Source organism: Peribacillus deserti (genome assembly GCF_016909175.1).
In the GTDB taxonomy this organism is placed as follows: domain Bacteria; phylum Bacillota; class Bacilli; order Bacillales; family DSM-1321; genus Paraperibacillus; species Paraperibacillus deserti.
In genome coordinates this window covers 57672-115342 of sequence record NZ_JAFBFI010000011.1, presented here as the reverse complement: position 1 = coordinate 115342, position 57671 = coordinate 57672, and the positions used below count along the sequence as shown (strand labels likewise).

The window sequence follows — 57671 nt, the reverse complement described above, 5'->3', positions numbered from 1 at the left end:
AAATAAAACAGCCCTCCGTTTATCACCTTTATGGAGATTCTGGGTTCATATTGTTCCCGGAGTGCTTCTTTTTCCGTTTCATAACTTTCACCTTTGTCTTGGTCTTGATAGAAGTTTTCCAGCAATTCAAGATCATTGTTCCATCTTGTAAATGCCTCTTCTGCCCAGGAGTGGTCTTCAAAGGACAAACTTGTCCGGATATGGGTATCAAGCCTTGCAATCCCGCTTTTCGGCATAATCAGCGGGGAAAGTGTGTAGGAATAATCAGGAATTTTGGGTGTAACTGAAAGTGACAGCACTTGATCATGAAATGCTTCATGAATTTGGCCGGAAATAAGATTAAGGCCAAGTGATAGAAAAATATCTTTTTTTCTGTTGCATTGAAACGAAACTTTTACATTTAAACCCAGCCATGGGAATAAGGGATTCTGCTGTGAGCTGCTCTTGCAATCCTCAAAGAGCCGGATATAACTTGAAAGCTGTTTAGTCGTTTCGAAAATTTGATGCAGTCTAGGAGATCCAAAGTGAATGAATTCTCCTTTAATATCATCAGGAGCCTGTTCAGGATCGGTTATAATAGTGAGTTTGGCCGGATTAGGTTCACCGCCTGTTTTTTCAAGATAATGCCAGTAAAATGGCCGGTTCATTAACAGCTTATCCTGGTCTATGGTTAACTGAACAACAAAATAGCCTGGATGGGTTTCCACGATTTCACAGTCATTGGATTCGAAATACTGAATTAAAAATTTATGAATTTCCGCTTGCTGCATTCATTTCACCCTTTTTAATATCCTGGGCAAAAGAAATCATAGAAGAAAGATTCTCCATTTTGATTCTCATTTCACCCTCGGTTTTAGAATGTCCTACCACATCTATCAAATAATCCTCAATTTTTCCAATATCGAGTTTAGTTAATATATCATCCAGTTCTCCGACCACTCGTTCAAACAGCTGGATTTTGTCATAAAGCAGCTTTAGGATATGCTCTTCAACGGTATTCCTCGTGGCGAAGTTATAAATCATCACATCGTGCTCCTGGCCGAGCCTGTGAACACGCCCGATCCGCTGTTCCAGCCTCATAGGGTTCCAAGGAAGGTCAAAGTTAATTAAATGATGGCAGAATTGAAGATTGATACCTTCTCCGCCTGCTTCTGTCGCGATAAGTACCTGAAATTGCTTTTCAAATAAATCCTTCATCCAATCCTTTTTCCCGCGTTTAAATCCGCCCCGGAAAGGAACAGAGCTGATTCCGTTTGTTTTCAAAAACCATTGCAGATACATCTGGGTGGCTCTATATTCAGTAAAGATGATAACCTTATCCTCTATTTTTTTTATAAGCTCTAGAGCTTTTTCGGCTTTCGAATTTTGTTCAATAGAATCTATGAGGGCATATATAGGCTTTAATTTAGTCTCATAAAAAGCATCAGGATCTTCAGTTTTCTGCAGCATTTTTTTGAGTGTGTAATAAACCGACTCCCGGCTTGAGCATGCTTCCCTTTGAAGAGTAAGCGTTGAAAAAGCGCTGCCGATGGATTCGTTTCCATATGGTTTGAAAGCCGAAACAGCTTCGTATAAGGCACGTTCCTGTTCTGTAAATTCAATCAAAACCGTTTCCACATGGCGCTTTGTCCATTCAATGCCTGTATCTGCTCTCCGGTTTCTGATCATTACTTTGTTTACAAGTTCTTTAAGACGCTTATCTTCATTTAAGTCCCGCTTTTTACCCTTGAACCTTTCGGCAAATAAAGAAGCGTTTCCTAAGTGCCCGGGCTTCAATAAGGATACTAAGTGAAAAATCTCATCTACCCTGTTCTGAATAGGCGTTGCCGTAAGCAGAAGGCAAAATTTTTTCTTAAGGCTTTGTACAAATTCATAGTTTTTTGTTTTATTATTTTTTAACTTATGAGCCTCATCCACAATAATAAGGTCGTACTGCTGTTCAAAAATAATATCTCGGTGGGGCTGCTTCTTTGCCGTGTCTATTGACGAGATCACAACATCATATGCTTCCCAAACATAGCTTTTCCTTTGTGCAACGGCTGGAATATGAAATTTGCTGTTTAATTCATAAGCCCATTGAGAAACAAGAGAGGCTGGGACTAGAATTAGTACTTTTTTGACTAATCCCCGAATCATATATTCTTTAAGAATTAAACCAGCCTCGATGGTTTTTCCCAAGCCTACCTCGTCGCCTAATATAGCTTTGCCATGCATATTTTCAACAACTTCTCTTGCGGCTTCAAGCTGATGGGGAAGGGGCTTAAGCTGCGGTAAATGCTTAGGAGCCTGAAGACCCTCAAATTCTGGTACTACGAGATGCTTTTCCACTTCAACTGCCAGCTTATAAAGCTCCCAATTTGCCCAGGGACCGTCCGACTCGATTTTATCCAATAATCCTTCTTCCCATTGGGAATCAAAATCTACGTGGATTTTCATAATCTTGACCTCCTCGAAAGTCAAATGTTCGTATTTTTGATAAAAAATCGATATTTTATGTTTTTTTTGAGAATGAAAAAGTTGTAATGACGAACTATATTTAATTTTTTTATATTTGAAAGCGGTTTTTTGCTTTATTTCTAGAAAAAATATATTGCAAAAATATAAATTATAATGATAGGATGAAACTAGCTTTCAAAGTTTTTAAATTTATCATACTTTTCACTTATAATTAATCTTTGTATTAGTATGGCCATAAATGAATTTAATATAAGCGAATGAAGGCAAGGGGAGAGACTGTTAAGAAACAGCGCCGAAGGAGCAAGCTTTTTAGGAAGTGAATCTCTCAGGCAAAAGAACTCTTGCTGGACGCGGCTCTGGAGAGTGTTTAAGCATCTTGCTTAAACCACCAAAGGGGAAAGCCCATAAAAGGGTAAACTTTCAGGTAACAGGACAGGGAAAATGACGTTATAAAACGGCATTTCCCTGTCTTTTTTTGCGAATAGGAAGGTACAATCCTAACGCATAAGGAAAACAGCCGAATTTTGCTTTCATCCTAGTGGACTTAATAAAATTCTAGTTCTTCTAATACCTGGCTTTGGAAGCTGGTAATCATTCGCTTTTAGGGGGTAATATTTTGTCTGAGTTAAAGAGAACGCCATTATACGAGGTATATGCGGAATACGGAGCAAAAACGATTGACTTTGGAGGCTGGGACCTGCCTGTACAATTCTCAAGTATTAAAGAAGAACATGAAGCGGTCAGAAAGAATGCAGGATTATTCGATGTTTCTCATATGGGAGAAATTGAAGTGAAAGGCCCTGAAAGTCTGTCATTTTTGCAGAAAATGATGACAAATGATGTTTCTAAACTTAAAAACGGCGGTGCTCAATATACGGCCATGTGCTATGAAAATGGCGGTACAGTCGATGACCTGATCGTTTACAAAAAAGCAGATGACGATTACCTGCTGGTTGTGAATGCAGCAAACATACAAAAAGATTACGAATGGTTAGAAAAGAATTTAACTGAAAACTGTGAACTACATAATATATCAAATAAAATAGCCCAGCTCGCTTTACAGGGCCCGAAGGCTGAAGAAGTGCTGCAGAAGCTTGCGCCAAACGAGTCCTTAAAAGAAATCGGATTCTTCAAATTTAAGGCTGACGTGGAGCTTACCGGTATACCTGCTCTTGTTTCGAGAACTGGCTATACAGGAGAAGATGGCTTTGAAATTTATTGCAGCAGCGATAAGGCTACTAAACTCTGGAAAGAAATCCTTGAGGCTGGGAAAGAAGAGGGAGTGCTTCCAATTGGCCTAGGCGCCCGTGATACCCTTCGATTTGAAGCGAATCTAGCGCTGTACGGACAGGAGCTTTCTCCTGATATAACTCCTATTGAAGCCGGGATTGGCTTTGCTGTAAATATCAATAAAACCGAGGATTTTATCGGGAAATCTGTTCTAAAAGAACAAAAAGAAAATGGGGCGCCCCGCAAATTAGCTGGTATTGAGATGATAGACCGAGGCATTCCGCGCCATGGGTACCCGGTATATGCAGATGGAGAATTAATTGGCGAAGTTACGACAGGAACTCAATCGCCGACACTTAAGAAAAATATAGGCTTAGCTCTGCTGAAAAAAGAATTCTCAGAGCTTGAAACTGAAGTTGAGGTTGAAATACGCTCGAAGCGTCTAAAAGCGAGAGTTGTGGCGACACCATTTTATAAAAGACCAAAAAACTAAGAGGGAAGGGGAATTAACCATGAAGCATCGTTACTTACCGATGACAGAACAAGATAAAGAACAAATGCTTAATACAATCGGTGTGGGGTCTATAGATGAATTATTCCAGGATATTCCTGAAAGTGTCCGCTTTAAAGGCGAGTACAACATTAGAGCTGCTGCACCAGAATCAACCTTGTTGAAAGAATTAACAAGACTTGCTGCCAAAAATGCTGATCTGAAGCAAAATACTTCCTTTTTAGGTGCTGGTGTATATGACCATTACATTCCAACGATAGTGGATCATGTTATATCCCGCTCAGAATTCTATACGGCTTACACTCCATATCAGCCTGAAATTTCCCAGGGAGAGCTGCAGGCGATATTTGAATTTCAAACCATGATTTGTGAACTGACAGGAATGGATGTTGCGAACTCTTCGATGTATGACGGAGGAACAGCATTAGCTGAGGCTGCTATGCTAAGTGCCGGCCAGACCCGCCGCAAAAAAATCTTAATCTCAGCTGCTGTACATCCTGAAACTAGAGATGTTGTCAAAACGTATGCCAAAGGACAATATATTGAAGTTATTGAAATCCCATATGCGGACGGAATTACGGATATTAACGCTCTTAAGGAGCTTGCAGGTGATGACATCGCAGGCGTAGTGGTACAATATCCAAACTTTTTTGGAAGAATTGAACCTTTAAAAGAAATTGAAGAAATCGTCCATACACATAAATCGATGTTTATTGTGTCCAGCAATCCGGTTGCACTTGGATCATTAACACCTCCAGGGAAATTTGGAGCCGATATCGTAGCCGGGGACGCACAGCCATTTGGAATTCCGACGGCATTTGGCGGACCGCATTGTGGATATTTTGCAGTTACTAATAAGCTCGTTCGTAAAGTTCCGGGCCGCTTAGTTGGCCAGACCGTAGACGAGAACGGCAAAAGAGGTTTTGTTCTTACACTTCAGGCCCGGGAACAGCATATCCGCCGTGACAAAGCTACATCCAACATCTGTTCTAACCAGGCACTGAACGCGCTGGCTGCTTCTGTTGCCATGACGGCGCTTGGAAAAAAGGGTGTAAAAGAAATGTCAGCAAGAAATATCCAAAAGGCACACTATGCTAAAACTCAGCTTAAACAGAGCGGGGTTGAAGTGGTTTTTGACGGGCCGGCTTTCAATGAATTTGTCATTAAGCTTAAGAAGCCTGTGAGTGAGATTAATCATGGCCTTATTCAAAAAGGGATTATCGGCGGCTACGACTTAGGCAGAAGCTATCCTGAGCTTGAAAATCATATGCTGATTGCTGTGACTGAATTAAGAACAAAAGAAGAAATTGATACTTTTGTGAAAGAATTGGGGGATGGCGCATGACAAACCATGAGCAAGACCAACCATTAATTTTTGAACTTAGCACACCGGGCAGAATAGGATACAGCCTGCCGGATTTAGAAATAGAGGAAATAAGCCTGGACAGCATCGTGCCAAGCGAATACCTAAGAGGCGAAGAGGCGGAGCTTCCAGAAGTATCTGAGCTTGATATTATGCGCCATTATACAGCTCTATCAAGAAGAAACCATGGGGTGGATTCCGGTTTTTATCCGCTCGGTTCCTGCACCATGAAATATAATCCAAAAATTAACGAAGCAGTTGCCCGTTTTAACGGTTTTGCCCATATTCACCCGCTACAGGATGAAAGTACGGTCCAGGGTGCACTAGAGCTTATGTATGATCTTCAAGAGCACCTGATTGAGATTACCGGCATGGATGAAGTAACCCTTCAGCCTGCAGCCGGTGCCCACGGAGAATGGACAGGACTAATGATGATCCGTGCTTTCCATGAAGCGAATGGCGATACAGAAAGAACAAAAGTCATTGTTCCTGACTCTGCTCACGGTACCAACCCAGCATCTGCAACTGTCGCCGGGTTCGAAACGATTACCGTTAAATCAAATGAAAACGGCCTGGTTGACCTTGAGGATCTTAAACGTGTGGTAGGAACAGATACGGCGGCTTTAATGCTTACTAATCCAAACACACTTGGCTTGTTTGAAGAAAACATTCTGGAAATAGCACAAATCGTCCATGAAGCCGGCGGAAAGCTTTATTATGACGGCGCCAACCTTAACGCTGTTCTATCCAAGGCTCGTCCTGGAGACATGGGCTTTGATGTTGTACATTTAAACCTTCATAAAACATTTACCGGCCCTCACGGCGGCGGAGGTCCTGGATCAGGTCCTGTAGGTGTTAAAGAAGACTTAATTCCTTTCCTTCCTGCTCCGATTGTAACTAAAAAGGAAGGGGCTTTTACGCTCGATTACGACCGCCCGCAGACAATTGGAAGAGTAAAGCCTTATTACGGCAACTTTGGAATAAATGTAAGGGCTTATACGTATATTCGCACCATGGGTCCTGACGGTTTAAAGGCAGTCACAGAATATGCTGTATTAAATGCAAATTATATGATGAGACGTTTATCTTCATATTATGATCTGCCATTTGACAGACACTGTAAGCATGAATTCGTGCTAAGCGGAAAGCGCCAAAAGAAGCTGGGCGTCCGTACATTAGATATAGCAAAAAGATTGCTTGATTTTGGCTACCATCCGCCAACCATTTACTTCCCATTGAATGTAGAGGAATGTATTATGATTGAGCCGACAGAAACAGAGTCGAAGGAAACTCTTGATGCCTTTACCGATGCCATGATCCAGATTGCTAAGGAAGCTGAGGAAAATCCTGAAATCGTACAGGAAGCACCGCATACCACCGTAATTAAGCGGCTGGATGAAACACTTGCTGCCCGCAAGCCTGTGCTGCGATATAAAAATGAATCATAATAAGTGTCATTAGTAGAACGGGAGCTCAGGTCAGCAATCAGCCGTCAGACTGTAGGCAAACTCGATGAAATTCGAGCTTGCCTGCAGTCTTTTTTATTTGGCCTATCCCGGGGTCTGTTGATTTCCGTTCCAGGCGCTTCGCTTTCCACTCCAATCAACCGGTTTGTAATTAGTCTGGAATGTTACGGAAGTTATTTTAAAATTAATACGATTGAGGTGACGAGAATGCTTTCCAGACGGCTGCCCTTTCCTATCCCATTTGCTCAGGAAGGACAGGAGTTTGAAGAGGAATCGACCATCTGCGTCACCTCAAGAATGTAATCCAATCTATGCGAAACGCAAGGAAACGGTCGAACGCTTATTCGCAGTTGCAAAAGAAAAGCATGGCATGCGTTGGACAACGTTAAGGGGACTTAAAAAATAGTCGATTCTGGCGATGCTTACTTTCGTTTCACTGAGATTGCAGGCTAAATAGACTCTATTGCAGCATTCTTGATTCTTATAAGTGGTCCAGGCGTAGTGTTCTTGATTGCCCGGTGGCTTAAAAGAAAATCCTCTGACAGGCGGCCTGTCAGAGGATTTGTATCATTATGCTTTCGTTTTAATCTTGCCGCCCCAACGCTTAAAGCCGCCTTTTAAATGGCTGAGGTCTTTGTATCCTTTTCGGGAAAGCAGCTGTGCTGCACGCCCGCTTCTAATTCCGCTTTGGCAATAAAGGTACACAGGTTTGTCCGGACGTATCTCTTTCAAACGCATCTTCATCTGGGTCATTGGAATGTTTCTGGCACCAAGGACGTGGCCTGCTTCATATTCATTCGGCTCACGTACATCGATCAGCTGCGCTTTTCGATAACCAGAGATAAACTCTTCCTGAGTTAACGTTTTTAATATACGTCTTTGGTTCAGCCACATTATTAATGTATAGATAATAAAGGCACCTAAAATAACCAGTAACACATATATAGTAGACAATATTCAAACCCCCTTTTACACTGAAAGTTCCAGCAATTTTAATTATATAATTGATAGACTCAAGAATCAAAACTATTTTTGGCAGGATGTTTTCAAGTGGTAAAATAAAACTTCTACCCTGAGCGAGGTATGGCCAAATATATGTCGTTCAGCCGAATTAAGAATAAATTAAAATCCCCATCAACAATTTAAAAACCCCCATAAAAATTTGTAATTCCCCATATGTTCATATAAATAACGTCACAATTTAGCCTTCGGTCAAATAGCTCGCTTTTTCGACAACCCGAGTGCGCTTTTTCCGCATCGTCTGCCCGGTTGGGATCATACCAATTCCATTTTATCTCATCCCTGTGCGGCCATTTTACATTAGGCTGCCTATCAATGATTCCAGCCATGATTTCACCCGCATTTCTCTTTTGGACTCTGTAACCGATTAACTCACGAAGTCAACAACTAATTATGGGTGAGTATAGATGTGCTCTGAGAGAGTCTATCTAAAAAATAAATATATTTTTTTGAAGTTTATTTATTGACTGAGCTGGAATTTCAAAGATATCAAGGGATTCAGGAAATATTAATAAAAGCAAACGGTAAAACGGTTTAAAAACCGCCAAAAAATGATATAAATCAGCATTATTCTCACTATTCCGCATGATTTTTACTAGATTATTGGTTTGACAAATTTGTCGCTTTTTGAACAAAACACTATATATAGTGTGTCGAAAATTTAAGAAGACCTATATATTGATTAAAACGGTTTGTGTGTGATAGATTTAGGGTACACCAATTGAAACGGCGTAATTTGTCGCTTTTTCTATAATGTTTTTGAAGGAGAGATCGCTTTGTCTGTTGTATTAAATCATACTATGAAGCTGAATATTGAAAGATTAAACCAGGACATCAGTATATTTCCACAAGTACACCCGATTACTGGGGATATGAAGCTTACACATAAAGGTGTTTCCAAATTAGTAATGCTTGACCGTTATTCTTTTAAAGATACGGCTAAGGTTACTTTGACGCAGGGTGATTTCGTAGTATTAACCATTAAGGAAGATCCGAAGTTTCCGGCACGCGGCCTCGGTTATATTGTAGATATTGATTGGGAAAAGAAAAAGGCGAAGGTGCTGGTTGAAGAGGAGTTCCGCGGTGTACTTGATAAGCCTGAAGAAGTTGAAACCGGGATCGTTAACCGCTCGCTAGATGTCATCGAAAAACCATTAGAAGTTTTTTATGAGCAGATTGCGAAACGAAATGCAACAGGACTGGCGTCGGTAGAGAAAACAGAAGAAAAGCGAAAAGAATGGTTTGAGAAATTTTATCAAGAGCTTGTTTCTCTTAACTTTATTCCAGCTGGACGGGTGCTTTACGGAGCTGGCGCTGACACGGATGTAACCTATTTTAACTGCTATGTAATGCCATTTGTTCAGGATTCTCGAGAAGGAATCTCTGAACACCGTAAGCAGGTTATGGAAATCATGAGCCGCGGAGGCGGTGTGGGTACAAACGGGTCTACTCTCCGCCCTAGGAACACACTGGCAAGAGGAGTGAATGGTAAATCATCAGGTTCTGTATCCTGGCTGGATGACATTGCAAAGCTTACACACCTTGTTGAGCAGGGCGGATCAAGACGCGGGGCACAAATGATTATGCTTATAGATTCCCATCCTGATATTGTCGAATTTATCATTTCAAAAATGCAGAATCCACGGATCCTGAGATTCTTAATTGAAAATACAACGGATGAAACGATTAAGCAGTATGCAAGTGAAAAACTTAAATTTACGCCTTTCACTGAATCCGAAGACGCTATGTACCAGGGAATCGTTAATTATAAAAACATGCCTGGCCTGGGCGGATTTAACGAAAAAATAATTAAGGATGCTGAAGCAAAACTTCGTACGGGCGGTACTTACAGCGTTCATAATTCTGAATTCCTGACAGGCGCAAATATTTCCGTCTGCTTAACAAAGGAATTTATGGCAGCTGTAGAAAATGACGAAATGTATGACCTTCGTTTCCCTGATGTGGAAAGCTATGACAAAGAGGAAATGGAAGTATATAACCGTGAATGGCACAAGGTTGGGGATGTCAGGGAATGGGAAAAACTCGGACACAAGGTTCGTGTTTACCGCTCGATTAAAGCGAAGGAGCTTTGGAACCTAATTAATGTTTGTGCAACTTATAGTGCTGAACCAGGTATCTTCTTTATTGATAACGCTAATGACATGACAAATGCCAAAGCTTACGGTCAGCAGGTAGTGGCAACAAACCCATGTGGAGAGCAGCCGCTTGCTCCTTTTTCCGTCTGCAACCTTGCAGCAGTAAATCTTGCTGAAATGGCGGATAAGGATAACAAATCCGTAAATTTTGAAAAACTTAAAAAGACAGTTGAAGTTGGAGTGCGGATGCAGGATAACGTAATCGATGCAACTCCATACTTCCTGGAAGAAAATAAAAAGCAGGCCCTCGGGGAGCGCCGTGTTGGACTTGGAGTAATGGGTCTGCATGATCTATTGATTTACTGCGAGACAGAATACGGCTCAGAGGAAGGCAATCTTTTGGTAGACAAAGTCTTTGAAACCATCGCTGAAACAGCTTATCGAACTTCTGTAGAACTTTCCGCTGAAAAAGGAAGCTTCCCATTTCTGATTGGCGAGACAGAACAAGAAACAGCTGAACTGCGTAATCGGTTTATAAATACAGGGTACATGCAGAAAATGCCTGAAGATATTAGAGAAAACATCTTAGAAAACGGAATCCGGAACTCTCACTTATTAACTGTTGCTCCAACTGGAAGCACGGGTACCATGGTCGGGGTCTCTACAGGATTAGAACCTTACTTCTCCTTCACATATTACCGAAGCGGACGTTTAGGCAAATTTATTGAAGTAAAAGCGGATATTGTTCAGGAGTACCTGGATAAGCATCCTGAGGTTGATCCAAATGAACTGCCAGAATGGTTTATCTCTGCTATGGAGTTAGCACCTGACGCTCATGCTGATGTTCAGTGCATTATTCAGCGCTGGATCGACAGTTCTATAAGCAAAACCGTTAATGCCCCTAGAGGATATACTGTAGAGCAGGTTGAAAAGGTATATGAGCGTTTATATAAAGGCGGCGCTAAAGGTGGAACCGTATATGTAGACGGAAGCCGCGAATCTCAGGTATTAACCTTGAAAGCAGAAGAAAACACGTTTGAAGAAGAAGACACTACAGTTCGAGAAGAGAGAAAGGTAGTGCTCGTTGACACAATTTCTCCTCTGCGCTCCACGGACGTAACCATCGGTTCAGAAGTAGGCAATACTTGTCCGGTCTGCCGAAAAGGGAAGGTTAAAGAAATGGGTGGCTGTAATACCTGCACAAACTGCGGCTCGCAGCTGAAATGCGGATTATAATTTTAAAAGATCAGTAATAATCTTTAATAGATACTTAAAAGAAGAGATGGCGACTATGTCATCTCTTTTTTGCGATTTTTATCTGCCATAACAAGGAAGTCATGTATTAGTATGAAAAGCAAATACTACGTAAGGATACCTAAATTTCACATAAAAGTGGTGAAGATCATGAAGCCTTTTGTTCCACAGCTTGTTTACATTGAGCCCAAGGCGCTGGAATATCCTCTCGGCAGGGAGCTTAAGAAGAAATTTGAAGATATGAATATTGAAATTAAAGAAACAACTTCACATAATCAGATAAGAAATTTGCCAGGCGAAAGTGATTTTCAGAAATACAGAGTGGCAAAATCCACACTGGTAGTCGGCGTGCGGAGAACTCTTAAGTTCGATACCTCTAAGCCATCCGCTGAGTATGCGATCCCGCTTGCGACAGGGTGCATGGGCCACTGCCATTATTGCTACCTCCAAACAACTCTTGGCAGTAAACCATATATAAGAGTCTATGTAAATACAGAAGAAATTTTTGAACAGGCTGCTAAATATATGGAAGAAAGAAAGCCGGAGATCACGAGGTTTGAAGCTGCTTGTACCTCTGATATTGTTGGCGTTGACCATTTGACACATTCGCTCAAAAGAGCCATCGAATTCTTTGGGGAACAGGAATATGGTGCCCTGCGTTTTGTCACAAAGTTTGAGCATGTGGATCATCTTCTGGATGCCAAACATAATGGAAAAACCCGCTTCCGGTTTAGTGTTAATTCACGTTATGTAATTAAGCATTTTGAGCCGGGAACATCTACATTTGAAGGCAGATTAGAAGCTGCCAGAAAAGTTGCGGATGCCGGTTATCCGCTTGGGTTTATTGTTGCTCCTATTTATCGGCATGAAAATTGGGAAGAAGGGTATCGTGAGCTCTTTGAAAGGCTGTATACCTCTCTTCAGGGTGTGGATCTTTCAGATTTGACCTTTGAATTGATCCAGCATCGTTTTACATCTCCTGCCAAAAAGGTGATCCTGAAAAATTACCCGAAATCAAAACTTGAACTGGATGAAAGTAAAAGAAAATATAAATGGGGACGTTATGGGATCGGAAAATATGTGTATAAAAATGAAGAAGCTAAGGAATTAGAAGATACGATTCGAGGATATATTGCAGAATTTTTTCCGCAATCACAAGTTCAATATTTTACCTGAGGAGAAGCCTTATGGCTCTCCTTTATTATTGATGTAAAACAAAAAAGGTCAGTCACTGTCTGTCAGGCTGGCACCGTCAGGCATAAGATGTATCAATATGTACATCAGGAGGACGGACAGATGCAGGTAGACGGTGTGTTTTCAGGAGGAGGCATCAGAGGGCTGGCATTTGTCGGAGCTTATGAAGCGCTTGAGCAAAGAGGGATTAAGTTTATTCGTATTGGAGGCACAAGTGCCGGCGCCATTATAGCTGCTTTTATAATGGCAGGATATTCAAGCAGTGAAATAAAGGACATGATGGAAGAAACGGATTTTCGCAAATTACTGGATGAAAGAAAGCTTTGGCTTCCCATTCCATTCGCAAAGTGGCTCCTTTTGTATAAGCGGATGGGCCTATATAAAGGGGATGCGCTGGAGAATTGGATTGAGTCAAAACTTGCACAGAAGGGCATTCATTCATTTTCTGACTGGCCGCCGCAGGCATTCAGAGTAATTGCTTCCGATTTAAGCAATGCAAAGCTGATGGTACTGCCGGATGACCTGCAGCATTACGGAATCGACCCAAGGGCTTTTTCAGTTGCTAAGGCGGTGCGTATGAGCTGCAGTATTCCTTATTTTTTTGAACCGGTAAAACTTAAAATTGGGAAGAAGAAGAATCTTATAGTTGATGGCGGTGTTCTAAGCAACTTTCCTATGTGGCTGTTTGATTCTGAAAATGTTAAAAAAGTAAGGCCTGTATTAGGGCTGAAAATTTCCTCAGATCAATATCTCGGGGAGCCAAAGGAAATTGGAAATGCTTTTGAGTTATTTGGAGGATTATTTGAAACGATGAAAGATGCACATGATTCGAGATATATTTCAAGAAAATTAACTCCCAACATTTTATTTATCCCTTCGAAGGGTGCAGGGGCAACAGAGTTCCATCTGACAGAGGAGAAGAAACGGGAGTTAATAGAGTGGGGGAGAACGTATACAGAAGCCTTTTTAAAGCGATGGTCTTATTAACGCGAAAAAAAAATCACGCATTAAAATAATGCGCGATTTTTCTTTTTGCCTTTTTTGCCTTCAATAACGGTTAAGTGGATATCTGACCGACTTTTGTTTCTGGCCTTTTTTAGGTTTTTGGCGAGAGAAAAGCTCTGGACATTATCCGCTTTCCCTTTTGCGGCATCACGGGTTTTTACACGTTTCTTTGAGTCGCGGGCAGCTTTCATGAATGAACGTTCATGTTTCGCATTAGGCTTACTTCTTGTTAATCGTTTTACAGCAAAGATGACAATCCCTATAGTTAAGGCTAATATTACTGCGTTTTTTATAAAGCCGGCTGGATCAGATAATAAATTGCCTAACAAGCCGATTGCCCCTAGGAAGATTATTCCAAAAATTAAGAATGATACTGGACGATTCAACAAAGCCACCTCCTTAAGAGCATCTTTCGCATCTTTAATAAAGTTTAAACTTCTATATATCGTAAAGTTCCCGTTTGCAAAAATTATATTCTTATATATTTCTTACACAATCTCCTCTGAAGTTAAACCTTCTGCCGCTCCTTTTTCCATTTTCAGTAACTCATTAAAAGAATGAATGGCTACCTCTACCTGATCATCTGTAGGTTCTTTGGTGGTTAATAATTGAAGCCAAAGGCCAGGATATCCCAAGTATTTTAAAACCGGAATGTCTCTTACCTTATTTGTGATTTGAAGAACTTCAAATGAAATTCCTAAGACAACTGGAATCAGGGCGAGCCGGTCTACAACTCTCAGCCACAAAGGAGTAGTCGGCACGAGCATATAAACAAAAACGCCAATTATCACGGTAAATAAGATAAAACTGCTTCCACACCGATAATGGAGTCTTGATGCTGCCTGCACATTCTCAATAGTAAGCTCTTTATTCTGCTCAAAGGCATTAATCACTTTATGCTCAGCCCCGTGATACTGAAACACTCTTCTTATCAATGGAGTTAATGACACAGCATATATATATCCCAGCAAAAGGATGAGTTTGAAGAATCCTTCTAACAGCACCTGGCTGAAGTCACTTTCAAATATCGGCTTAAACATAACAGCTAAAAAGACTGGAACTAAAGTAAAAATAAACTTTCCAAATAAAAAGGAAATCACTCCGACTGCTGCTATTCCGAGAGTCATAGCAAGCTTTGACGTTTCTTCTTTGATTTGATCATCTTCATCAGGATTGCGTTCAAAACGTTCAGATGAATAATTTAAATGTTTAGAGCCGATGCCGCTGGCTTCGATTATGGCTGCTATACCTCTCAAAAAGGGGATCTTCTTAAGAGCGGCCAGAAAAGGCTTCGTTTTCTTTGGAACTTTAAAATATTCTATAGAAGAATCATTTCTTCGAATGGCAGTTACTGTGTAATGTTTACCGCCAAACATGACTCCTTCTATCACTGCCTGCCCGCCGTATACGGGCTTTTGATTTCCTGACATATTTCCACCAGCCTGTATTGTAATTTCCTTAGCTTTAGTTGGGATCAAGGATAAATAGTTACCTGATGCGAACAATAAAATACAGGTTAACGAATATTTTATAAAGCTAATAAGATATAATCCTATTTTACAGAAAAAATGCTAAAACCACTAGATGATTTATTTTATTATCTAAGGAGAGTACCCACATGCTGATTTGTGGTGCTCTGTTATTTAGGATGGTAAGAAAATTCTAAATTATGTTAGAATGTTTGTATTAGATCAAGATGATATATCCAATAATCTAAGACCACGGCCAGCCAGGGAGAGTGCGATGGAAAAGATTTTACTAATCAACGGTCCTAATTTAAACAGACTTGGTAAACGGGAACCAGAAAAGTATGGAAACACATCATTATCCGAGCTTGAGGAGAGCTTCAACGCTTTTGCTCTAGAGAATAATGCTGAAACAGTGTGCTTTCAGTCTAATTACGAGGGAGCAATCATAGATGCCATTCACAATGCTGAAGATACAGATGTACAGGGGATAATAATCAATCCTGGCGCATATACACATTACAGCTATGCCATCCGCGATGCCATCGCAGGTATTACGAAGCCCGTTATCGAAGTTCATATTACAAATGTCCATGCAAGGGAAGAATTTAGGCATGTTTCTGTCACAGCTCCCGTTACATGCGGACAAATAGTAGGATTAGGTATTCAAGGCTATAATCTAGCATTAAAGGCTCTGTTACATATAATCAGGGGAGGAAGCTAATTGGAAAAATTAGACCGCATACGCAGGGAATTAGAGAAAAAAGAAGTAGATGGAATTCTTATTACAAGTACATATAACCGCAGATATATGACTAATTTTACTGGCTCTGCAGGAGTTGTGATTGTTTCAAAAACCGAAGCCAAATTTATAACCGATTTCCGGTATGTTGAACAGGCTGGAGAACAGGCTCAAGGATACGAGGTTGTCCAGCATAAAGGAGTTATTCCTGAAGAAGTAGCAGCCCAGGCCAAACTAATGGGAATAACGAAACTCGGGTTTGAACAGGATCATCTTACCTTCTCTGCCTACCATACATATAAACAAGCCTTTGGCGGGGAGCTTGTTCCATTAAGCGGTGTCGTTGAAAATTTGCGCTTGATTAAGACACCATCTGAGATTAAGATATTAAAGGATGCAGCGAATATTGCAGATTTAGCTTTTAAACATATTATAGAATTTATCCGGCCGGGCTTAACCGAGCTGGAGGTTTCCAATGAACTTGAATTTTTCATGAGAAAGCAAGGTGCAGCGTCGTCTTCATTTGATATTATAGTTGCTTCCGGAGCCCGTTCCGCGCTGCCTCATGGTGTGGCTACCAGCAAAGTAATTGAAAAAGGAGATTTTGTTACTTTGGATTATGGGGCATACTTTAATGGGTATGTATCAGATATAACGCGTACAATTGCGGTTGGAGAACCAGCTCAGGAGCTTAAGGACATTTATAATATTGTGCTGGAAGCTCAATTAAGAGGCATGGCTGGCATCAAGCCGGGGATGACCGGTAAAGAAGCAGATGCTCTCACAAGAAACCTGATTGCTGAAAAAGGATATGGCGAATTTTTTGGCCACTCAACCGGACATGGAATTGGTCTGGAAGTACACGAAGGCCCAGCCCTTTCTGTTAAATCGGACCTCATTCTTGAACCAGGCATGGTTGTCACTGTAGAGCCGGGCATTTATGTAGCGGGCCTTGGCGGAGTTCGTATTGAAGACGATGCCTTAATCACGGTTGAAGGAAATGAATCCCTGACTCATTCAACTAAAGAACTTATTATTTTGTAAACTATTAGGAGGTACATACATGATTTCAGTAAATGATTTTCGTACAGGATTAACGATTGAAGTAGACGGAGGAATTTGGACAGTTATCGAATTCCAGCACGTTAAACCAGGTAAAGGTGCAGCGTTTGTTCGTTCTAAGCTGCGTAACCTGCGTACAGGAGCTATCCAGGAAAAAACATTCCGTGCAGGTGAAAAAGTAAGCAAAGCCCATATTGAAAACCGCAAAATGCAATACCTATATGCATCGGGAGACAGCCACGTATTCATGGATAATGAATCTTACGAGCAAATCGAGCTTCCAGCAAACCAGATTGAACGCGAGCTTAAATTCCTTAAAGAGAATATGGAAGTGTACATCATGACATTCCAGAGTGAAACGCTTGGTGTTGAGCTTCCAAATACGGTAACGTTAGAAGTAACTGACACAGAACCAGGAATCAAAGGCGATACGGCATCTGGCGGAACTAAACCGGCAACTGTAGAAACAGGATTAGTCGTTCAAGTACCATTCTTTGTTAATATTGGTGACAAACTAATTATCAATACAACCGACGGCAGCTATGTATCCCGCGGATAATCATCAGAAACAGCTCATTCATTGAATGAGCTGTTTTTTTGCGGGTTATAGAATGCTATTCAGCAGCATAAGTTTATTATGCTAAACAGGACTCTTGGGACAGGCTTAAACTCAAGGGAGGAAGCATAACCCTGGAAGAAAAGCCCAAGTCCCGAAAGTTCAGCGTACAATCAGCAGATTAAGCATATAAAAGAAAAACATGAGCATACATGTTTAAAACATAAGCATAAACTTCAGAATCAAAAGCATAAAATCCAGATACAAAAGCATAAAATCCTCACAGAAGGGCGAATTTCTAGTGCATGAGTATTGCTCCCTCCATAAACCTTTCTGATTCAGCAAAAAACAACTCATATTTATAAAACATCATCAAAATTCACAGAAAACAAGAATGTTTTGCTATAACAATCTACCTGTTACCCCCAAAAATATTCAAGCAACAAAATCTCCGTCTGCCCTCTTTCCTTCTTTTATAACAATCCAGCTTAAATATAAAACCTAGTAATAATGTGTACAAGCCCGCATACATATTAACTATGAGAAATGGCAATAGGAGGGTCAAAATGGATTCCGTCTTATCAATTTTGCCAAGGAATATTGGGGAACAGCTGAAAGTTTTACCGCCGGCACTTCAAGACAGCATGGAAGAGATTAGAATACGAATTGCGAGGCCGCTCGAAGTCATTGCTGGAGGAGTGCCTTACTTCTTACCTTACTTAGTTTCCAATGAGGATTCTTTTCAGCTCTTGAATGCCTTAAGCCAATTTTCTTTATATACGATTGAAGAAGAGCTCAGGCGGGGTTACGTCACAATTGAAGGCGGACATAGGGTGGGTCTGGCTGGAAAGGTAGTCCTTGAGAATAGCAGTGTAAAAGCCATTCGTGATATTTCTTCCTACAATATCCGGATTGCCAGGCAGAAAATCGGAGCCGCAGAAAGTCTGGTTCCTTACCTATTTGATGGAAATTGGAAGCATACCCTTTTAATAGGAGCGCCTCAGACCGGAAAAACCACTCTGCTAAGAGATATAGCAAGAATTGTGTCTACTGGAATCGATTCAAAAGGCATCGTTTCCCGTAAAGTCGGGATAGTGGACGAGCGATCTGAAATAGCGGGATGTGTCAGGGGAATCCCTCAGCTTGAGCTGGGTCCCCGCGTGGATATTCTTGACAGCTGTCCTAAAGCAGAAGGAATGATGATGTTAATCCGGTCTATGTCTCCAGATGTCCTGGTTGTTGATGAAATAGGAAGAAGAGAGGATACTGAAGCGGTTTTAGAAGCGGCAAATGCCGGGATTAAACTGATTATCACTACCCACGGAAATTCTCTCGAGGAAATCAATAAAAGGCCAATTATCCAAAAAATACTGGATCAGCATATTTTTGAACGATTCATTGAGATAACACGAGGCGCAAATCCGGGGACGATCTCCACGATTCGTGATGCTGCCGGCAAAAAAATCCGCCTAGAGGCTGGGGCTGCCCATGCTTAAAGTGATAGGTGCCGCTTTTATATTGTTAGCTACTACCTGGTCTGGATTTGAAATATCGAGAGGGTTTACAGAAAGACCGAGACAGTTAAGACAGCTCAGATCCTCTCTTCAAGCGCTCGAGGCTGAAATTATGTACGGGCAAACTCCTCTTAAGGACGCTTCTATTAAACTTTCAAAGCAGCTTCCAAAACCGCTGTCCTGGTTCTTTGAAGCATTCGCCGGTAAGATCGAAAACAATGAAACAACCGTAAGAGAGGCGTGGGAGGCGAGTTTACAGGAGGTCTGGAAGTGGCTTTCCTTAAAGCAGGGAGAATATGAAATTCTTGTCCAGTTTGGTGAAACGCTCGGAAAGCACGACAGAATGAGCCAGCAGAAACAAATCATTTTAACCTTAACCCATCTGGAACGCGAAGAAAAAGAGGCGCTCGACCGCCAGACCAAATATGAAAAAATGATAAAAAGTCTGGGTTTTTTATCCGGATTGCTGCTGATTATCTTACTCTTGTAAAACCATAAGGGAGAGAAAAATAATGGGAATAGACGTGGATTTGATCTTTAAAATAGCCGGAGTTGGGATTATCGTTGCTTTTCTTCATACCGTATTGGATCAGGTGGGCAAAAAGGAATATGCACAATGGGTAACCCTTGTTGGCTTTATTTTTATTTTATTTATGGTGGCGTCCGTTATGGATGATTTGTTTCAGAAGATAAAGTCTGTTTTTTTATTTGAGGGATAAGGGGGAGATTGCTATTGAGATTCTTAAAATAGTTGGTATTTCCTTAATAGCTACCTTTCTTGCATTAGTTATAAAAGAACAAAAACCTAACTTCGCCTTTCTATTAGTGGTTTTTGTTGGCTGTTCCATCTTTTTAATGCTGCTGGATCAAATCTCCCAAATCATTAACATGATTGAGAGAATTGCCGTGAAAGCCAATGTAAATATGGTGTACCTGGAAACCATCTTAAAGATTATCGGCATTGCTTATATCGCAGAATTTGCTTCCCAGATTACGAAGGATGCAGGCCAGGGGGCGATTGCTTCTAAAATTGAGCTTGGGGGAAAAATACTAATTTTAGCCATGGCCATCCCTATTTTAACTGTCATTATTGAAACCATTATAAAACTAATTCCCAGCTGACAATAGCAGCAGGTGAGGTGGATGATTCATGAAACAGTGCACACTTCTCTTCTTATTAGCAGTAATATTTATCTTTTATAGTGATCATCGAGCCTTTGCTGAAACGAACCAAGAAGAAACAATTAGTAAGGAAGAAATCGTTAATTCGCAGCTCGAAAACCTTGGAGTCAATGATCTTAAGGTGTTTTGGGACAAGGTTATCACCGATTATGGAGGATTTTTGCCTGAAAGCCAAAAAGGCAGTTTTTTTGATTTCGTGAGCGGGGAGAAAAAGTTTTCTTTTAATGAATGGATGAAGGGTTTAGCAAAGTTCATTTTTCATGAGCTCCTGGTGAACGGGAAACTCCTGGGCACTCTTGTTGTTCTTACTGTTCTAAGCATGTTTCTGCAGACTCTTCAATCAGCCTTTGAAAAAAGCTCAGTAAGCAAAGTGGCCTATGCCATCGTGTTCATGGTTTTAATTATCATAGCTCTGAACAGTTTTCATGTGGCGATCCAGTATACGAAAGAAACCGTGGGGATGATGATCTCTTTTCTGATGGCCCTCATACCGCTCCTCCTTGCCTTAATTGCAGCCTCCGGAGGAGTAGTCTCAGCGGCTTTCTTCCATCCGGTACTGGTTTTTTTAATGAATACGAGCGGCCTGCTCATTCAATATGTCGTACTGCCGCTTCTCCTATTATCTGCTATCTTAAGCATCGTCAGCACGTTAACCGAACAATACAAAGTGACCCAGCTTGCAACCCTCCTGCGAAATGGCAGCATATGGCTGATTGGAACGTTTATGACAATTTTTCTGGGAGTCATTTCAGTTCAAGGCGCTTCAACGGCGGTCGCAGATGGCATTACAATCCGCACTGCAAAGTTCATAACAGGTAATTTCATTCCCGTAGTAGGCCGGATGTTTTCCGATGCCACGGATACAGTCATGAGTGCCTCGGTTCTTTTAAAAAATACAGTTGGACTAGCAGGTGTTGTTGTGCTGCTGTTAATCTGTATTTTCCCGGCTCTGAAGATATTAATTGTGGCCTTTGTGTACAAACTTTCAGCGGCCATTCTTCAGCCTCTTGGCGGCGGGCCGGTCATCAGCTGTTTAAGTGTGATCAGCAAAAGCATGGTGTATATCTTCGCGGCACTGGCCATTGTATCCATTATGTTTTTCCTGAGCGTTACTGTGATCATTGCAGCAGGAAATGTAACTATGATGGTGAGGTGAGGAAACTATGCAATATTTAACAGCCTGGGTCACAAATATCATTCTTTTTATTTTATTAGCAACGGTCATTGACTTGCTCCTGCCAAATTCAACGATGCAAAAATACGCAAAGATGGTGATTGGCCTGCTGCTGATTGCAATTATCCTTTCTCCAATCTTAAAACTTTTTTCTACCGATTTTGAACAGGTGGTTTCAAAAGCTCTTCATACATCCCAGGAACAAAAAAATCTAGAAAATTTAATTCATGATAAGAAAAAAGAAATACAAGCCTCTCAGCAAGCATATATTTTAAAACAGATGGCTGTCCAACTCAAAACAGATGCAAAAGAGGAGCTGATGAATAAGTACCAGATGAATGTAGAAACAGTGGACCTAGAAGCTAAACAAGTGGACCAGCCTGAATTTCCTAAAGACATAAAAAGTATTCATCTAACATTGAAGCCTGCAGACGACACAGGCTCAGTGGAAACCGTAGCGCAAGTTAAGATCGACACAAGCACACCGAGGCCCAGCCAATACGCAGAAACAAAAGAAATAAAGAATTTCCTTGCAGCAAAATGGTCAATAGAAGAAGAAATTCTTTCTATTGAGCTAGAGGGAGGAGGAGTTAATAGTGAAAGATGACAAAAGTCCTTTTTCCCTGCTGGCTAAGCTTCTAAAGAAGGATAAAGGGCCCGGGAAGCCTTCCAAGCATGCATATGTACTAGCGGTTCTAGTAATAGGCGTCGGGTTTATGATAGCCAGCAGCTTTTTTACCAAATCAAATACCACCACAACGATGGGAGACACAATACAGGCTGGGAGCAGCCAGTCTAAGGAAGATGTAGCCGCATTTGGATTAAAAAAAGACACAGGAAAAAGGATGTTTACGGATTATGAAAGGCAATATGAAACGCTCCTAAAAGAGGCATTGGAAGATGTAGCTGGCATTGATGATGTAACAGTCATGGTTAATGTAGATTCATCGGAAAAAAAAGTGTATGAGAAAAACAAAGTAACACGTAAACAGGTGACAAATGAAGAAGATAGAGATGGCGGCAAACGCCAGGTGGAAGACAGTTCTGTTGATGAACAGCTTGTCTTTACCCGCGATGGGGAATCTGAGGTTCCTCTCGTTACCCAGACCCAGAAGCCGTCCATAAGAGGCGTCCTGATTGTCGCAAAAGGTGCAGATAATATTCAAGTGAAAAAATGGATTCGTGAAGCAGTGACAAGAGTATTGGATGTATCCAGCCACCGCGTTTCTGTATTGGCCAAGAAGTAGTCAAGCGATCAATGTGCTTTTCAAGCATTTCATATAAATAAGAAACTCTAAGGAGGATTATTCATGTTATTAAAAAAGCAAACTGTATGGTTATTAACAATGCTAAGCCTTGTTGTAGTACTATCCGTCTATTACATTACAACACCACAAAAGCCCGCTTCAGATATGGCAGTGACCGAGGAGAAAAAGAAAGAAAAGCCTGCAGCCAAAACAACAACATCATCTGATACAACTAAAAAAGAAAATGCTGACAGCGGGAAAGCAGTAACAGCCCCTGCCAATGACGAAGTCTTCGAAGCCATGCGTATGGAGCTTGAAGATGAACGCAACAAACAAAAAGAAGAACTGGCTGTAGCTATGACAGGGGACATCTCAGCAGAAGAAAAGAATGCAGCATATGAAAAAATCAACAGCCTCGATGACTTGGCTGTAAAAGAAGGCATGCTTGAATCTCTAATCGTTTCTATGAATTATGATGGGGCACTTGTAAGAATTAAAGGAAAAGAAGTACATGTACTAGTCAAATCCAAAAAACAATCCAGCACAGCAGCAAACGAAATCATGAATACCGTCAGCAAAGAACTAGGCACAGGCACAAACGTAGCCGTAGAATTCCAACCGGAGAAATAGAAAAGCGCAAAGCGGTCCGGAGCGATAGCGAATGAGCGGCCCGACCAGCATAAGACGAGCAGGCCGTGAGAAGTGATTTTTCTACTCATGGACTGAGCGGCTTATGACTCGAGGGCCGCAGCTTGGAGCTGGACAAATAGAAAAGCGGAAAGCGGTCCGGAGCGATAGCGAAGGAGCGGCCCGACCAGCATAAGACGGGCAGGCCGTGAGAAGCGATCTTCTACTCATGGACTGATCGGCTTATGACTCGAGGGCCGCAGCTTGGAGCTGGACAAATAGAAAAGCGCAGAACTTTGCTTTTCCATAAGATATATATCACAAAGGCTAGGCTCATTGCTTAGCCTATTTTATTTATGCACATACTAATGAAAAGCAGAGAACGGTGCATTTCTAAAACTATATATTAAGAAAGCTATTCGTGTAGCTTGGCTTTCTTAATTTTTTTCACATACTAGTAAAAGGCAGCCATCCGACCAGCATAAGACAGGCAGGCCGTGAGAAGCGATCTTCCTTCTCATGCACTGATCGGCTTATGACTCGAGCGCCGCAGCTTGAAGCTGGACAAAGAAAAGCAGAGAACGGTGCTTTTCCAAAGGATATATATCTAAAAGGCGAGGCTCATTGCTTAGCCTATTTTATTTATTCACAAACTAATGAAAAGCAGACACCTGAAAGGCATAAGAAAAGTGGCAGCGAAAGGCCGCTCTTGCCTTTTGATGGCGTTTAGCTTATGACCGAAGGTGTCAGTTCGGAGCTGGACAAAGAAAAGCAGAGAACGGTGCTTTTCCAAAGGATATATATCTAAAAGGCGAGGCTCATTGCTTAGCCTATTTTATTTATTCACAAACTAATGAAAAGCAGACACCTGAAAGGCATAAGAAAAGTGGCAGCGAAAGGCCGCTCTTGCCTTTTGATGGCGTTTAGCTTATGACCGAAGGTGTCAGTTCGGAGCTGGACAGATAGAAAAGCAGAGAACGGTGCATTTCTAAAAAATATCTATAAATAAGGCTTACCCAATAGCGTAGCTTTTTGTAATTTTTTATAAAAAATCGGCTGGAAATTTGGTGCTTTTTAATAAAATGAATTTTTTGTAAAAGGATATTCCAAAAAACTACCTTTTTCTATGGATAATGAGGGGTGAATGAAAGTCTTTACCTGAGTGTGGGAAACTTTAAGAGGCAAAATATAAATTTAAGAGTGTTTTTTCAGATTTAAGGGGGGGTTGGAACTTTTAAGAGGAATTTTTCAAATATAAGTGTATTTATGGCTTTGCCGCTGCTCAACTACTGCTTTACGCTGAGATACCGGCTGGCGAAAACAAGATTTAGGACCTGCGTGTATATATATACACTACCACCGCCTCAAATATCCATAGAGAAGAGGCCATCCAAAAAAATGTTTTTCCGGCTGTATTCCTTCCTGCGAAATCTAATAAAAACTAAAAACCCGAATTCGCCATGGAATCCGGGTTTCATTTTATCAGCCTACTCGCGGTAAAGCTGCACCAGCCGGTTCATCGACGTATCTGCTTCTTGCAGAGAGTGAACGAGGTGAGAGTGTTGATCGGTTTGTGAATGAACGGTTGCAGCTAATTCTTCAAGGCTTGCACTTGCTTCTTGAACAACTGAGCTGAAATCATTGATTGATGTTTCAATTTGTCTCGATGAAGTTTCTATAGATTGTATATGCTGGTGGTAAGAAGTGAGTTTATCTTTTAGAACATTGATAATTTCAAATATCGCCAGGAAAGCATTTTTTGAATCTCTCGATAGGGTTAGGTTTGCTTTCATATTTTCTGCTGCAGATGATATGGAAGAGTTGGTTTCTTCTGTTTCTTTTTTTACTTTTCCAAGGTTAACGGATATTTGCATGGCGGTCTGGCTTGTAAGATCAGCCAATTTCCTGACCTCCTGTGCCACAACTGCAAAGCCCCGGCCGCTTTCCCCTGCACGTGCAGCTTCAATGGATGCATTTAAGGCAAGCAGATTGGTTTGTTCGGCAATACCCTGTATGACCTTTACAAAATCAACTGCTTCTTCAACATCCACAGATAGTGAATACATTTTGTTTGTAATAGCTGTCATTTCTGATGAAAACGCTGATATTTCTTTCTCCAGCTGAGTTAACAAGCCGTTCCCGCGCTCAGATGCGGATTGAGCCTGGACGGCATCATCTAGCAGGTGAGTTGATAGGCGCGAGATTTCAGTTACCATATTCGTTGTATTTTCTAGAGAGTAAGAAATAGTGGATGCTGAATCGGCCTGAACCTGAACACCTGCTGAAAGTTCTGCAATAGAATGAGACATTTCTAATGCACCCTGGTAATTTTCCTTGCTTCTATCGTTCACGGAGCTGATCATGTTTGAGATGATAGTTGTATTATCCTCAAGAGCTGCCTTCCGCTTATGATCAACCGCTATCATGTCCTGCGTTTCCCTCTGGAGCTTGTACATCTGCTGCGTAAGCTGTTTGGAAAGCTTAAGCTGAAAGGTTAAAAGAATAGTGACAAGTATATGTAATAGATAGATGGTCACATAATTTTTTAATTCAAAGGGAAGAACATGATGATGAAGCATGATATAGGCCGAAATGATTAGTAAGCCTAACGCACTGCTAAGCCATAGAACCGGGCCGTTCATATAAATCGCAGCGGTGGCTAGTATAAAATAAACTAAAAATAAAGCCGACGGTGAAATACTGGTTTCCATGATGATAAATAAAACCGCAGAAACAAGAATGCAGGCGAGATAAGGTATAAAAGCAAGGGACTTTCTAACATAATGAAGAAAGGCAAGAACTCCCCAGCCAATGCCCCCGCCAATAAGGATCGACAAAACTAAAGCAAGATCTTTCTTCATGACAAAGTCGACACATGCAGCAAGTATGACCGAAACTAAGGTGGCTTTTACAACAATGCTGTTTTTTCTTTCTAGATCCTCCTGCATAAGCTGTTCAATTAAACTCATACGATAGTCTCCTACTTTCGTCAGGTATATAGTTCTAATTGTAAAGATATAGAAAATATTTACAATATGATTTTGGAAGATTTTTTTGAAAAAACAATTTATTTGTCGAGCGATAGGTTTTAAGGACCGCCTGGACGGCTCCGGACACATTTAAAGTTCTTTTATTGAATTTGTACAAGGTATTATCGTATGATATTAGTAGCTAGTCATAATCAAGGCTTCCATTTACGGTTAAATATCGTTCTGCCTGATTTTCTTTGACAGCCAAACACAACAAGCGGTGAAATATGATACTATTAGCAAAAAGGACAAGGGGTGCGAAGTTTTGAAGGTACAGGAAATTCGTGAACTTATTAAACTGGTTGATCAATCTACACTTGATGAATTTGAATATGAAATGAATGGCACTAAGATAAAAATGAAAAAAAATAGTCTTCAGCCTGAGGGCATTACTGTTCAGCAAGTTATTCCCAAAGAAGCTTTAAGACAAGAAGAAGTTCAAGCAGCACCAATTCCGCAGCCAGCAGCAGCTGAAAAGCCGGCAGAAGAAAAGAAAACGGAAACAGCTGAAAATTTACATAAGATTACATCTCCAATGGTGGGAACATTTTATCAATCACCATCACCGGAAACGGATGCATACGTAAAAGCAGGATCAAAGGTTTCAAAGAACAGCGTTGTCTGTATAGTGGAAGCTATGAAGCTTTTCAATGAAATTGAGGCTGAAGTTGACGGAGAAATCGTAGAAATTTTAGTGAAAGACGGCCAGCTGGTAGAATACGGGCAGCCATTATTTTTAGTAAAGCCTGAATAAGGAGCGTTTTAACCATGATAAAAAAGCTTTTGGTCGCTAACCGCGGAGAAATAGCCGTACGCGTTATACGTGCCTGTAAAGAACTAGGCATTGAGACGGTTGCTGTATATTCTGAAGGAGATAGAGAAGCTCTTCATGTGCAGCTTGCTGATGAAGCCTATTGCATCGGGCCTACAGCCTCCAAAGACAGCTATTTAAATTTTGCCAATATCATATCGACCGCCACCCTCACCGGTGCAGATGCTATACATCCAGGATATGGGTTCCTAGCAGAAAATTCTGCCTTTGCCGAACTATGCCGTGAATGCAGCATAACCTTTGTCGGACCGTCACCGGAAGCTATTTCCAAAATGGGGACGAAGGATGTTGCCAGGGAAACGATGAAAGCTGCTGGTGTTCCGATTGTTCCTGGGTCACAGGGAATCATTAAGGATGCAGAAGAAGGTCTTGTAATAGCAGAAAAGATCGGCTTTCCTGTTATTATCAAAGCAACAGCAGGAGGCGGCGGGAAAGGAATCAGGATCGCCCGTACCAAGGAAGAATTGATAAAAGGAATACAGGTTACACAGCAGGAAGCTATGACGGCATTCGGTAACCCAGGAGTTTATCTTGAAAAGTTTATTGAAGATTTCCGTCATGTAGAAATCCAGGTTATGGCTGACAGCCATGGCAGCGTCATCCACCTTGGGGAGCGGGACTGCACCATTCAGCGCAGAATGCAGAAGCTGCTTGAGGAGACTCCTTCACCTGCTCTGGATGGGGAAATCCGTTCTGAAATGGGCGATGCTGCTGTAAAAGCTGCGCAGGCTGTAAATTATACAGGCGCTGGGACAGTTGAATTTATCTTTGATTATAAAGACCGTAAATTTTACTTTATGGAGATGAATACAAGGATACAGGTAGAACATCCTGTTACTGAAATGGTTACAGGAGTTGATTTAATAAAAGAGCAGATAAAGGTTGCTTCCGGGGAAAAACTTTCCCTTACTCAGGATGAAGTGATTTTTAAAGGCTGGGCAATCGAATGCCGCATAAATGCTGAAAATCCTGATAAGAACTTTATGCCATCAGCCGGAAAGATTCAAATGTATCTTCCGCCAGGCGGGTTTGGCGTTAGGATCGACTCTGCTGCTTATCCCGGCTATACTATACCGCCTTATTATGACTCCATGATAGCAAAGGTGATTACATATGGTGATACAAGGGAAGAGGCAATAGATAGAATGAAACGAGCCTTAAATGAATTTGTTATTGAAGGAATTCATTCTACAATCCCATTCCATTTGAAACTTCTTCAGCATGAAAAATTTGTGGAGGGGAATTTTAACACAAAATTTCTTGAAATGTACGATGTAATGAACTCATAATGAAGAAACAGGAGGTGCTCATGATGAGCGAAAATCAATCAACTCTTGAGATGAGTCACAATAATAAAGGATTAGGCAAGGTGGAAATCGCACCCGAAGTAATTGAAGTAATTGCAGGAATTGCCGCACATGAAGTGGAAGGCGTTGCAAACATGCGCGGGAATTTTGCTTCCGGTGTGGTTGAAAAGCTTGGGAAAAAGAATCATGGCAAGGGTGTAAGAGTAGATCTTTCAGAAGATGGAATTAAACTCGACATCTACTGTACAATGAAATTCGGTGTTTCCATTCCAAAAGTAGCCGGTGAAGTCCAAGATAATATAAGGCAGGCACTTATAAATATGACGGCGCTTGAACCAGACGAAGTGAATGTCCATATAGTCGGCATTCAATTTGAAAATCAAAAGCCTGAAGCAGAGTTTGAACAAGAAATGTAACCAAAGGCACATGTCTTTGGTTTTTTTCTTTTATATGAGCTAATCTTATAAATAAGATCCCTGCGAAAAAACTTTGAAATCCTTAATGGGTTTTGGAAACTAGAAAATAGTGCAAAATACTATTATTCACAAGTTATAATAGCAGTAAAAAAAGTAATTTTTCTTAATATTTCAATGTACCCTACCGCGAAATGTTCGTTTATGCTATTATTTTTATAAATTGATTGAAACAGTAAAGGAGTAAAATGATGAAAAGAAGAACCGCGAGAGAAAAGGCTTTACAGGCACTTTTTCAAATAGAAATCGGCAAGGCAGATATACAGGAAAGTATGGAAAATGTTTTGGATGGAATGGAAAAGGACGAATATTTTGATTTTCTAGTTACAGGTACCACCGGTAATATGGAAAGCATTGATCATACCATTTCATCACATCTTGAGAATTGGAAACTTGAGCGTCTTGCTGCTATCGACAGAAATCTGCTGAGGCTTGCTGTTTTTGAAATGACGTCGTCTAAAGACGTTCCTGTTAACGTAATCCTGGACGAAGCCATTGAGATTGCGAAGACCTTTGGAGATGACCAGTCTCCGAAATTTGTAAATGCCGTATTATCAAAAGTAAAAGACGATCTAAGCGAGTAATAGTAAAACATACAGAGACAATCGGAAGGGGAAGGGAAAATGACTGCTTCTATTATTAACGGGAAAGAAATAGCTGCTAACATTCGAAAGAACATTAGAGCTGAAGTGGAAAGCCTAAAAGAACAGAAATTGACTCCAGGATTAGCTGTAATATTAGTGGGGAATAACCAGGCATCTAGAACGTATGTTACTATGAAGGAAAAAGCCTGTAAGGAGCTGGGAATTCATTCGGTATTAATTGAACTTCCAGAAACCGTCAGTCAAGACAGCCTTATTGAGAAAATCAATACACTAAACGAAGACACTGATATTCATGGAATATTGGTTCAGCTTCCCCTTCCACATCATATAAATGAAACGGAAATTATTGAAACCATATCACCTGAGAAAGATGTTGATGGTTTTCACCCAGTAAGTATAGGCAGACTGATGACAGGACAGGATACTTTTTACCCGTGTACACCCTATGGAATCATTAAAATGGTAGAATCGACCAATATTAATCCAGAAGGAAAACACGTTGTGGTGGTCGGCAGAAGCAATATTGTCGGAAAGCCAGTGGGACAGTTGTTCCTGAATTTAAATGCAACTGTTACATATTGTCATTCTAAGACAGCTGATCTGGCATTTCATACAAAACAGGCCGATATATTGATCGCAGCAGCTGGCAGGCAGGATTTAATCAGGCCTGAGCACGTTAAAGAAGGTGCTGTGGTGATCGATGTTGCCATGAACAGAAATAGTGAAGGCAGATTGTGCGGAGATGTAGCCTTTGATGAAGTGAAGGAAAAAGCATCATACATAACCCCCGTACCGGGCGGAGTAGGTCCAATGACGATTACGATGCTATTATATAATACGGTAAAATCTCTAAAATTGATGAATAAAAATAATTTATAGCCTTAATTGGCTAAAATACTAAACGAAGCTGTCTGCTTGTTTTATAATAACAAATAGACAGCTTTTCTATTGAGGCGGGATAGCAGGTTCTTTAAATCCTGTTTCAGGCTTTTTTTAAAGGAGTTATAAAATGAATCAGCCTATCTATTTAACCATTCATGCACTTACAAAATATATAAAACGAAAATTTGATGCAGATCCCCATTTGCAAAATATGTTTATAAAAGGAGAAATATCAAATTTAAAACAGCATTCCAGCGGCCATATGTATTTTACGTTAAAAGATGAAAAGGCACGAATATTGGCCGTTATGTTCCAAACATATAGTTCAGGCATGAAGTTTAGCCCTGAAAACGGCATGCATGTACTGATCAAGGGCGACATAACCGTTTATGAGCCAAGCGGGCAATATCAAATTTATGTTAAAGAAATGGCCCCTGATGGAATAGGCGAATTATATTTAGCGTACGAACAGCTTAAAACTAAGCTGGAACAAGAAGGCCTTTTTCTAAATAAATATAAAAAAGCGATTCCTGTTTATCCGAAGACGGTTGGAGTGATTACATCTCCTACTGGAGCTGCCATACGGGATATCATTACCACACTGCGAAGAAGATACCCGATTGCGAACATTATGATTTATCCCGCTCTTGTTCAGGGAACCCAGGCACCTCAGTCTGTTGTAAGGGCGATTGAAACAGCTAACAGCCGAAATGAAGCAGATGTCCTCATTATTGGGAGAGGCGGCGGGTCTATTGAAGAGCTTTGGGCTTTCAATGAGGAGAAAGTTGCAAGAGCCGTCTTTTCTTCAAAAATCCCGATTATTTCTGCGGTGGGGCATGAAACTGATTTTACAATTTCTGATTTTGTCGCTGATTTGAGGGCTCCGACTCCTACTGGAGCGGCCGAACTTGCCGTTCCCCACATCAATGACATTTTGGAAAGGCTGCTGAGCCGGAAAAATCGAATGACCAGGGAGCTTCAAAAGAGACTTTCCACTGAACAAAGCCGGCTTCTGAATCTGGAGAAGTCCTATGCTTTCCGCTATCCCCAGAGGCTGTATGAGCAGAAACTTGAACAGCTGGATAGAACAATGGATCGTTTTAATAAAGGTTTCGATAAATATTTTGTCAGAAAAAAAGAAACAGTGCAGAGGTTGTCGGCAGCCCTGAGAAAAAGGGACCCGGAAGAGCTGCTTCATGCAGCCCATTCAAAATTAGAACTCCAATCCAGGCTGCTTAAGCGGATGATGGAAGGGATTTATAAATCAAAGCTCCAAAGTTTCCTTCATGCTGCCTCCACGCTTGATGCGCGAAGTCCTTTAAAAATAATGGACAAAGGATATAGCCTGGTGTATACCGATAATGATGAGCTGATAAAAAACTCAGGAGGCATTCAGCCAGGAGATAAAATTCTGGTAAGGATGAAGGATGGAGAACTATCCTGTTTGGTAGAAGATAAAAAGGAGAGACCGATAGATGAGTGAAGAAAAAGAATTAAGTTTTGAAGAAGCAATGGAAAAACTGGAAAACATTGTAGAACTTCTGGAAGATGGCGAAGCTCCTCTTGAAAAAGCAATAGCTATTTACAAAGAAGGAATGGATTTGTCCCGAGTGTGCCATAAGAAATTGAAATCTGTTGAAGAGCAGCTTACTCAAATCCTTCGTGAAGATGGAAAGCTGAACGATTTTACAGCAGAGGAGGAATAGTTGTGAGTTCCTCCCTGCTGGAAGATTTCAGTTTGAAGTATAAGAAATTAGTGGAGGCTGAAGCAGTATCACTGGTTGAGCAGCTTACAGCCCCAGATGTACTAAAAGAGGCTATGATCTATTCATTAAATGCAGGTGGAAAAAGAATCAGGCCGCTGCTTATTTTTACCGTTTTACATGCGTTTGGGCTGGATCCTAAGGTGGGCTTAAAGCCGGCTGCAGCTATTGAGATGATCCATACGTATTCCTTAATTCATGATGACCTGCCAAGTATGGATAATGACGACCTAAGAAGAGGAAAGCCTACAAACCATAAAGTATATGGAGAGGCGGCTGCTATTCTCGCAGGTGATGCTCTTTTAACTTTCGCCTTCGAGGTACTGACTCAGTTAAAGATAGAAGAAGCATCGGCTGAAATTAAACTCTCTTTAATCAGAGAGCTTGCGGTATCTGCTGGAGCAGAAGGAATGGTAGGCGGACAGACGGCAGATATTGAAGCTGAGGGGAAAGTCCTGGATTTAAAAGAACTGGAGTATATCCATAAGAATAAAACCGGGAAGCTGTTAACCTGCAGTGTTATGATGGCTGCATTGTTAGCGGATAGTGATTCATATACGCAAGGGCTTCTTCGTGATTTTTCCTATCATATCGGTTTAGCGTTCCAAATCCAGGATGATATTTTAGATATCGAAGGGATGCAGGAAAAGATAGGGAAGCCGGTCGGCAGTGATATTGATAACCAGAAAAATACCTACCCCGCCCTTCTCACTCTAGATGGGGCGAAAGGAAAGCTCCACGAACACATACAGCTTGCGAAGCAATCATTAGAAAAGACAAACTTGGATATTGAAATGTTATTGCAGCTTACTGATCTCATAGCGAAAAGAGACCATTAACCCTTAATTTGTAGTGATATAGTCAGTATGCTATAATAATAATTATATTAAATTCCAAACTTTGTGGAAAAATAATGAAAACTGCCTGATACAGAACGCTGCCGTTATCACTTACGTGTTAGCGGCTTTTTTTCCATTTATAAACCGTCCCCTGCTGCACATCCTAGAAATCGCTTGAGTAAATATAGCAGTTGTTTATAATTAGGAAAGTACACAAATAACAGGTGGAAAGAAACCGAAATGAAAGTGAGTGATCCTGTTTGGATCTTCTAACTATAAAGGACCCTTCATTTTTAAAAAAAATGGATATTAGCGAGCTAGAGATATTAAGCCAGGAAATTAGAGATTTCCTAATTGAAAAACTTTCAATAACAGGCGGCCATATCGGCCCGAACCTTGGAGTAGTAGAACTGACCATTGCTCTCCATAAGGAATTCAACAGTCCTCAGGATAAATTTATCTGGGATGTGGGACATCAGTCATATGTCCATAAAATACTTACCGGACGTGCGTGCGAATTTGATACATTAAGAAAACATAAAGGTCTTTGCGGATTTCCAAAGCGCTCAGAAAGCGAACATGACGTATGGGAAACCGGACACAGCTCGACATCCTTGTCAGCAGCTATGGGTATGGCTATTGCCCGGGATTTGAAGAAAGAAAAAAATTATATCCTTCCGGTTATCGGTGATGGTGCCTTAACTGGAGGAATGGCACTTGAGGCACTCAACCATATTGGTTCAGAGAAAAAAGATATGATTGTCATTCTAAATGATAATGAAATGTCCATAGCTCCAAATGTAGGGGCTCTACACAACGTGCTTGGCAGGCTGAGAACGGCTGGGAAATACAATTGGGCAAAAGATGAGCTTGAAATGCTGCTGAAGAAGATCCCCGCTGTCGGAGGTAAATTGGCAGCTACTGCTGAGCGCATAAAAGATACAGTGAAATATCTGCTTGTGTCAGGCATGTTTTTTGAGGAGCTTGGCTTTACATATCTTGGGCCGGTAGATGGGCATGATTATGAAGCTTTAATTGAACAGCTTCGATATGCTAAAAAGACAAGCGGCCCTGTACTCTTGCATGTGATTACGAAAAAAGGAAAGGGCTACCACCCGGCGGAAAGTGATAAAATCGGCACCTGGCATGGGACTGGCCCTTATAAGATTGAAACAGGTGCCTTTGTAAAACCTGCTACGGCTGCACCTTCCTGGAGTTCTCTTGTCAGCGAGACCGTCCGCAGAATGGCTCGTGAGGATGAACGCATCGTTGCGGTTACACCTGCGATGCCTGTTGGTTCTAAGCTTGAAGGGTTTGCAAAAGAGTTTCCTGATCGTATGTTTGATGTAGGCATAGCTGAACAGCATGCTGTTACAGTTTCAGCCGGCCTGGCTGCTGAAAACATGAAGCCGTTTCTTGCAATATACTCTACATTCCTTCAAAGAGCCTATGATCAAATGCTGCATGATGTATGCAGGCAGAATCTTAATGTGTTTATAGGAATAGACCGTTCAGGACTGGTTGGAGCTGACGGAGAAACGCATCAGGGAGTTTTTGATATTGCTTTTCTTCGCCATATGCCTAACTTGGTTCTTATGATGCCAAAGGATGAAAATGAAGGCCAGCATATGGTTTATACCTCTTTGACATATAATGACGGTCCGATTGCGATGCGTTTTGCGAGAGGGAATGGAATAGGAGTGCCGCTTGACGATGAATTGAAGTCTATACCTATTGGTACATGGGAAGTGCTGAAACAAGGTTCAGATGCATGTATTTTAACGTTTGGAACGACAATAGGAATGGCCATGAAGGCCGCTGATATTCTAGAAAAGCAAGGGTATTCTATTAAGGTAGTAAATGCCCGTTTTATAAAGCCATTGGATGAAGATATGCTCTCTGAAATCTTCAGGGCAAAGATGCCTGTGTTAACGATAGAAGAAGCAGTGCTTCAAGGCGGATTTGGCTCAGCTGTCCTGGAATTTGCACAGGAGCGCGGCTTTAGCTCAGCCGTTATAGACCGAATGGGCATACCGGACCAATTCATTGAACACGGTGAAGTGGATAAACTTTTGGAAGAAATTCATTTTACAGTAGATGATGCGGTTAAAAAGTTAAAATCTATCTCAATGAAAAAACAAAAAAGGGCTTAAGCAATGAAGATAAAAAAAGAAAGACTTGATGTATTACTTGTAGAAAGAGGACTTGCAGAAACTCGTGAAAAAGCCAAAAGATCAATTATGGCCGGGTTGGTTTACACGAACGAACAGCGCCTGGATAAGCCTGGGGAGAAGATACCTGCGGATTCTCCTCTAACAATTAAAGGGAAAGTCATGCCATATGTTTCCCGCGGCGGACTTAAGCTTGAAAAGGCGTTAAAAGTTTTCAGCATAGATGTAGAAGGAAAAGTGCTGCTGGATATTGGGTCCTCTACCGGGGGATTTACGGACTGTGCTCTCCAGAACGGAGCTAAGCTTTCTTATGCACTGGATGTAGGGTACAATCAGCTTGCATGGAAGCTGCGGCAGGACCCGCGGGTTATAGTTATGGAGCGAACAAACTTCCGCTATGTAACACCAGATGATCTGAAAGAGGAAGCTCCAAACCTAGCTTCCATTGATGTTTCTTTTATTTCGCTTTCCCTGATCCTCCCTGTGCTGAAAACTCTATTGAAACCTGGAAGCGACATAGTCGCCCTTGTAAAGCCGCAGTTTGAGGCTGGCAGGGACCAGGTGGGGAAAAAGGGGATAGTTAGAGACAGCAAGGTGCACAAAGAGGTTTTTGCGAAAATAGCCGATTTCTCACTTTCTGAAGGATATGATGTGGCTGGAGCATCATTTTCTCCAATTACCGGCGGAGACGGAAATATTGAGTTTTTACTGCACCTTCGCTGGGAAGGGATGAAAGAAAAGGGAAACATATCCCCGGACATTTCATTAGATTCTGTGGTAGAAAGCGCACATCAAGTTTTTAAAGAACAAAAAGAAAATAAGCAGGCGTAGACTAGAGACCCCTTACTATCAATTTTAAGTAAGGGGTTTTGCCTGTCGGCTGCCGTTTTTTGTACGGAAGAAGAGAATGGGTGGAATCTTCACAGAAAGATTGTACATTTTAGACAAAAAACGCTAACATAACAAATAGATAAGTGAATTTTTGAGAGGTGCTCACATTAAATGAATAAAGGGCAACGCCATATTAAGATCAGAGAAATTATTGCTAATAACGATATAGAAACACAGGATGATTTAGTAGACGAATTAAAAAGCGCGGGTTATAACGTAACCCAGGCCACAGTCTCAAGAGACATCAAAGAGCTTCATCTTGTAAAAGTTCCGCTGATGGACGGCCGGTATAAATACAGCCTTCCAGCTGACCAGAGATTTAATCCTCTGCAAAAGTTAAAACGGAATTTAATGGACGCCTTTGTCAGGATTGACTCTGCAAGTCATCTATTGGTGATGAAAACACTGCCTGGCAATGCACAGGCTATTGGAGCTCTAATGGATAATTTGGATTGGGAAGAAATCATGGGTACGATTTGCGGAGATGACACTTGTCTCATTATATGCCGTACCCCTGAGGATACCGAAACCATTAGGGATCGTTTCCTGGATATGCTCTAAAAAGGTGAGGTGCGAAAATTGCTAGCTGAATTATCAATTAAAAATTTCGCCATAATTGAAGCCCTTACCGTTTCATTTGAAAAGGGCTTAACTGTATTAACAGGCGAAACAGGTGCCGGAAAGTCGATCATTATTGATGCGATTAACCTATTAATAGGAGGCCGCGGTTCTTCCGAATTTGTCAGGCACGGAGAAGACAAGGCAGAACTCGAGGGTTTATTTCAAATAGAAAGTAACCATGCTATCGTGGCTAAGGCTGCTGAATTTGGTATTGATGTGAGTGATGGAATGGCCGTGCTAAGGCGTGATATTTCCCATTCAGGTAAAAGTGTATGCCGCGTTAATGGCAAGCTCGTTACTATAGCTGTTCTAAGGGAAATCGGCAGTACTCTCGTCGATATTCATAGTCAGCATGAACATCAGGAACTAATGGATGCAGATCTTCATTTACCGCTGTTAGACCATTTTGGCGGCGAACAGATTTCCAAGGCTCTTGGGGAGTACCAGCTGCTGTATAAGAGATATGAAACTGCGGCTAAACAGCTCAAAAGCTTAAGTCAGGATGAACAAAAGATGGCTCATCGTCTTGATTTAATACAATTTCAATTTGACGAAATCAGCAGAGCTGAGTTAAAGCTGAATGAATACGAAGAATTATCTGAGGAAAAGCAAAGAATATCCAACTTTGAACGGATACACGAAGCACTGCAATCGTCCTATCATTCGCTTGGCGGGGAGCAAAAGGGGCTCGACTGGATAGGACTTGCCATGAACCAGCTGGAAGAAGCGGCAGCCCTCGATCCGGCACTTTCAAGCATTCAAGAACATGTAGCCAACAGCTTCTATATACTGGAAGATGCTGTTTCGTCTATACGAAATCAGCTTGACTCTCTTGAATTTGATCCCGTAAGACTGGATTTTATTGAGGGAAGACTGAATGAAATCAATGGGCTGAAAAGAAAATACGGTAAAACGGTTCAGGATATTTTAGAATATGCGGCTGCCATTGAAGAGGAAATTGAAACCCTCCTGAATAGGGAAACTCATATTGCGAAAATTGAAAAAGAACTATCTTCGATCCGCAAGGACCTAGTCCTCGAAGCGAAGAATTTATCGATGCTCAGACAAAAGTATGCGAAGAAACTTACTGCACAGATTCATAAGGAACTCAAAGACCTTTATATGGAGAAGACTGTGTTCGAGGTGCATTTCCATCAGACGGCAGTTGAGCATGGAGACTTGACAGAAAAAATCCACCGAAGCGGTCTGGATGTTGTTGAATTTTTTATTTCAACGAATCCGGGTGAACCCTTAAAGCCGTTAAACAAGATTGCTTCAGGGGGAGAGCTTTCAAGAATTATTCTTGCTCTGAAAAATATTTTCTCTGAGCATCAAGGGATTACCTCCATCATTTTTGATGAAGTAGATACAGGAGTCAGCGGACGGGTTGCTCAATCGATGGCTGAAAAGATATACAAAGTTTCCGTGGGTTCCCAGGTTCTTTGTATTTCGCATCTGCCTCAAGTGGCAGCCATGGCAGATACTCATTTGTTTATCTCTAAACAAACCGTTAATGGCCGGACGAAAACTAAAGTCCACCCTCTGAGTGAGGAAGACAAGATTAAAGAAATTGGCAGAATGATTTCTGGAGTCGAAATAACAGAATTAACAAAAGAACATGCCAAAGAGCTGATTCATTTGGCGAATCAGATAAAGAGTGCCTGATTAGTGCCCTCGGCTAGACCGATTCAGTGCAAAAAGGTTTATTCATTGTAAAGCTATCCATAAACGGATAGCTTTTATTTTTGGTCTGGGTTATAAATGACCGCCTGAAAGGCTAAATTAAAATTGTAGCCATAAAAGTGAGTGTGGACTAGAAGCGAGGAGAGTGAAAAGATTGAAATTAGCTTGGATAAAAAAGATTATTGGCGGTCTTCTCCTTGTTTCACTTTTACTACTAGGTTTCAGCCAGTCATTAAAAGGTTATTTAACCATTCCTGACAAGATTGTTCTTTTTGAGGGTCAGGATTATAAAATACCTAAATCTTTATCAGTTTCTGCTTCCGTTGCTCAAGGAAACGTAAGCGTTCATGATAGCAGTAATTTATTAACACTCGGTGCCGAAAAACCTGGTACTAATGAGCTTCTTCTCGACTTTGCAGGCTTTCCGATTAAAAAAGTCGATATAGAAGTACTTAAAGACTTTAAAGTGATACCAGGCGGACAATCCATAGGGGTAAAGCTTAATACACTAGGCGTCCTGGTTGTGGGCCATCACTTAGTTTCAACTGCTTCAGGAAAAAAATCTCCGGGTGAAACAGCCGGGGTTCATATTGGAGATATTATTACCGAAATTAACGGAAAAAACATCAGGAAAATGGAAGATGTTGCTCCACTGGTACAGGCTGCAGGCGAACAGCATAAGCCTTTAAAGCTAAGCATTTTCCGTGAAAGTAAAAAGGTGAAAGCAAACTTAATGCCATTGAAGGACCAGCAGGAAGATATATATAAATTGGGCTTATACATTAGAGACTCAGCTGCAGGAATTGGAACCATGACTTTTTTTGAGCCGAAGTCAAAAAAATACGGTGCGCTGGGCCATGTGATTTCCGATATGGATACAAAGAAGCCAATCGTTGTAAAAGATGGGCAGATTGTAAGGTCTACTGTCACTTCCATTGAAAAAGGAAGCCATGGGGATCCAGGGGAAAAGCTTGCGCGTTTTTCTTCAGATCACAAAATTATCGGCAGTATTAATAAGAATAGCTCCTTCGGCATATTTGGGAAACTTGATTCTGGGATCGATAATAATATTATGGATAAAGCAATTCCGATCACTTTGTCTCATGAAGTGAAGGAAGGACCGGCACAAATTTTAACCGTTGTAGACGGCGATAAAGTAGAGAAGTATGATATTGAGATTGTCAGCACTATTCCACAAAAATTTCCGGCAACAAAAGGAATGGTTATCAAAGTAACGGACCGGGAGCTTTTGAATAAGACGGGCGGGATAGTGCAGGGAATGAGCGGAAGTCCCATCATCCAGAACGGAAAATTAATCGGAGCTGTCACACATGTTTTTGTTAACGATCCAACCAGCGGGTATGGCGTCCATATTGAATGGATGTTAAACGAGGCAGGAATTAATATATATGATAAAGAGCATTCAGCTCGTAAAGCAAGCTAAGCAGGCAAAAACGCCTGCTTCTTTTTTTTTGCTTTAAAGAAAATTCGACAGATCCAGAATAATAAATCGAATTCAGTCGAAAACAGGAGAAAACAAGAGAAAAAGAAAGATAAAGACTATTTTTTTCTCTTTTTTTAAAATTTAAAAGGATTTTGAGTTGCATTGTCGAAAACTTAATTTAGAATAGAAAATAGACAAATGAAGGACTCATTAGAGGAGGAAACCTAGGTTGAAGAAAATTAAAGTTTGTATTGTGGATGATAACAGGGAATTAGTCGGGCTCCTTGAAGAATATATTTCGTCTCAAGAAGATATGGAAGTAGCGGGAATCGCTCATAATGGGCAGGAGTGCCTGCAAATGCTGGGCCAGGTTGATCCTGATGTCTTGATCCTTGATATAATTATGCCGCACCTGGACGGTCTGGGCGTATTAGAAAGAATCCGTGACATTAAGAAAAATTCTCTGCCTCACGTTATTATGCTTACAGCCTTTGGACAGGAAGATGTTACAAAGAAGGCCGTTGAACTTGGGGCTTCATACTTTATCCTAAAGCCGTTCGATATGGAGAATCTGACCAATAATATCCGCCAGATCAGCGGAAAAAGCAATTCATTCATGAAAAAGTCTTCTTCCTTCGCATATAAATCTTCTTCTGTGGAATCAAAGCCTAAAAACCTAGATGCCAGTATTACCAGTATAATTCATGAAATAGGTGTACCTGCACATATTAAAGGATATTTATATCTTCGTGAAGCAATCTCTATGGTTTACAATGACATTGAACTTCTTGGTTCGATTACAAAAGTCCTTTACCCTGATATTGCCAAGAAATATAATACAACAGCGAGCCGGGTAGAAAGAGCCATCCGGCATGCGATTGAAGTAGCATGGAGCAGAGGCAATATTGATTCTATCTCGTCTTTATTTGGCTATACGGTCAGCATGACAAAAGCAAAGCCTACTAATTCTGAATTTATCGCGATGGTAGCTGATAAACTTCGCCTGGAGCACAAAGCTTCTTGAAAGGGTTAGGAGCAGCGATTTAGTAATAAATAGTGTTTCAATTCACAAATAAATCAGCGTATGCCCTATGAATTCTTTGTTCATAGGCTTTTTTGTATGAAAATAAAGAGTTTAGAACCTGTCTATAAACAAATGGGAACTGCAAATCCGAAATCTAAATGAACGATTGAAGCAGGAAGATACATATTCATTCCAGAAGATAATATAAACGTGAAAAGTAGAATGACAATTCTATTCGTTTTAGCTGGCTAAGAAAATTTCGAGGGGATTGAATATTTATTGAATATGCGTATTAGACCGTCTGTCAGGATTGGGAAAGCACAGCCATGAAAGGAGTTTAGCATGAAAAATATAGTGAAAATATCAGTAGGTGTATTTAGCTCTGTGTTGATTTTAGCGGTTTTGTCCGCTGGTATTTACTTCTATCTAGCTGGATCGCAGCAAGCTAAGCCGGATCGTGGAAAAGAAATTTTAAAGGTCAAAGAAGAAAGTACACCTGCTGGAGGAAAAATAATTGAAGTAGCAGAAAAAAGAAAGGAGCCAATTGAAAAAGAATTTCCTATGGAAATGGACGAATATGAAGTACAAGACGCGATTCATGGAATGACACACCAGAAAATCATTGCTGATGATAAATGGGGCTTTATTCCTTTAACGAAAGACCGAGTTGAACGGTTAATATCAGTAGTAGAGAAGAATGAAACGAACTACGAGAAATCAGAATTATATATGCACATTCTTAATCGCTGGCTAAAAAATAATTTTTCGGAAATTGATAAAGAACATAATGAAATTTGGAGGCTTCAAGAAGGGAATGTGGGTGAAGCTACTGGCATTATGTCAGCTGAAGAAGAAAAAGCATTTATTGAAGAGCATTACGAAATTGAAGAATAGAGAACACCAAGCTTTGTATCTCATTAAAAGTTCCAGCACCTTTTACAAGGTGTTTTTTATTTGAGTAAAGGCGGACAGCCTGTAGCGGGAGGAAAAGGAGCTGCATAGTATATAGTAAATTTGGTTTTATAGGGGTGATATCATGGATTTTATTAAGCCGTCTCTCGGAGTTTTAACAAATCCCTTCCAAATAAGGTCGAACCCGAAACACTTCGGTCTTGACCTTGCACTCCCGGGCAATGTGTCTGTGAAAGCAGCCGCTGCAGGTACAGTGACTCGTTCATATGTATCTGACAGCTATGGTGAAGTGATTTTTATACAGCACAGCATAAATGGACAACCATATGAAACGGTCTATGCACATATGCGAAAAGGCTCTCGAAAATGTAAACCTGGTGATTATGTCAAGCAAGGGCAGGTTATCGGCTACATGGGCAGTACGGGTGACGCGAAAGGGCAGCATCTTCACTTTGAGCTGCACAGAGGAAGATGGAACGGAGCTAAAACGAATGCTGTCAACCCTCTTGATTATATAGGTGCTATTCAAGAAGTTCCAAAAGAAAAAAAGAAAATGATTATTCTTCCTTCTGAGGCGGAGTCGTGGAGAGTCTATCCGCTTGATCAAGCAGCAGTGAAAGGAAACGAAATTGGCTACTTAAATCCTAAAAAGTATGCAGGGCTTCAATATAATATAGTTGGAAATCCCCAAAAGGACGTTTACACCATTGTTACCTCTGATTTTGGAAAAGTAAATATATATGGTGCTTTATCCACCGGTGTGAGAATTGTCAATGTATAAAGGAGCGTAATGGTGTTCTATGAATTTCCGCGGTTCACTGGCATAGGCGTTCTTCCCTGCAGAATAACATTAGTCTATACAAACTTGAATTTCCTGCTTTCAGAAAAAATAGGCATTTCCTGTACAATATGTAATAGTTATTAGAAGAATCGCTTTATAGCAGGGAGGATTGTTCAGGTGACTCAAATTTTTGCACACAGGGGATCAGCAGGCACTCATCCGGAAAATACAATGATGTCGTTTCACGAGGCATTAAGATCTGGAGCAGAAGGAATTGAATTGGACGTTCAGCTTAGCAAAGATGGACAGGTTGTTATCATTCATGATGAATCAGTAGATAGGACCACGAATGGCAAGGGGTATGTTAAGGATTTAAATTTTGATGAAATCAAAGCTTTCAATGCAAGCCATAAATTTACAAAACAATATGGAAAAACCAGCATTCCAACTTTAGAAGAGTTCTTTCTGTGGTTTAAATATACTGCTCTTATCTGTAATATTGAACTGAAAAACGGAGTTTATCCCTACCCTGGATTGGAAGAAAAAGTGATCGGGCTGATAAGAAAATTCAATCTTCAGGAACGAATTATTTTATCTTCCTTTAATCATTACAGCATTGTGCACTGCTTCCAGCTTGCACCTGAAATCGAGATTGCACCCATTTACAGCAATGGTCTTTTTATGCCTTGGATTTATGCGAGATCTATTAGAGGAAAGGCGATTCATCCCAGCATTAAAGTGATTTCAGACAGTATGATTATAGAGTCAATGAAAGCAGGCATTGCCGTCCGTCCTTACACGGTGAATAGTGAAGCCCATATGAAGCGGCTGATTGATATCAAATGCAGCGCATTTTTTACAGATTTCCCTGAAAAAGCTGTCCGGTCCAGGAAAATTAGCAGAAACAAATCATAATATTAAAAATCCCAGCTGGACAGCAGCTGGGATTTAGTTATTTATAGAGATGTGCGTCGTGGATTCTTAAATCGATCCTGCACTTTATTTCGCTTTCTATCGCGGTGTAAAACAAAGCCAGCTACAAATCCAATGCCGCCTAAACAAAATATAAGCCCGCATAAAAACTGCAGCCAAAATGCAGTAAAAGGAGGCTGTAAAATGGCAAACAGCATATCTCTCATAAGTTTTATTCCATAAACGGCTAATGCTCCGGGGATAAATAAGATCAAAACGGCAATAAATCGCTTCATAGGAGGAGTCCCTTCTGTAAATATTCGTCCTACAACAAATCATAGTTTATATTAAAAATTTGTCAAGACGCACTGATTCCCTTAAAATTTAAGTAAGTATGAAAAAAATTGCATAATCATCACATGAAAAAAATTGCAAATCTCTCTTAGGAGATGAAAACATAAATGCAAAATGTATTGATCATCGGTGCTGGGAATGGCGGAACGGCTATTTTAAAGATGCTTGAGGAAACTAAATATCTGAAAGTTACATCTATTGTAGATATGAATGAAAATGCCCCTGGCATTTTGCTTGCTAAACAGATGGGAATACAGACAGGCTCAGACTGGCGGGAGTTTATTGATCAAAATTTAGACATTATTATTGAAGTAACAGGAAGTGAAGCGGTTTTTAAAAGCATCCGGAACACTAAACATCCAGATACGGTTCTTGTGCCAGGTGCAGTAGCTGAGATTCTAGCGAAGGTCTTTAAAGAAAAAGAAATTCTGATTAAAGAGTTACAGGAACAAACTTATACCCATAACTTAATCTTTGACTCGACCGATGATGGAATGATAGTTGTTAATAAGGACAGCCGGATCATCATCTTTAATAAAAGTGCAGAAAGAATAACAGGGGTTCCTGCGGATGAGGCGCTGGGAAAAGGTATATTAGACGTAATTCCAACGAGCCGGCTTCCAAAAATTCTTATCTCACAGCGGGTAGAAGCGAACAAAGAGCAAATTCTGCAAAACGGGTGTAAAATTATTACGACCCGGATGCCGATGGTCAAAGAAAATGGTCAAAGTATTGGAGCATTTGCTGTATTTAAAGATATAACCAGGGTAGTGAACCTTGCAGAGGAAATTACGAACCTAAAATCCATACAGGTCATGCTTGAGGCTATCATCCAGTCCAGTGATGAAGCAATCTCCGTTGTTGATGAAGAAGGAAGAGGCATTTTAATCAATCCCGCTTATACGAGAATTACAGGCCTTAAAAAAGAAGAAGTGATAGGACAGCCGGCTACAGCTGATATCTCTGAAGGAGAAAGCATGCATATGCAGGTCCTTAAAACAAGAAGGACTGTAAGGGGAGCGAAGATGCGTGTAGGTCCTAACAAAAAAGAAGTCATTGTGAATGTGGCACCGGTTATAGTGGATGGAAGGCTGAAGGGCAGCGTTGGTGTTATTCATGATATGTCAGAGATCCAAAATCTAACCCGGGAGTTGAGCAGAGCCAGGCAGATTATAAGAACACTTGAAGCAAAATACTCGTTCGAAGATATTATCGGCAGGTCTGAAGAAATGGAAATTGCCATTGGACAGGCAAAGCTTGCAGCAGAGACGCCTGCCACCATACTGCTGCGCGGGGAGTCCGGAACAGGAAAGGAACTTTTTGCTCATGCCATCCACAATGCAAGTGATAGAAAGTTCAATAAGTTTGTCAGAGTGAATTGTGCTGCCCTTTCTGAATCGCTGCTTGAAAGTGAACTCTTCGGCTATGAAGAGGGAGCTTTTTCTGGTGCGCGAAGAGGGGGGAAAAGAGGTCTTTTTGAAGAGGCGAATAATGGGAGTATTTTTCTGGATGAGATTGGAGAGATATCGGCAGGAACACAGGCTAAACTGCTCCGCGTACTGCAGGAGAGGGAAATCATGAAAGTGGGAGCAACAAAAGCTATGCCCATCAATGTCAGAATTATTGCAGCAACCAATGTTAATCTTGAAAAAGCAATTAAAAGCGGCGGCTTTCGTGAGGACCTGTATTTCAGGCTGAACCGGATGCCGATTCATATCGCTCCGCTTAGAAACCGAAAAGAAGATATTGAACCACTAAGCAAATATTTAATCCAGAAGTTAAATCAGGAATATGGAAGAAATATCGAAGGCATTACAACCGAGGCTCTGGAAAGACTGAAAAGATACAGGTGGCCAGGCAATGTTAGAGAACTGGAGAATATTTTAGGCAGGGCCATGATCTTTATGAAACTCCATGAGACTCGGATAGAAGTAAGCCATCTTCCTGAAATTTTTGAGACGGAACAGAAAAAGGATATCTCCACACAATTCTTGGAGCTAGATGAGTCTGCCAATCTTGCCCGTAAAGTAGAAGAGTTTGAAGCTGCCTTAATTACGAATTCTCTACAGCAATTTGGGGGAAACAAGACGGCTGCAGCAAGAGCCTTAGGAATTTCTATCCGAAATTTATATTATAAACTCGAAAAATATAAAATTGAAGATGTTGGCCTGCAATAATTTGCAGGGTATGCAAATTATTGCAGATTAGTCTGCGGCTAAAGGCTATAAACAGACCTTTAAATGTTGGCACGATTATTGCATTAGTACATAAGTGGGTAACTACTTCCTAAGCAGGGAGATGGATAAATGAATTTAGAAGTATTACTGGAAAAAGCTGCCCGGATGAGTGATATGACAGTGGCTGTGGCCGCGGCGGACGATGGAGAAGTGATTGATGCCGTTGCAGCAGCTATTGAGCAGAGACTTGCGAGGTTTCATTTGTTTGGGAACAGCGATAAAATTGAGCATCTGCTGGAATCTAAGCAAAAAGGCTTATCAGAGCATAGCAGTATTGATATTTATCATGCTGCCTCTATCGAAAAAGCTGCAGAACTTGCAGTACAATCGGTCCGTCTAAATGAAGCAAGCGTCTTAATGAAGGGGAATATATCAACAGCTGTTATTTTAAAAGCCGTACTGAACAAGGAAGCAGGACTTCGGACGGAAAACATGCTGTCACATGTAGCCGCGTTCCAGATTCCCGGACAAACTAGAATGATTTTTATTACTGATGCGGCCATGAATATATCGCCCGACCTTACGGCCAAGGCTGATATTATCAAAAATGCCGTTGCTATTGCCAGAAGCATTGGTATAGAAATGCCTAAGGTAGCCGCACTTGCAGCGGTTGAAGTGGTGAATCCTAAGATGCCAGCTACTGTGGATGGAGCGCTGCTGGCACAAATGAACCGACGCGGACAGATTAAGGACTGTATAGTTGACGGTCCGCTCGCTCTGGATATAGCAATTTCAGCAGCAGCGGCTGAACATAAGGGCATTCAAAGCGAAGCAGCCGGAATGGCAGATATCCTGCTTGTACCGAATATCGAAACAGGCAACAGCCTGTACAAATCGCTCGTCTATTTTGCAGGGGCGAAAGTAGGAGCTGTAATTGCCGGTGCAAGAGCCCCAATAGTATTAACGTCCAGGTCAGATTCTGCCGAAAGCAAACTTTTTTCGCTGGCTTTGGCTATCTGCTCTGTTTCAAATGACAAAATTAATCCGCATACTTGAGAGGAGCTTTAAAATGGAAATTTTTAAATACCTTGAAACATACGATTATGAGCAAGTGGTTTTCTGTCAGGATAAAAGATCAGGCCTGAAAGCTATTATAGCTATTCATGATACAACTCTCGGACCTGCACTTGGCGGAACACGCATGTGGACTTACGAATCAGAAGAAGCCGCAATTGAAGATGCACTGCGCCTTGCAAGAGGGATGACCTATAAAAATGCGGCCGCTGGATTAAATCTGGGCGGTGGAAAGACTGTTATTATAGGAGATCCTAAAAAAGATAAAAACGAAGCAATGTTCCGGGCATTCGGCAGATATATTCAAGGCTTAAATGGCCGCTATATTACAGCGGAAGATGTGGGGACCACTGTAGCGGACATGGATTTAATACATGAAGAAACAGATTATGTTACAGGAATTTCTCCTGCATTCGGCTCATCCGGCAACCCATCACCGGTTACTGCCTATGGAGTATACCGCGGAATGAAAGCAGCTGCTAAGGCTGCGTTCGGGGATGACTCTCTTGAGGGCAAGGTAATTGCCGTTCAAGGCGTTGGAAATGTTGCTTATAACCTTTGCCGCCATCTTCATGAAGAAGGAGCTAAACTGATCGTTACGGACATTAATAAGGAAGCTGTCAAAATGGCTGTTGATGAATTTGGTGCTAAAGCGGTAGATCCACAGGATATTTATGGAGTAGAATGTGATATTTACGCTCCATGTGCGCTTGGGGCTGTTATTAATGATGCTACAATCCCTCAGCTAAAAGCCAGAGTAATTGCCGGTGCAGCTAACAATCAGCTGAAAGAGACAAAACACGGGGATTTAATTCATGAAATGGGTATTGTTTATGCGCCGGATTATGTAATAAATGCCGGCGGGGTTATCAATGTAGCAGACGAGTTGTACGGCTACAATCGTGAACGGGCGATGAAAAAGGTTGAACTCATTTACAATAACATTGAAAAAGTAATTGAGATTGCTAAACGCGACGGTATACCAACATACAGGGCAGCTGACCTGATGGCAGAGGAACGAATTGAGAGTGTAAGGACTTCTACCAATCTTTATCTTCAAAATGGCAAGCATATTCTAAACAGACGCCGCTAAAAGAGAATCGGTTATAAAAGGAAATACAGCAGAGACAGGATCGCAGGCTTTTTACCGCTGTCCTTTTCTTTGCTATTGGAGGTGTGTAAATGCAGGGATACTATAAGCGGATACTTGTCATCAATCCAGGATCTACCTCCACCAAAATAGGTGTTTTTGATAATGATGTTCCTCTTCTTGAAAGAACCATACGCCATGAACCAGAAGAAACAAATGCTTTTGAAAATATTTTTGACCAGTACGAATTTAGAAAGAATATTATCCTTCAAACATTAGACAGGGAAGGCATAAACATTTCGAAATTAAATGCAGTCTGCGGGCGTGGAGGTCTGCTGCGGCCTATTGAAGGCGGGACGTATGAAGTTAATGACTTAATGCTGAAAGACCTTAAAGAAGGATTTAGCGGGCAGCACGCTTCTAATCTCGGAGGAATCATCGCCTATGAGATTGCAGGGGGCCTTAATATTCCTGCATACATTGTAGATCCAGTTGTTGTTGATGAATTAGATCCAATAGCCAGGATATCAGGTTTTAACTTAATAGAAAGAAAAAGTATTTTTCATGCTTTGAACCAAAAAGCAGTTGCAAGAAGAGCGGCCAGAGAATTAGGGAAAAAATATGAAGAGCTGAATCTGATTGTTGTTCATATGGGCGGTGGAATAACGGTTGGAGCTCATAAAAAAGGCAGAGTTGTAGATGTAAATAACGGACTTCACGGAGACGGTCCCTTCAGTCCTGAAAGAGCAGGGACTGTTCCGGCTGGAGATCTAATCAGGCTATGTTTTTCCGGGGATTACTACCGAGATGAGCTCATGAAAATGCTTGTTGGCAAGGGCGGTATGGCAGGATATTTAGGAACGAGCGATGCCGTGAAGGTAGAAAAGATGATAGCTTCAGGGAACAAGAAAGCTGAACAAATTTATTCGGCGATGGCATACCAGGTAGCTAAGGAGATTGGATCTCAAAGTGCCGTGTTAGAAGGAAGAATAGACGCCATCATATTAACCGGCGGCCTTGCTTATAGCAAAGAGTTTGTGAACGCCATCTCCAAAAGGGTAAACTGGATTGCAGACGTGATTGTCCATCCTGGAGAAAATGAACTTCAGGCCCTTGCAGAAGGTGCATTGAGGGTGCTGGCTGGAGAAGAAAAGGCTAAACAATATCCTAACTCAACTAACAAAACGCTGACCTTATAATTAGGAGTGAAATAGATATGGCACAGGAATACGATTTAGTGATCCTCGGTGGAGGAACCGGCGGGTATGTTGCTGCCATCCGGGCTTCGCAGCTAGGATTAAAAACAGCAATCGTTGAAAAAGGGAAGCTTGGGGGGACATGCCTTCATAAGGGCTGTATCCCGTCAAAAGCCTTATTAAGGAGTGCGGAAGTTTACAGCACAGCTAAGAAAAGTGAGGAATTCGGCGTTACAACAGGTGAAGTCGGGCTAAACTTCCTTAAAGTGCAGGAAAGAAAAGATAAAATTGTGGAACAGCTGCACAACGGTGTCCAATTTTTGATGAAAAAAGGAAAAATTGATGTATATCAGGGGCTAGGAAGAATCTTGGGGCCTTCCATATTTTCACCAATGCCCGGGACAATTTCTGTGGAGATGAACAGCGGCGAAGAAAATGAAATGCTTATTCCAAAGAATGTTATCATTGCTACCGGATCCAGACCAAGATCTTTGCCTGGGCTGGAGATTGACGGCCAAAAGGTATTAACCTCGGATGAAGCGCTGCAGATGACAGAACTCCCGAAATCAATCATTATTGTAGGCGGAGGTGTAATCGGGATCGAGTGGGCCTCCATGCTTGCTGATTTTGGTGTAGAAGTAACTGTAATTGAGTATGCAGACCGGATCCTTCCTACAGAAGATAAAGAAATCTCAAAAGAAATGCAAAGGCTCCTAAAGAAGAGGGGAGTAACATTTGTTACAAGTGCAAAAGTACTGCCAGAGACTCTTGAAAAAACGGATAAAGCCAGAATTTCTGCTGAAGTAAAAAATGAGGTTCAAGCATATGAAGCTGAAAAGATTCTTGTCTCAGTAGGGCGGATGGCTAATACAGAAGGAATCGGGCTGCAAAATACAGAGATTCAGACTGAAAAGGGATATATTCAAACGAATTCTTTTTATCAAACTAAAGAATCCCATATCTATGCAATCGGCGATGTTATCGGAGGGCTGCAGCTTGCACACGTAGCTTCCCATGAAGGTATTACTGCCGTAGAACATATAGCTGGAAAAAACCCAGCACCCATTGATTACACGACTATTTCCAAGTGCATCTACTCAAGTCCGGAAGCTGCAAGTGTGGGCTTGACTGAAGAGGAAGCAAAAGAAAAAGGCTTTAAGATTAAAACTGGAAAATTCGCGTTTAAGGTAATTGGCAAGGCCTTAGTATATGGGGAATCAGATGGTTTTGTAAAAATAATTGCAAACGAAGAGAATGATGATCTGCTTGGAGTCCATATGATCGGTCCGCATGTGACAGATATGATCTCAGAGGCAGGATTAGCGAAAGTTTTGGATGCTACTCCTTGGGAAATTGGTCATACCATCCACCCGCACCCAACACTCTCGGAAGCAATTGGCGAAGCCGCGCAGGCGGTAGATGGCCTTGCTATCCATTCCTAACACCTGTTATAACCATGTAATAATTTTGCAGCTGAAGGAAGACAAAAAGAATATCTAATTATGAAAAAGAATTAATAGGAGGGTTTTGCATGGTTGAAAATCGCCATAGAGGCTTAGGTCTAAGTGATGAAACCGTATTAGCTATGTACGAAAAGATGCTTCTGAGCCGCCGGATTGATGAGCGCATGTGGCTCTTAAACCGGTCTGGGAAAATTCCGTTTGTCATCTCCTGCCAGGGACAGGAGGCTGCACAGGTGGGAGCGGCATTTGCCCTTGACAGGGATAAAGATTATGTTCTTCCTTATTACCGAGATGTAGGCGTAGTGGTTTCTTTTGGGATGACGGCAAAAGAGCTGATGCTTTCAGGCTTTGCGAAAGCAGAAGATCCTAACTCAGGCGGAAGACAAATGCCTGGTCACTTTGGACAAAAAAGCAACCGCATTGTAACAGGATCCTCTCCTGTAACCACGCAGGTTCCGCATGCAGTTGGCATTGCTCTTGCTGGCAAGATGGAGGGCAAAGATCTTGTAACCTTTGTTACGTTTGGAGAAGGTTCTTCCAATCAGGGAGATTTTCATGAAGGGGCAAATTTTGCCGGAGTACATAAATTACCCGTAATTTTCATGTGTGAAAATAATAAATACGCGATTTCGGTTCCAATCGAAAAACAGCTTGCCTGTGAAAAAGTTTCAGACAGAGCCATCGGTTATGGAATGCCTGGAATAACGGTAGATGGAAATGATCCGTTAGACGTGTATGGAGCTGTAAAAGAAGCAGCAGATAGAGGACGGCGTGGAGAAGGGCCTACGCTGATCGAAGCGGTTTCTTATCGTCTGACAGCCCACTCAAGTGATGACGATGACCGGATCTACAGGGCACCAGATGAGGTGGCGGAAGCTAAAACGAAAGATCCGATCATCACCTTCGGAGCATACTTGAAGGAAACAGGCGTGCTCAATGACGATCTGGAAGAACAAATCAATAAAAGAGTGATGCAGATCGTAAATGAGGCTACTGATTATGCTGAAAATGCTCCATATGCTGAGCCGGAGCAGGCTTTAAAATATGTATATGCCGAGGAGCAGGGGGGACTTTAGATGGCAGTAATTTCTTATATTGATGCTGTGACCATGGCAATGAGAGAAGAAATGGAAAGAGATTCCCGTGTATTCGTGCTGGGAGAAGATGTCGGGCGTAAAGGCGGGGTGTTCAAAGCTACACATGGTTTGTATGATCAATTTGGCGAGGCGCGTGTAATAGATACTCCGCTGGCTGAGTCCGCCATTGCAGGCGTAGGTATTGGTGCAGCCATGTATGGAATGAGGCCGATTGCTGAAATGCAGTTTGCTGACTTTATTATGCCTGCTGTAAATCAGATTATTTCAGAGGCTGCTAGAATCCGCTATAGATCCAATAATGACTGGAGCTGTCCCATGGTGATACGAGCTCCGTACGGCGGCGGAGTTCATGGTGCTTTATATCATTCCCAATCGGTGGAAAAGGTATTTGCTGGCCAGCCTGGCCTTAAAATTGTGATGCCTTCCACACCTTATGATGTCAAAGGGCTTTTAAAAGCTGCGATCCGGGATGAAGACCCGGTATTATTCTTTGAACATAAACGCGCTTATCGTCTTATAAAAGGAGAAGTCCCTGACGATGATTATGTACTGCCGATAGGGAAGGCGGATGTTAAACGCGAGGGCGAAGATATTACGGTAATCACCTATGGTCTATGCGTACATTTTGCCCTGCAGGCAGCAGAAAGGCTTGCGAGTGACGGCATCTCCACTCATATTTTAGATCTTAGAACAGTTTACCCATTGGATAAGGAAGCGATCATTGAAGCGGCAACTAAAACAGGTAAAGTACTACTGCTGACTGAAGATAACAAAGAAGGAAGCATAATGAGCGAGGTAGCAGCGATCATAGCGGAAAATTGTTTATTTGATCTTGATGCACCGATTAAACGATTAGCTGGTCCTGATATTCCGGCTATGCCATATGCTCCTACAATGGAAAAATTCTTTATGGTTAATCCTGATAAGGTAGAAAAAGCAATGAGAGAGCTGGCTGAGTTCTAATTTGCTGAGAAAGAGTTTAAGGAGGGATATACGTTGACAATAGAACAATTAAAAATGCCTCAGCTGGGAGAAAGTGTAACAGAAGGCACCATTAGCAAATGGCTCGTTTCACCTGGAGATCAAGTAAATAAATATGATCCGATAGCGGAAGTAATGACCGATAAGGTAAACGCGGAAATTCCCTCTTCTTTTACCGGAACAATAAAAGAATTAATTGCTGAAGAGGGTGAAACGCTCTCTGTCGGCGAATTTATCTGTTCCATAGAAGTAGCAGGCGGAGCGGCAGAGGGAGTAAAAAACAGTCCCGTAGAAAATAAAGCGGCTGCTGAACAAAAGATGCAGCCTGAAAATAATCAAAACAAAGCTAGATATTCACCAGCCGTTTTAAAAATTGCCCAGGAAAACGGGATAGAATTAACTCAGGTAACTGGGTCAGGTGCTGGTGGAAGAATTACGAGAAAAGACCTGCTTGCCATTATAGAAGCTGGCGGTATTCCGCCAGCGGCGAAGGAAGAGCAGCCAGTCTCTGCTCCTCAAACAGCAGCTAGCGAGCATCAAGCCAAGCAGGAAGCTCCTGTTCAGCAAAAGAAAGCAGAGACTTATAATATCCCGGCAGCCGCCGCGGGTGATATAGAGATCCCGGTTACAGGAGTACGCAAGGCTATAGCTGCTAATATGCTTAGGAGCAAGCATGAAGCGCCGCACGCATGGACAATGGTAGAGGTTGATGTGACAAAGCTTGTATCTTATCGTGATTCTTTAAAGAAAGAATTCAAGCTGACAGAAGGTTTCAATTTAACTTACTTTGCATTCTTTGTTAAGGCTGTAGCGCAGGCTCTTAAAGAATTCCCGCAAATCAACTCTATGTGGGCCGGAGATAAGATCATTCAAAAGAAAGATATTAATATCTCGATTGCCGTTGCTACGGAAGATGCCCTTTATGTTCCTGTAATTAAACATGCTGATGAGAAGACTGTTAAAGGAATCGCCCGTGAAATCACAGAATTGGCTGGGAAGGTCAGAGCAGGGAAACTTAAATCAGATGAAATGCAGGGCGGCACATTCACTGTGAATAACACAGGCTCCTTTGGATCTGTCCAGTCTATGGGAATCATTAATTATCCCCAGGCGGCTATCCTGCAGGTAGAGTCTATCGTTAAAAGACCCGTTATCATTGATGGAATGATCGCTGTCCGCGATATGGTAAACCTTTGTATGTCTCTGGACCATCGCGTTCTGGATGGACTAGTATGCGGACGTTTCTTAGCGCGGGTAAAAGATATACTAGAGAATACATCAAAAGAGAATACTCCTATTTACTAATAAAAACGCCGGGAATGAACTGCACCTCCATTGTTAGACACAAAACTAACAATGGAGGTGCAGTTTTTTATATGAAAACTCAAAACTCGTTACTATTCTAAGCATAGAGTTCCTTATTATCTTCTATTCCAGCCTGACCTGAGGTTTTTGTCTAAAAAAGACCGGGTGTTCATACTGCTTCAAACCTAAAAGAGGTTAAACCCATAGAATGTCCAGCCTGTTGCCAGGTCAGTTTTTGATGATCCAAATTTGCCGGGACTCGCTATTTCAAGGCTTTTTGTTAAAGAAAAAGCCCTTTTTTAAGTAAAAAATAACATTTTTCATTCAGTCACCGGTCTTAGATCATCTAAGGCCGGCAGTTATTGCCCCTAACATCAAGTTTTGATTAAACTATCCGGGATATATAGGGGCCAATGCTTATGTCTTTAGCTTTTATGCTTAAGTTTTTACATTTTATGATTTTGTTTTTAAGTTTTATGCTTTAGTATTTGTGTTTTATGCTTAGGTTGCTATTATTTGTGCTTAAGTTTCAAGGTGTACGCTAATCAGCCATGGTTTATGTTTATTGTCTTTGCCTCATGCTGATGACGCTCAAGCCTTTTTGTGTGCCCGTCACTATAGTTTATGCTAGCGCAGATTTTTCTTCCTTCCACCGCCTAAAAAAGTTGTTTCTTTTTCCAATTAAATTCGAAGCCGCTTGGTTCGAAGCGGTAATCGCCTGCCTTATCGCCACACGCTTAACCCCAATTTCTGCTTCAAGCTGTTAGTGCCTTTTAAGGTTTTGGTGAAAAAAGACAAAATTATAGGCAGTATTTCATTCATCTGTATGCTGCTGCCATTAGAATCGTCATAATCTCTATTTTTTACTAGTACGAAGAAAACATCCTCTAACTCATTAAATAATATTTCAGCCTGGCCTTGCTATTTGTTATACAAGCTTCATATAATTGCACAAATATACTGACTGTTCTAAAATATAGGAGAGGAATTTTTATATGAATATAGGAGGGGGAAAGCTTTACATCGGACTTTATCCGGTGTGAAAGCGATTACATGAAAATAGAAGATATACGAGAATTTACCTTTCCTAATCCGGGTTATGATTTATGGAAAACAACGGCTGAAGCAAGCCTAAAAGGAAAGAATATTGATAGTTTAAAGACGCATACATATGAAGATATTCAATTAAACCCCATCTATTTTGATGGAACACTAAAAGAGGAACTGCCGGGGGAATATCCTTTTACTAGAGGGATTTCATCTCAGGGCTATAAGGACCGTCCCTGGGGGATAACCCAGACGCTTAAGGAATCTGATTACAAAGCCTTATTGAAGCGCATAGAGAAAATTCTCTTAAGCGGCCAAAATGTGATTTGTTTTGATTTTACTTCATTGAAGGATCTAAATTCTTCAGCATTTGAAGAATTAGTTGAGAGCATTGAAAAAAAAGGACTTCCATTATATTTAGATTTAAAGGGAATGCAGTCTTCTTTTTACACTCTGGCTGATGAAGCACAAACATTGCAAAGAAGTTTTTCCTTCCGGGGTGTGGCAGCAGAAGATATTATCTCTGAAGCAGCTAAAACGGGGCAGCTTCCAGAAAAGCAGGAGCTTTTTTTTGCAGAGTGGGCCCGGCGTATAGAAAAAATGGATAGCATTATGCCTGGCGTTAAAAGTATTCTTGTCAAATCATCCGTTTATCATAATGCTGGAGCTAACGCTGTACAAGAATTGGCGATGGCTTTATCTCTGGGTGTTGAATATCTGCACAGGGCCGAAGAAAATGGTCTTTCCATAGAAACTGCGGCGGGCAAAATGATTTTTTCGTTTGCTTTAGATTCGAACTTCTTTATGGGAGCGGCAAAGCTAAGAGCAGCCAGGCGTTTATGGTCGATGATAGGGAAGTCATATAAAGCGGATCATAATGCATTCAAAATGGAAATTCATGCTGAAACCTCCTCCTTCACACAAACCTATTATGATTCTCATGTAAATATCCTCAGAAGTGCAAATCAGGCTTTTGCGGCTGTTATCGGAGGAATCCAATATCTAGAGGTGCATCCCTTTGATTCTATCTCAACTGGCAAAAATGAACTTTCAGATAGAATTGCTCGTAACATCCACTTTATTTTGGCTGAAGAAGCCCATCTGAAATATGTTGCGGATCCAGCAGCTGGATCCTGGTACATCGAAGACTTAACTGATCAGTTAACGAAAGCCGCATGGGATGCATTCCTCGAAATGGAGGATAGAGGCGGTGCCCTTGCCATATTAGAGAGCGGCTGGATACAAGGACAGATTTCTAAAGTGTTCGAAGAAAAATCAGATTCTGTACTGAGAAGAAAAGAAAGAATCATAGGAACGAATGTATATGCGGATATACATGAAAAAAAGACAGCGGTCCGTATAACAGACCAGAATTCAGCTATGAAGGAGCTGGATTTCTCCAAGTACGGTGTACACAGCATTACACCGTTAACACCAAAAAGGCTTCCACTAAATATCGAAGAAATAAGAAAAAGCACAGAACATTTTAATGAAAACCAAGGTGTTTCTCTAAAAATGGGCCTGATAAGCTTGAATTCTCTAAAGACCACCAAGCCAAGAGCAGATTTTATCAGCGGCTTCTTTTCGGCGGCAGGAATTCCTGCCGTGCAGAGCAAAGAAATCCAAAGTGAACAGGCTGCGCTCGGAGTGGTAAATGAAAATCCTGATATACAGCATTTCTGTATCTGCGGAAGTGATTCAGATTACGAGAATATGGCAGAGTGTATCATAAGAGCCATTAAGCGGAAGTACCCTTCTAAAAAAATATATATTGCCGGACAACTTCAAGATCCTCTGGCGGGAAGTCTGCAGCAGGCGGGTTTGGATGGAACTATCCATACAAACACGAGCCTTGCATACATCAGTGAGATTTTTCAGGATATGGAGAGTGAACATTAAATGGCCAAACCTAACTTTCGAAGTATAAAAATGGAATCTTCCGTCTTACAAAAAAAAGAAACCCATTCTTCACCTATAAATAACGATCGGGCATATCAGACGAACGAAGAAATACCTCTCAAAACGGTTTATAGCGCAGAGGACGTAAAGGATCTTGACCATCATCTAAACTTTCCAGGAATTGCGCCATTTACCCGCGGTCCGTATCCTGCTATGTATGTGAACAGGCCCTGGACTGTCAGGCAATACGCTGGTTTTTCTACTGCAGAGGAATCTAATGCTTTTTATAAGAAAAACCTGGCAATGGGCCAAAAAGGATTGTCAGTTGCATTTGATCTTGCTACACACCGAGGATATGATTCAGATCATCCCCGCGTCATCAGTGATGTTGGGAAGGCTGGAGTGGCCATCGATTCTGTAAATGATATGAAAATTTTATTTGATGAAATCCCTCTAGACCAAATGTCTGTTTCCATGACTATGAACGGCGCCGTTCTTCCAATATTGGCCTATTTCATCGTCACAGCCGAGGAGCAGGGTGTAAGCAGGGAGCAGTTATCGGGTACTATCCAAAATGATATTTTAAAAGAATATATGGTTCGGAATACGTATATTTATCCTCCGGAAATGTCCATGAAAATAATTGCTGACAT

The 57671-nt window shown here is 41.3% G+C and carries 52 protein-coding genes, 1 pseudogene and 2 riboswitches (2 of these 55 cut by a window edge); of the genes and pseudogenes, 46 read left to right on the top strand and 7 right to left on the bottom strand.

Features of this window, described 5'->3' with window-relative positions; genetic code table 11:
- Together JOC77_RS13065 and JOC77_RS13060 are read right to left on the bottom strand one after the other, a co-directional pair.
- Positions 1–770 carry the 5' portion of a YqhG family protein gene (locus JOC77_RS13065; protein ID WP_204543982.1) on the bottom strand. Its footprint begins 19 nt before the window's first position, so 770 of the gene's 789 nt are visible here — the first part of the coding sequence; it begins with the start codon at positions 768–770; its stop codon lies beyond the left edge, outside the window.
- A complete protein-coding gene (locus JOC77_RS13060; protein WP_204543981.1) occupies positions 748–2436 on the bottom strand; it encodes a DEAD/DEAH box helicase in 1689 nt (562 codons plus the stop codon). Before JOC77_RS13060 ends, JOC77_RS13065 begins: the two co-directional genes overlap by 23 nt.
- Before the next feature lie 278 nt (positions 2437–2714).
- Positions 2715–2808: riboswitch (glycine riboswitch) on the top strand.
- Between the two features lie 3 nt (positions 2809–2811).
- A riboswitch (glycine riboswitch) is annotated at positions 2812–2895 on the top strand.
- A 178-nt stretch (positions 2896–3073) separates the two neighbouring features.
- Here JOC77_RS13060 and gcvT point away from each other — a divergent pair.
- The 5 genes and pseudogenes from gcvT to JOC77_RS13035 all read left to right on the top strand — a co-directional run.
- Positions 3074–4180, top strand: coding sequence for a glycine cleavage system aminomethyltransferase GcvT (gcvT, locus tag JOC77_RS13055; protein WP_204543980.1), 1107 nt, complete (start codon positions 3074–3076; stop codon positions 4178–4180).
- 19 nt (positions 4181–4199) lie between these two features.
- Positions 4200–5543 (top strand): aminomethyl-transferring glycine dehydrogenase subunit GcvPA, encoded by a 1344-nt coding sequence (gene gcvPA, locus JOC77_RS13050; protein WP_204543979.1) that lies wholly within the window; start codon positions 4200–4202, stop codon positions 5541–5543.
- Positions 5540–7009 carry an aminomethyl-transferring glycine dehydrogenase subunit GcvPB gene (gcvPB, locus tag JOC77_RS13045; protein ID WP_204543978.1) on the top strand — a complete coding sequence of 490 codons (1470 nt, stop codon included), beginning with the start codon at positions 5540–5542 and terminating at the stop codon, positions 7007–7009. Before gcvPA ends, gcvPB begins: the two co-directional genes overlap by 4 nt.
- A gap of 3 nt (positions 7010–7012) precedes the next feature.
- Positions 7013–7330, top strand: a complete 318-nt coding sequence (locus JOC77_RS13040) for a hypothetical protein (RefSeq protein ID WP_204544027.1) — start codon at positions 7013–7015, stop codon at positions 7328–7330.
- 4 nt (positions 7331–7334) lie between these two features.
- Positions 7335–7430: pseudogene (locus JOC77_RS13035) on the top strand (transposase); the annotation flags it as partial.
- Between the two features lie 167 nt (positions 7431–7597).
- Here JOC77_RS13035 and JOC77_RS13030 read toward each other — a convergent pair.
- Positions 7598–7921: a rhodanese-like domain-containing protein gene (locus JOC77_RS13030; RefSeq protein WP_377337298.1), complete on the bottom strand. Its 324-nt coding sequence runs from the start codon at positions 7919–7921 to the stop codon at positions 7598–7600.
- A gap of 926 nt (positions 7922–8847) precedes the next feature.
- Here JOC77_RS13030 and JOC77_RS13025 point away from each other — a divergent pair.
- The 3 genes from JOC77_RS13025 to JOC77_RS13015 all read left to right on the top strand — a co-directional run bounded on the left by JOC77_RS13025 (position 8848) and on the right by JOC77_RS13015 (position 13578).
- Positions 8848–11379 carry a vitamin B12-dependent ribonucleotide reductase gene (locus tag JOC77_RS13025; protein ID WP_377337296.1) on the top strand — a complete coding sequence of 844 codons (2532 nt, stop codon included), beginning with the start codon at positions 8848–8850 and terminating at the stop codon, positions 11377–11379.
- A gap of 168 nt (positions 11380–11547) precedes the next feature.
- Entirely contained in the window at positions 11548–12573 is a 1026-nt protein-coding gene (splB, locus tag JOC77_RS13020; RefSeq protein ID WP_204543975.1) for a spore photoproduct lyase, read from the top strand.
- 120 nt (positions 12574–12693) lie between these two features.
- On the top strand, positions 12694–13578 hold the full coding sequence (locus JOC77_RS13015; protein WP_204543974.1) for a patatin-like phospholipase family protein: 885 nt from the start codon (positions 12694–12696) through the stop codon (positions 13576–13578).
- 20 nt (positions 13579–13598) lie between these two features.
- On the opposite strand, the gene JOC77_RS13010 is transcribed toward JOC77_RS13015, so the two are convergent.
- Together JOC77_RS13010 and JOC77_RS13005 are read right to left on the bottom strand one after the other, a co-directional pair.
- On the bottom strand, positions 13599–13982 hold the full coding sequence (locus tag JOC77_RS13010) for an SA1362 family protein (protein ID WP_204543973.1): 384 nt from the start codon (positions 13980–13982) through the stop codon (positions 13599–13601).
- 102 nt (positions 13983–14084) lie between these two features.
- On the bottom strand, positions 14085–15026 hold the full coding sequence (locus tag JOC77_RS13005; protein ID WP_204543972.1) for a DUF1385 domain-containing protein: 942 nt from the start codon (positions 15024–15026) through the stop codon (positions 14085–14087).
- Between the two features lie 313 nt (positions 15027–15339).
- Between JOC77_RS13005 and aroQ the strand changes: the two genes are divergently transcribed.
- The 11 genes from aroQ (at position 15340) to JOC77_RS12950 (ending at position 23169) form a co-directional block, all read left to right on the top strand.
- Positions 15340–15786 carry a type II 3-dehydroquinate dehydratase gene (aroQ, locus tag JOC77_RS13000; protein WP_204543971.1) on the top strand — a complete coding sequence of 149 codons (447 nt, stop codon included), beginning with the start codon at positions 15340–15342 and terminating at the stop codon, positions 15784–15786.
- Positions 15787–16848: a M24 family metallopeptidase gene (locus JOC77_RS12995; RefSeq protein ID WP_204543970.1), complete on the top strand. Its 1062-nt coding sequence runs from the start codon at positions 15787–15789 to the stop codon at positions 16846–16848.
- Between the two features lie 19 nt (positions 16849–16867).
- Positions 16868–17425 carry an elongation factor P gene (efp, locus tag JOC77_RS12990; protein ID WP_204543969.1) on the top strand — a complete coding sequence of 186 codons (558 nt, stop codon included), beginning with the start codon at positions 16868–16870 and terminating at the stop codon, positions 17423–17425.
- Between the two features lie 563 nt (positions 17426–17988).
- Complete coding sequence (spoIIIAA, locus tag JOC77_RS12985; RefSeq protein WP_204543968.1) at positions 17989–18918, top strand: stage III sporulation protein AA; 930 nt, start codon at positions 17989–17991, stop codon at positions 18916–18918.
- Complete coding sequence (gene spoIIIAB / locus JOC77_RS12980; protein ID WP_204543967.1) at positions 18911–19426, top strand: stage III sporulation protein SpoIIIAB; 516 nt, start codon at positions 18911–18913, stop codon at positions 19424–19426. The genes spoIIIAA and spoIIIAB overlap by 8 nt, the downstream gene beginning before the upstream one ends.
- A 22-nt stretch (positions 19427–19448) precedes the next feature.
- Positions 19449–19655, top strand: coding sequence for a stage III sporulation protein AC (gene spoIIIAC / locus JOC77_RS12975; protein ID WP_101643394.1), 207 nt, complete (start codon positions 19449–19451; stop codon positions 19653–19655).
- Positions 19656–19662: 7 nt separating this feature from the next.
- Positions 19663–20058 carry a stage III sporulation protein AD gene (gene spoIIIAD / locus JOC77_RS12970; protein ID WP_204544025.1) on the top strand — a complete coding sequence of 132 codons (396 nt, stop codon included), beginning with the start codon at positions 19663–19665 and terminating at the stop codon, positions 20056–20058.
- A 28-nt stretch (positions 20059–20086) separates the two neighbouring features.
- The gene (spoIIIAE, locus tag JOC77_RS12965; RefSeq protein WP_204543966.1) at positions 20087–21274 is read left to right on the top strand and encodes a stage III sporulation protein AE; all 1188 of its coding nucleotides are present in this window, start codon (positions 20087–20089) and stop codon (positions 21272–21274) included.
- Positions 21275–21281: 7 nt separating this feature from the next.
- Positions 21282–21899 (top strand): stage III sporulation protein AF, encoded by a 618-nt coding sequence (gene spoIIIAF, locus JOC77_RS12960; protein ID WP_204543965.1) that lies wholly within the window; start codon positions 21282–21284, stop codon positions 21897–21899.
- Positions 21889–22539 (top strand): stage III sporulation protein AG, encoded by a 651-nt coding sequence (spoIIIAG, locus tag JOC77_RS12955; RefSeq protein WP_204543964.1) that lies wholly within the window; start codon positions 21889–21891, stop codon positions 22537–22539. Before spoIIIAF ends, spoIIIAG begins: the two co-directional genes overlap by 11 nt.
- Positions 22540–22602: 63 nt before the next feature.
- Positions 22603–23169 carry a SpoIIIAH-like family protein gene (locus JOC77_RS12950; RefSeq protein WP_204543963.1) on the top strand — a complete coding sequence of 189 codons (567 nt, stop codon included), beginning with the start codon at positions 22603–22605 and terminating at the stop codon, positions 23167–23169.
- A 1484-nt stretch (positions 23170–24653) separates the two neighbouring features.
- Here the strand turns inward: JOC77_RS12950 and JOC77_RS12945 are convergent.
- Positions 24654–26135, bottom strand: coding sequence for a methyl-accepting chemotaxis protein (locus JOC77_RS12945; protein ID WP_204543962.1), 1482 nt, complete (start codon positions 26133–26135; stop codon positions 24654–24656).
- Positions 26136–26460: 325 nt separating this feature from the next.
- On the opposite strand from JOC77_RS12945, the gene accB reads away from it, so the two are divergent.
- The 17 genes from accB (at position 26461) to JOC77_RS12860 (ending at position 43338) form a co-directional block, all read left to right on the top strand.
- Positions 26461–26949, top strand: coding sequence for an acetyl-CoA carboxylase biotin carboxyl carrier protein (gene accB, locus JOC77_RS12940; RefSeq protein ID WP_204543961.1), 489 nt, complete (start codon positions 26461–26463; stop codon positions 26947–26949).
- A gap of 14 nt (positions 26950–26963) precedes the next feature.
- A complete protein-coding gene (gene accC / locus JOC77_RS12935) occupies positions 26964–28316 on the top strand; it encodes an acetyl-CoA carboxylase biotin carboxylase subunit (protein ID WP_204543960.1) in 1353 nt (450 codons plus the stop codon).
- 23 nt (positions 28317–28339) lie between these two features.
- On the top strand, positions 28340–28750 hold the full coding sequence (locus JOC77_RS12930) for an Asp23/Gls24 family envelope stress response protein (RefSeq protein ID WP_204544024.1): 411 nt from the start codon (positions 28340–28342) through the stop codon (positions 28748–28750).
- Positions 28751–28998: 248 nt separating this feature from the next.
- Complete coding sequence (nusB, locus tag JOC77_RS12925) at positions 28999–29391, top strand: transcription antitermination factor NusB (RefSeq protein ID WP_204543959.1); 393 nt, start codon at positions 28999–29001, stop codon at positions 29389–29391.
- A 39-nt stretch (positions 29392–29430) separates the two neighbouring features.
- Positions 29431–30291: a bifunctional methylenetetrahydrofolate dehydrogenase/methenyltetrahydrofolate cyclohydrolase FolD gene (folD, locus tag JOC77_RS12920; protein ID WP_204543958.1), complete on the top strand. Its 861-nt coding sequence runs from the start codon at positions 29431–29433 to the stop codon at positions 30289–30291.
- 130 nt (positions 30292–30421) lie between these two features.
- A complete protein-coding gene (gene xseA / locus JOC77_RS12915) occupies positions 30422–31777 on the top strand; it encodes an exodeoxyribonuclease VII large subunit (protein ID WP_204543957.1) in 1356 nt (451 codons plus the stop codon).
- The gene (gene xseB / locus JOC77_RS12910) at positions 31770–32000 is read left to right on the top strand and encodes an exodeoxyribonuclease VII small subunit (RefSeq protein ID WP_204543956.1); all 231 of its coding nucleotides are present in this window, start codon (positions 31770–31772) and stop codon (positions 31998–32000) included. The genes xseA and xseB overlap by 8 nt, the downstream gene beginning before the upstream one ends.
- Positions 32001–32002: 2 nt before the next feature.
- Complete coding sequence (locus JOC77_RS12905; protein ID WP_204543955.1) at positions 32003–32896, top strand: farnesyl diphosphate synthase; 894 nt, start codon at positions 32003–32005, stop codon at positions 32894–32896.
- A 260-nt stretch (positions 32897–33156) separates the two neighbouring features.
- Positions 33157–35049, top strand: coding sequence for a 1-deoxy-D-xylulose-5-phosphate synthase (gene dxs / locus JOC77_RS12900; protein ID WP_204543954.1), 1893 nt, complete (start codon positions 33157–33159; stop codon positions 35047–35049).
- 3 nt (positions 35050–35052) lie between these two features.
- Positions 35053–35898 (top strand): TlyA family RNA methyltransferase, encoded by an 846-nt coding sequence (locus JOC77_RS12895; protein WP_204543953.1) that lies wholly within the window; start codon positions 35053–35055, stop codon positions 35896–35898.
- A 171-nt stretch (positions 35899–36069) separates the two neighbouring features.
- Positions 36070–36519, top strand: coding sequence for a transcriptional regulator AhrC/ArgR (ahrC, locus tag JOC77_RS12890; RefSeq protein WP_204543952.1), 450 nt, complete (start codon positions 36070–36072; stop codon positions 36517–36519).
- A gap of 18 nt (positions 36520–36537) precedes the next feature.
- Entirely contained in the window at positions 36538–38244 is a 1707-nt protein-coding gene (recN, locus tag JOC77_RS12885; protein ID WP_204543951.1) for a DNA repair protein RecN, read from the top strand.
- Between the two features lie 163 nt (positions 38245–38407).
- The gene (gene spoIVB / locus JOC77_RS12880) at positions 38408–39706 is read left to right on the top strand and encodes a SpoIVB peptidase (RefSeq protein WP_204543950.1); all 1299 of its coding nucleotides are present in this window, start codon (positions 38408–38410) and stop codon (positions 39704–39706) included.
- 229 nt (positions 39707–39935) lie between these two features.
- The gene (gene spo0A, locus JOC77_RS12875; RefSeq protein WP_204543949.1) at positions 39936–40730 is read left to right on the top strand and encodes a sporulation transcription factor Spo0A; all 795 of its coding nucleotides are present in this window, start codon (positions 39936–39938) and stop codon (positions 40728–40730) included.
- Positions 40731–41072: 342 nt separating this feature from the next.
- Positions 41073–41624: a DUF6241 domain-containing protein gene (locus JOC77_RS12870; RefSeq protein WP_204543948.1), complete on the top strand. Its 552-nt coding sequence runs from the start codon at positions 41073–41075 to the stop codon at positions 41622–41624.
- A 142-nt stretch (positions 41625–41766) separates the two neighbouring features.
- Positions 41767–42423: a M23 family metallopeptidase gene (locus JOC77_RS12865; protein ID WP_204543947.1), complete on the top strand. Its 657-nt coding sequence runs from the start codon at positions 41767–41769 to the stop codon at positions 42421–42423.
- Positions 42424–42600: 177 nt separating this feature from the next.
- A complete protein-coding gene (locus tag JOC77_RS12860; protein WP_204543946.1) occupies positions 42601–43338 on the top strand; it encodes a glycerophosphodiester phosphodiesterase in 738 nt (245 codons plus the stop codon).
- 41 nt (positions 43339–43379) lie between these two features.
- Here the strand turns inward: JOC77_RS12860 and JOC77_RS12855 are convergent, their stop codons facing one another.
- Positions 43380–43631, bottom strand: a complete 252-nt coding sequence (locus JOC77_RS12855) for a DUF2627 domain-containing protein (protein ID WP_204543945.1) — start codon at positions 43629–43631, stop codon at positions 43380–43382.
- A 165-nt stretch (positions 43632–43796) separates the two neighbouring features.
- On the opposite strand from JOC77_RS12855, the gene JOC77_RS12850 reads away from it, so the two are divergent.
- The 10 genes from JOC77_RS12850 to scpA all read left to right on the top strand — a co-directional run.
- A complete protein-coding gene (locus tag JOC77_RS12850; protein WP_204543944.1) occupies positions 43797–45866 on the top strand; it encodes a sigma-54 interaction domain-containing protein in 2070 nt (689 codons plus the stop codon).
- Between the two features lie 129 nt (positions 45867–45995).
- Positions 45996–46922 carry a phosphate butyryltransferase gene (gene yqiS, locus JOC77_RS12845; RefSeq protein ID WP_204543943.1) on the top strand — a complete coding sequence of 309 codons (927 nt, stop codon included), beginning with the start codon at positions 45996–45998 and terminating at the stop codon, positions 46920–46922.
- Between the two features lie 13 nt (positions 46923–46935).
- Positions 46936–48033: a branched-chain amino acid dehydrogenase gene (bcd, locus tag JOC77_RS12840; protein WP_204543942.1), complete on the top strand. Its 1098-nt coding sequence runs from the start codon at positions 46936–46938 to the stop codon at positions 48031–48033.
- Positions 48034–48122: 89 nt separating this feature from the next.
- Positions 48123–49229 carry a butyrate kinase gene (gene buk / locus JOC77_RS12835; RefSeq protein ID WP_204543941.1) on the top strand — a complete coding sequence of 369 codons (1107 nt, stop codon included), beginning with the start codon at positions 48123–48125 and terminating at the stop codon, positions 49227–49229.
- A 17-nt stretch (positions 49230–49246) separates the two neighbouring features.
- On the top strand, positions 49247–50668 hold the full coding sequence (gene lpdA / locus JOC77_RS12830; protein ID WP_204543940.1) for a dihydrolipoyl dehydrogenase: 1422 nt from the start codon (positions 49247–49249) through the stop codon (positions 50666–50668).
- Positions 50669–50757: 89 nt separating this feature from the next.
- The gene (locus JOC77_RS12825; protein WP_204543939.1) at positions 50758–51765 is read left to right on the top strand and encodes a thiamine pyrophosphate-dependent dehydrogenase E1 component subunit alpha; all 1008 of its coding nucleotides are present in this window, start codon (positions 50758–50760) and stop codon (positions 51763–51765) included.
- Entirely contained in the window at positions 51766–52749 is a 984-nt protein-coding gene (locus JOC77_RS12820; protein ID WP_204543938.1) for an alpha-ketoacid dehydrogenase subunit beta, read from the top strand.
- A gap of 33 nt (positions 52750–52782) precedes the next feature.
- Complete coding sequence (locus tag JOC77_RS12815; RefSeq protein ID WP_204543937.1) at positions 52783–54072, top strand: dihydrolipoamide acetyltransferase family protein; 1290 nt, start codon at positions 52783–52785, stop codon at positions 54070–54072.
- 1053 nt (positions 54073–55125) lie between these two features.
- Positions 55126–57018, top strand: coding sequence for a methylmalonyl-CoA mutase family protein (locus JOC77_RS12810; protein ID WP_204543936.1), 1893 nt, complete (start codon positions 55126–55128; stop codon positions 57016–57018).
- A protein-coding gene (gene scpA / locus JOC77_RS12805; RefSeq protein ID WP_204543935.1) for a methylmalonyl-CoA mutase crosses the window boundary here: on the top strand, positions 57019–57671 show its 5' end (the start). 1516 nt of this gene lie beyond the right edge of the window; 653 of the gene's 2169 nt are visible here — the first part of the coding sequence; its start codon is at positions 57019–57021; its stop codon lies off the right edge, out of view.

Bases quoted from the DNA above. Each gene is read 5' to 3' on its own strand.
- JOC77_RS13060 (WP_204543981.1), bottom strand. From the start codon at position 2,436: ATGAAAATCCACGTAGATTTTGATTCCCAATGGGAAGAAGGATTATTG.
- gcvPA (WP_204543979.1), top strand. From the start codon at position 4,200: ATGAAGCATCGTTACTTACCGATGACAGAACAAGATAAAGAACAAATG.
- gcvPB (WP_204543978.1), top strand. From the start codon at position 5,540: ATGACAAACCATGAGCAAGACCAACCATTAATTTTTGAACTTAGCACA.
- JOC77_RS13030 (WP_377337298.1), bottom strand. From the start codon at position 7,921: ATGTGGCTGAACCAAAGACGTATATTAAAAACGTTAACTCAGGAAGAG.
- JOC77_RS13025 (WP_377337296.1), top strand. From the start codon at position 8,848: ATGAAGCTGAATATTGAAAGATTAAACCAGGACATCAGTATATTTCCA.
- splB (WP_204543975.1), top strand. From the start codon at position 11,548: ATGAAGCCTTTTGTTCCACAGCTTGTTTACATTGAGCCCAAGGCGCTG.
- JOC77_RS13015 (WP_204543974.1), top strand. From the start codon at position 12,694: ATGCAGGTAGACGGTGTGTTTTCAGGAGGAGGCATCAGAGGGCTGGCA.
- JOC77_RS13005 (WP_204543972.1), bottom strand. From the start codon at position 15,026: ATGTCAGGAAATCAAAAGCCCGTATACGGCGGGCAGGCAGTGATAGAA.
- aroQ (WP_204543971.1), top strand. From the start codon at position 15,340: ATGGAAAAGATTTTACTAATCAACGGTCCTAATTTAAACAGACTTGGT.
- efp (WP_204543969.1), top strand. From the start codon at position 16,868: ATGATTTCAGTAAATGATTTTCGTACAGGATTAACGATTGAAGTAGAC.
- spoIIIAA (WP_204543968.1), top strand. From the start codon at position 17,989: ATGGATTCCGTCTTATCAATTTTGCCAAGGAATATTGGGGAACAGCTG.
- spoIIIAB (WP_204543967.1), top strand. From the start codon at position 18,911: ATGCTTAAAGTGATAGGTGCCGCTTTTATATTGTTAGCTACTACCTGG.
- spoIIIAC (WP_101643394.1), top strand. From the start codon at position 19,449: ATGGGAATAGACGTGGATTTGATCTTTAAAATAGCCGGAGTTGGGATT.
- spoIIIAE (WP_204543966.1), top strand. From the start codon at position 20,087: ATGAAACAGTGCACACTTCTCTTCTTATTAGCAGTAATATTTATCTTT.
- spoIIIAF (WP_204543965.1), top strand. From the start codon at position 21,282: ATGCAATATTTAACAGCCTGGGTCACAAATATCATTCTTTTTATTTTA.
- JOC77_RS12950 (WP_204543963.1), top strand. From the start codon at position 22,603: ATGTTATTAAAAAAGCAAACTGTATGGTTATTAACAATGCTAAGCCTT.
- JOC77_RS12945 (WP_204543962.1), bottom strand. From the start codon at position 26,135: ATGAGTTTAATTGAACAGCTTATGCAGGAGGATCTAGAAAGAAAAAAC.
- accC (WP_204543960.1), top strand. From the start codon at position 26,964: ATGATAAAAAAGCTTTTGGTCGCTAACCGCGGAGAAATAGCCGTACGC.
- JOC77_RS12930 (WP_204544024.1), top strand. From the start codon at position 28,340: ATGAGCGAAAATCAATCAACTCTTGAGATGAGTCACAATAATAAAGGA.
- nusB (WP_204543959.1), top strand. From the start codon at position 28,999: ATGAAAAGAAGAACCGCGAGAGAAAAGGCTTTACAGGCACTTTTTCAA.
- folD (WP_204543958.1), top strand. From the start codon at position 29,431: ATGACTGCTTCTATTATTAACGGGAAAGAAATAGCTGCTAACATTCGA.
- xseA (WP_204543957.1), top strand. From the start codon at position 30,422: ATGAATCAGCCTATCTATTTAACCATTCATGCACTTACAAAATATATA.
- xseB (WP_204543956.1), top strand. From the start codon at position 31,770: ATGAGTGAAGAAAAAGAATTAAGTTTTGAAGAAGCAATGGAAAAACTG.
- JOC77_RS12895 (WP_204543953.1), top strand. From the start codon at position 35,053: ATGAAGATAAAAAAAGAAAGACTTGATGTATTACTTGTAGAAAGAGGA.
- ahrC (WP_204543952.1), top strand. From the start codon at position 36,070: ATGAATAAAGGGCAACGCCATATTAAGATCAGAGAAATTATTGCTAAT.
- JOC77_RS12870 (WP_204543948.1), top strand. From the start codon at position 41,073: ATGAAAAATATAGTGAAAATATCAGTAGGTGTATTTAGCTCTGTGTTG.
- JOC77_RS12865 (WP_204543947.1), top strand. From the start codon at position 41,767: ATGGATTTTATTAAGCCGTCTCTCGGAGTTTTAACAAATCCCTTCCAA.
- JOC77_RS12855 (WP_204543945.1), bottom strand. From the start codon at position 43,631: ATGAAGCGATTTATTGCCGTTTTGATCTTATTTATCCCCGGAGCATTA.
- JOC77_RS12850 (WP_204543944.1), top strand. From the start codon at position 43,797: ATGCAAAATGTATTGATCATCGGTGCTGGGAATGGCGGAACGGCTATT.
- yqiS (WP_204543943.1), top strand. From the start codon at position 45,996: ATGAATTTAGAAGTATTACTGGAAAAAGCTGCCCGGATGAGTGATATG.
- bcd (WP_204543942.1), top strand. From the start codon at position 46,936: ATGGAAATTTTTAAATACCTTGAAACATACGATTATGAGCAAGTGGTT.
- buk (WP_204543941.1), top strand. From the start codon at position 48,123: ATGCAGGGATACTATAAGCGGATACTTGTCATCAATCCAGGATCTACC.
- lpdA (WP_204543940.1), top strand. From the start codon at position 49,247: ATGGCACAGGAATACGATTTAGTGATCCTCGGTGGAGGAACCGGCGGG.
- JOC77_RS12825 (WP_204543939.1), top strand. From the start codon at position 50,758: ATGGTTGAAAATCGCCATAGAGGCTTAGGTCTAAGTGATGAAACCGTA.
- JOC77_RS12820 (WP_204543938.1), top strand. From the start codon at position 51,766: ATGGCAGTAATTTCTTATATTGATGCTGTGACCATGGCAATGAGAGAA.
- JOC77_RS12810 (WP_204543936.1), top strand. From the start codon at position 55,126: ATGAAAATAGAAGATATACGAGAATTTACCTTTCCTAATCCGGGTTAT.